The sequence below is a fragment of the Pseudomonas sp. JUb42 genome, assembly GCF_024807945.1.
Lineage (GTDB): Bacteria > Pseudomonadota > Gammaproteobacteria > Pseudomonadales > Pseudomonadaceae > Aquipseudomonas.
The window spans coordinates 454,695-511,364 of sequence record NZ_JANUFD010000003.1; the positions used below are offsets into that span (position 1 = coordinate 454,695).

The window sequence follows — 56,670 nt, forward strand, 5'->3', positions numbered from 1 at the left end:
CACTGCTGGAAACCAGCGCGCCAGGGGCCTTTACAGGGCGGCGTGGCGGTGGTGCTTCGTCATCCGGCGGGCTGTTGTCCCGGTTATTCTTGGCCAGGGCGCGAGCGGCTTCTTCACGCTGGCGCTTCTCTTCGGCTTCTCGCTCGGCGATCAGCGCTTTCTGCCGCGCTTCCTCGGCTTCCCGTGCCTGACGGGCCAGGGTTTCTTCGATTGTCTTGAGTACTTTGCTCAGGTCGGCCTGGTCCTGCTGACGGGCCTGGAGTTTCTGGTCACGAACCTTGTAGTCCTGATTGAGCTTGGCCAGGGCGTCCTGACGGTCCTTGCGGACCTTCGCCAGGTCTTCGCGGCGGCTGTCCAGAGTGCCTTGCTGCACAAGCAGTTGGGCCTGTTGCAGATCGATGTCCTTGCTGACGTTGCTCAGTTGGCGCAGGGTTTCATTGAAATTGTGCAATTGAGTCAGGCGGGCCTGGCTCATGTAATCGTAGTAGGTCAGGGTGCGAGCGAATTTTTCCGGGTGCTGCTGGTTGAGCAACAGCTTGAGGTATTCCTGGCGGCCACTCTGATAGGCGGCACGGGCCTGGATGGCGATCAGGCGTTGTTGTTCAACCCGAGCGCTCTGCAGCTTTTTCTTTTCCTGATCGAGCCGCTGCAGCTCGCTTTCAGTCTTTTTTAGTTCCTTTTGCAGGACCTCGACCTGCTTTTCCAACTTGCCCATTTCGGTTTCGGTGCCTTTGAGGTCTTTCTGCACCCCAGCCTTTTCTTCCTGCAATTTGCCCAGGACTTTCTGCAGGTCAGCGATCTCCTGACGAGCGGTATCCAGCTGTTTTTGGGTCTGCGCACGCTCATCGTCGGCGAAGGCCGGATTGAGCAGGCAAATCAGGGCAAGAGCGATCAAGGCGCGGAGCATTGGGCGGGCGATACCGAGGAGAGAGAGAAGAAAGACGGGGACTAGTATGCCCGCCATGCGTTGCAAAAAAAACGTCCGGCAACCATTGCTTTAGCATCAGTTGTAGGAAAATTCGACGTTTCGACCAACGAAACGCCGAATTGTTACCAATTGTTCAGCTTACTCGGCAACGAGAATGGAATGGCCGGTCATTTCTGCCGGTTTTTCCAGGCCCATCAGTTGCAGCATGGTTGGGGCCACATCGGCCAGTACGCCGCCTTCGCGGACCTTGAGCTTGCGCTTGCCGACGTAGACAAACGGCACCGGCTCAGAGGTGTGGGCGGTGTGGGCCTGGCCGGTGTGGTCGTCGGTCATTTGCTCGACGTTGCCGTGGTCCGCAGTGATCAAAGCTTCGCCGCCGACCTTCTCCAGCGCTTCGGCGATACGGCCGACGCAGACGTCCAGGCATTCCACGGCCTTGATCGCCGCTTCCATGATGCCGCTGTGGCCAACCATGTCGCCGTTGGCGTAGTTGACGATAATCACGTCAAAACGCTGGTTTTCGATGGCGTCGACGATGCGGTCGGTGACTTCTGGCGCGCTCATTTCCGGTTGCAGGTCGTAGGTGGCGACTTTTGGCGACGGGATCAGGATGCGCTCCTCGCCCGGGAACGGTTCTTCACGGCCGCCGGAGAAGAAGAAGGTGACGTGGGCGTATTTCTCGGTTTCGGCGATGCGCAGCTGGGTCTTGCCCTTTTCTGCCAGGTATTCGCCCAGCACATTCTTCAGGCTGCCGGCGGCGAAGGCCGAGGGTGCAGGGATGCTGGCGGCATACTGAGTGAGCATGACGAAACCGGCCAGTTTTGGCTGGCGGGCGCGTTCGAAGTCCTTGAAACCGTCTTCGACAAAGACGCGGGTCAGTTCGCGAGCGCGGTCGGCGCGGAAGTTCATGAACACGACGGCGTCGCCGTCTTCGACCTTGACCGTCTCGCCGATGCTGGTGGCTTTGACGAATTCGTCGTTCTCGCCACGGCCATAAGCGGCTTCAAGGGCGGCGTGGGCGCTGTCGGCCTGGAATTCGGACTGGCCGTCGACGATCAGATTGTAAGCAGAGGCCACGCGATCCCAGCGGTTGTCGCGGTCCATGGCGAAGTAACGGCCGATGATGCTGGCGGTACGGCCCTTGCCCAGACGTTTGTAGGCGTCTTCCATGGTTTGCAGGTATTTCTCGGCGCTGCGTGGCGGCGTGTCGCGGCCATCGAGGAAGGCGTGCAGGTAGATCTTATCGGCACCGCGCTTGGCGGCCAGCTCGACCATGGCTACCAGATGGTCTTCATGACTGTGGACGCCGCCATCGGACAGCAGACCCAGTACGTGCACGGCCTTGCCCGCGCCGACAGCCTTGTCCACTGCGGCGCAGATGGCCGGGTTCTCGAAGAACTCGCCGTCACGAATGGCCTTGGTCACCCGGGTGAAGTCCTGATACACCACGCGCCCGGCGCCCAGGTTCATGTGGCCGACTTCTGAGTTGCCCATCTGCCCGTCCGGCAGGCCGACATCCATCCCGGAGCCGGAAATCAGGCCGTTGGGCATGGTTTTGTAGAGGCGATCCATGACCGGCATCTTGGCTTCGTAAATCGCGTTGCCATGGTGACTGTCGCTGTGGCCGAAGCCGTCGAGGATGATCAGGACCAAAGGTTTAGGCGTGGTAGTCATGGAACCCACTCGTGGCAGAAAAGGGAGGTTGAAAAAAAGATCGCCATATTAGTGACAAGTTCAGAGCGAGTCACTGCCGTACGGGCTTTGGCCGACCTAGGCTGCTGTGTATACTGGCCGACATTTTAACGCCCTGGAACCTTCTGATGGTTGATCATCTGCTTGCCTTCGCCACGAATCACTATCTGATCACTGGCGCTTTCGTCATTCTCGCTGCACTGCTGGCTGCCTATGAAATGAGCAAGGGTGGTCGTAGCCTGACCACGCGCGAGCTGACCGCACTGGTCAACAACGACCAGGCCGTGGTCATCGACATTCGTGCTTCCAAGGATTTTTCCAGCGGCCATATCGTTGGCGCCCTGAATTTCCCGCAGGACAAGGTGCTGTCGCGCACCTCGGAGCTTGAAAAATACAAGGCCAAGACCCTGATCATAGTCGATGCCCAGGGCCAGCAGTCCGGCGGTATCGCCCGTGAGCTGCTCAAGTCCGGTTTCACTGCGGCCAAGCTGGGCGGCGGCGTGTCGTCCTGGCGTGCAGACAACCTGCCACTGGTGAAGTGAAATGGCTGAAGTCATCGTTTATTCCAGTGATTATTGCCCGTACTGCTCGCGTGCCAAGCAGTTGCTCAAGAGCAAAGACATTGAATTCGACGAAATCGTCGTCGATGGCAAGCCGCAATTGCGGGCAGAAATGACCAAGAAAGCCGGGCGCACTTCGGTGCCGCAGATCTGGATTGGTTCGACCCATGTGGGCGGCTGCGATGACCTGTTTGCCCTGGAGCGCGCCGGCAAGCTCGACGCTCTGCTGGAAGCCTGATAACCCGTTCCCCGAAAGACCTTAAGAATAGAAAGGATCTGAGATGACTGATCAACAGACTAACGCGGCAGCAGAAGACGAAGCTCCGCAATTCTCGCTGCAACGCATTTATGTTCGCGACCTGTCGTTCGAAGCGCCGAAAAGCCCGGCGATCTTCCGTCAGGAGTGGACCCCGGCTGTCAGCCTGGACCTGAACACTCGCCAGAAACAACTGGAAAACGATTTCTACGAAGTCGTGCTGACCCTGTCGGTCACCGTCAATACCGGTGACGAAGTCGCCTTCATCGTTGAAGTGCAACAGGCCGGTATCTTCCTGATCAAGGGCCTGGATGCTGCTTCCCTGAGCCACACTCTGGGCGCGTTCTGCCCGAACCTGCTGTTCCCTTACGCGCGTGAAGCCATCGACAACCTGGTGGTTCGTGGTTCGTTCCCGGCCCTGATGCTGGCTCCGGTCAACTTCGACGCCCTGTACGCTCAAGAGCTGCAACGCATGCAGGACGCCGGCGAAACGCCAACCGTTCAGTAAGCCTTTGTTGCTACGAAAAACGCCCCCGGTCGCAAGGCCGGGGGCGTTTTTTTGTGTTTCGGGAGCGGATTCTGTAGGAGCGAATTCAGTGGGAGCGAATTAATTCGCGAATACAGTATTTCAAACGACAAAGAATCGTCGGATGTACCGGCCTCTTCGCGAATGAATTCGCTCCCACATTTTGATGTGTACTCATGGCTATGGTGAGGTGCTCAACCGATTGGCATACATCCGGCACTCCGCCACCAACGCCAGCAGATTGGGATCGCGCTCGCGGCTTTTGAGGAAGACGATGCCGATGTGTTGCTGCATGTGATAGCGCTGCTGCAACGGGATCAGGCGCACGCGGTTCTCATAGACAGCGGCGATGCGCCCCGGCAGCAGGGCGTAGCCGACGCCGGAGCTGACCATGCTCAGCAGGGTGAAGATGTCGTTAACCTGCATGGCCACCTTGGGCTCGAAGCCAGCCTGCTGAAAGACGCGGATGCCGTCACGATGGGTGGCGAAGCCCTGGGTCAGGGTGATGAAAGTGGCTTCGCGCAGGTCGCTGAGGTCGATCTCGCTGCGCTGGGAGAAGGGCGAGTCGGCAGGGACCGCGAGGAAGATATCGTCGCTGAACAGCGGCAGGTGCTCGCAGTCCGGATCGTTGACGCTCTCGTCCAGGGACACCAGGATTGCGTCCGCCTCCATGTTCTTGAGCTTGTAGAACAGGTCGATATTGGAGCCGAGGATCAGGTCGATATTCAGCTCGCTGCGCCTCAGCTTGAGGCCCATGATCAGCTGCGGCACGGTCTTCACAGTCAATGAATACAGGGCGCCGAGGCGAAAACGCGCCGCCGAGAAACCTGCGGCCTGACGGGTCAGTTCGACGGTGGCGAGCACGTCCTGGATCAGCTTCTGCGCACGTTCCTCCAGAACATAGGCGCTTTCCAGTGGCGTCAGGTTGCGGCCTTCGTGCTTGAACAGCGGGCAGCGCAGGGCGCTTTCCAGGGAGTGGATGGCCCGATGCACGCTGACGTGGCTGGTCTGCAATTCCGCCGCCGCCCGAGCCAGATTGCCGGTGCGCATGAAGGCGAGAAAGATCTCCAGTTTCTTCAGGGTCAGTTCGTCGTCGATCTGCATGGGTGGGTCTTCTTGTTTGAATACTGCCGATTGTGCCCAAGTCTCTCAGCGATGGCTGTACTTTTGCGGTCATAACCCGGAGCCTTGAGGCTCGTCGATTGAAATGGAGGTTGTGCGCGGATGTATTACGGCGAGAAGTTCAACGCCTGGACTCACCTGGTAGGCGCGGTACTGGCCACTATCGGGGCGGTCTGGCTGTTGGTGATGGCAAGCCTGCATGGAGATGTCTGGAAGGTCGTCAGCATGGCGATCTATGGCGTGACCCTGGTCACCCTGTATAGCGCGTCCACCGTGTATCACAGCGTACGCGGGCGCGCGAAGGTGATCATGCAGAAGGTTGATCACTTTTCGATCTATCTGCTGATTGCGGGCAGCTACACCCCGTTTTGTCTGGTCACCCTTCGTGGCCCGTGGGGCTGGACGCTGTTCGGCATCGTCTGGGGTTTAGCGCTGATCGGCATCCTGCAGGAGATCAAGCCACGTTCAGAGGCGCGGATCATGTCTCTGGTGATCTACGCGGTGATGGGCTGGATCGTGCTGGTGGCGGTCAAGCCGCTGTTGGCTGCGCTGGGCACGGCAGGCTTTACCTGGCTGGCGGCGGGCGGGGTGCTGTACACCGTGGGGATCATCTTCTTCGCCCGCGACCACATCACTCACTGGCACGGGATCTGGCACCTGTTCGTGGTTGCCGGGAGTTTGCTGCATTTTGTCGCGATTTGTTTTTATGTGTTGTGAATACGCGTTGGGGTGAACTCTGTGGGAGCGAGGCTTGCCCGCGAAGATAGCGGCGCGGTGTACCTGATATTGCGCGTAACATTTGTTCGCGGGCAAGCCTCGCTCCAACGGGAAAAAGCTTAGAAATCCCCCCAAAGCTGCTGCGCCACGCTAAGCGCCACCACCGGCGCGGTTTCCGTGCGCAGCACGCGCGGGCCGAGGCGGGCGGCGTGGAAGCCGGCGTCCTGGGCCTGATCCACTTCTGCGTCGTTGAGGCCGCCTTCGGGGCCAATCAGGAACGCCAGGGTCGCCGGTTTCTCGTGGCTGACCAGTGGCTCGGCAACCGGATGCAGTACCAGCTTCAGATCAGCGCTGGTTTGCTTGAGCCATTCGGCCAATGGCACGGGCGGGTGAATCACCGGCACCACTGAGCGCCCGCACTGCTCGCAGGCACTGATTGCGATCTGCTGCCAGTGAGCCTGGCGCTTTTCTGCGCGTTCATCCTTGAGCCGCACTTCACAGCGCTCGCTGACAATCGGGGTGATTTCGCTGACGCCCAGTTCCGTGGCTTTCTGAATTGCCCAGTCCATGCGCTCGCCACGAGACAGGCCCTGCCCCAGATGAATGCGCAACGGTGACTCGATCTGCCCGGCAAAGCTCTCGTCGAGCTGGACCCGCACGCGCTTTTTGCCCACCTCCAGCAGCTTGCCGCGAAACTCAAAGCCTGAGCCGTCGAACAGTTGCAGGGCATCACCTTCGGCCATGCGCAGCACCCGGCCGATGTAGTGGGCCTGGGCCTCCGGCAGCTCGTGCTCGCCAAGGCTCAGGGGGGCGTCGATAAAGAAGCGGGACAGTCTCATGGTGCGTCTCTGAGGTGTTGGTGGTGCCAACTGAATATATTGGATTATGTGGGAGCCAATTGTGGGAGCGAATTCATTCGCGAAAGGGCCAGTACATCCGACGCATCTGTGTCGTCTGGAATAACGCCTTCGCGGATGATTTGGTTAACCCGGATCCCGGAAATTGGGATGGAAATCCTTGCGCACTGGCACGCTGATGCCGCTGCGGGTGGCAATGTCGATGCCTTCGCTGGCCACTTCGGCGAGGAAGTCGATCTGTTCCGGGGTGATCACGTAAGGCGGCAGGAAGTACACCACGCTGCCCAGCGGGCGCAGCAGGGCGCCGCGTTCCAGGGCGTGCTGGAAGACTTGCAGGCCGCGACGTTCCTGCCATGGGTAGGCGGTCTTGCTGGCCTTGTCCTGGACCATCTCGATGGCCAGGGCCATGCCGGTCTGGCGCACTTCGGCGACATGGGGGTGATCGACCAGGTGCGCCGTAGCCGTAGCCATACGCTGGGCCAGGGCCTTGTTGTTCTCGATGACGTTGTCTTGCTCGAAGATATCCAGGGTCGCCAGAGCCGCCGCGCACGCCAGCGGGTTGCCGGTGTAGCTGTGGGAATGCAGGAAGGCGCGCAGGGTCGGGTAGTCGTCGTAGAAGGCGTCGTAGACCTCGTCGGTGGTCAGGCACGCCGCCAGTGGCAGGTAGCCGCCGGTCAGGGCCTTGGACAGGCAGAGGAAGTCCGGGCGGATACCGGCCTGTTCGCAGGCGAACATGGTGCCGGTGCGGCCGAAGCCCACGGCGATCTCATCGTGAATCAGGTGCACGCCGTAGCGGTCGCAGGCCTCGCGCAGCAGCTTGAGGTAGATCGGGTCATACATGCGCATGCCGCCCGCGCCCTGGATCAGTGGCTCGACGATCACGGCGGCGACGCTAGCGTGATGTTCCGCCAGGGTCTGTTCCATGGCGGCGAACAGGGTGCGCGAGTGTTCTTCCCAGCTCACACCCTCTGGACGGAAGTAGCAGTCCGGGCTCGGCACCTTGATGGTGTCCATCAACAGGGTCTTGTAGGTCTCGGTGAACAGCGGCACATCGCCCACCGACATCGCCGCTATGGTTTCGCCGTGGTAGCTGTTGCTCAGGGTGACGAAGCGTTTCTTCTCGGGCTTGCCGCGATTGAGCCAGTAGTGAAAGCTCATTTTCAACGCGACTTCGATGCAGGACGAGCCATTATCGGCGTAGAAGCAACGTGTCAGGCCTTCCGGCGTAAGTTTGACCAGGCGCTCGGACAACTCGATCACCGGCTGATGGCTGAAGCCGGCGAGGATCACATGCTCCAACTGATCGACCTGATCCTTGATGCGTTGGTTGATGCGCGGGTTGGCGTGGCCGAACACGTTGACCCACCAAGAGCTGACGGCGTCCAGATAACGCTTGCCTTCGAAGTCTTCCAGCCAGACCCCTTCGCCACGCTTGATCGGGATCAGCGGCAGGTTTTCGTGGTCTTTCATCTGGGTGCAGGGGTGCCACAGGACCGCGAGGTCGCGTTGCATCCACTGGTTATTCAGGCCCATCGGTAATCTCCTGGTGGCGACTCGCATGACGCGAGGGCGAACAATCGGGCAAGCCTATGCAATGCCTGCCTGCGGGACAACCTCTTGTACCAATTGAGTGACATTCGTCGCCGGGCGGACATTGCTGGTAGCGCTTGCGGCGCTGACGTATCCTTCGCGCCGATCCTGGACCCTGTCGTCCGAAGTTTCTTACGTTTATCTCGGAGTTTGCCGAATGCTTTCTGGTTGGCTGCGCGCCTGTGCGCTGTTGATGGTAGGGCTGGTCAGTGCGTCTGCACTGGCAGCTGAAAAACAACACACCGCCATAGTGGTAGGCGCCGGCATGGCCGGCCTGACGACGGCATATGAACTTCAGGCCAAAGGCTGGCAGGTCACCCTGCTCGAAGCCCGGCCGACCCTGGGTGGTCGCTCGGCCCTGGCGAGCAGCGAGTGGATCGGCAATGCCAAGGTCCAGCCGGTGCTCAATCAGTACCTGGATCGCTTCAAGGTCCAGAGCGTGCCTGCGCCGGAATTCGTCCGTACCCCCGGCTATCTGATTGATGGCAGCTATTTCACTGCCGCCGATCTCGCGGTCAAACAGCCGGAGACCGCTGCAGCTCTCAAGCGTTACGAAGAAACCCTGGATAACCTGGCACGCTCCATCGATGATCCGCAGAACCCCGCGTCGAACAACACCCTGTTCGCCCTGGATCAGATCAACGTCGCCAACTGGCTGGATCGCCTGACCCTGCCGACCACTGCCCGCCAGTTGATCAATCAGGAAATCCGCAGCCGTTACGACGAGCCTTCGCGCCTGTCGCTGTTGTATTTCGCCCAGCAGTCGAAAGTCTATCGCGGTGTCGATGACCGCGACCTGCGCGCTGCCCGTCTGCCCGGCGGTAGCGGTGTCCTGGCCGAGGCCTTTGCCAAGCAGATCAAGACCATCAAGACCAACTCGCCGGTATCGGCGATTTCCCAGGACAAGGACGGCGTGACGGTCAAGGTCGGCGCGGTCGGTTATCAGGCCGACTACCTGGTGCTGGCGGTGCCGTTGCGTGCCCTGGGCAATATCCAGATGACTCCGGCCCTGGATGCCCAGCATCAGGGCGCTCTGAAGAGCACCAACTACGGTTGGCGCGACCAGATCATGCTCAAGTTCAAGACTCCGGTCTGGGACAGCAAGGCGCGCATGTCCGGTGAAACCTTCAGCAACACCGGTCTGGGCATGTTGTGGATCGAGCCCGCGCTCAAGGGCGGCGCCAACGTCATCATTAACCTGTCCGGCGACAATGCGCGCCTGATGCAGGCCTTTGGCGACAAGCAGTTGGTGGATCAGGTGCTGATTCGCTTCCACAACTTCTTCCCGCAGGCCCGTGGCGCGTTTACCGGTTACGAGATTCGTCGCTACAGCACCGATCCTTCGATCACCGGCTCCTACCTGGCCTTCGGCCCAGGGCAGATCAGCAAATACTGGCGTCTGTGGGAAAAGCCGATCCAGCGCGTAGCCTTTGCCGGTGAGCACACTGATCCTCTGTACCCTGGCACCCTGGAAGGCGCCCTGCGCAGCGGTCAGCGTGCAGCCAATCAGTTGCAGGACCTGGCTGCTGGCAAGACCCTGGACGTGATCAAGGTCGGCCCACAGGCTCCGGCTCCAGCCAAACCTGTGGAAACCAAGAAGGCTGACGACGAGCCGGGCTTCTTCTCCCGTCTGTTCGGTGGCAAGGCCGCCGAGAAGGCACCTGAGCCGATTCCTGCACCAGTGCCTGCCCCCGCTCCGGCTCCGGAACCTGTGCCTGCACCGGTAGCGCCGGTCGTGGCGCCGGTGGTTGCTCCTGCCAAGACGGCGGAGCCTGCCAAGAAAGCGCCTGCGCACAAACCCGCAGTGAAGAAAGAGCCCGTCAAGAAAGAACCGGCGAAAAAAGACGCTGCCAAGAAAGAAGCGGCCCCGGCCCACAAGGCTCCGGCGAAAAAGGCCGAGCCGGCCAAGACGCCAGCGGCAACCGACGTGAAGAACTGATCGGCTGCCATTGAGCTGAAGCACTGAAAAGCGCGACCTCCTACAGGTCGCGCTTTTTTTTGTGCAGGAAAAATCGTCTATATGTGTAGGTCACTTATAGCCGTTCATCCGCATCCTGAAGCCGGTGGTCATGGCGTTGTTTTGTTGGCCCCGGATAATCCGGATGCTCGGCGGGCAAATTCGTTTATGTCCGACCAGGGTGGGGTTACGTGCGTCAGGACGGCGACATCGGAAAGCACGGCGGTTTTGTAACAATCGAAATGTTCGATGGTTCAGAGCAAGAATTTGCGCTTTCATTCGATAGATAAAAAGCTAGTCTGTGACCAACTTATACAAGGTATCGGCGATGCAACTGAAGAACTCCTCCTCTCGATACGGTCTGGTCAGCATGCTGTTGCACTGGGGCGTGGCCATTGCAGTATTTGGTCTGTTTGCGTTGGGTTTGTGGATGGTCGGTCTGGGTTATTACGACACATGGCGCAAGGCCGGCCCTGATCTGCACAAGAGCATCGGCCTGACCCTGTTCGCGGTGATGTTGATCCGCGTGGTCTGGCGCCTGCTTAGCCCGCCGCCACCGCCATTGGCCAGTTATGGCAAGTGGACGCGTATCGGCGCGGCGTTTGGCCATTTGTTTCTGTATGTCGGCTTGTTTGCCGTGATGTTCGCCGGGTATCTCATTTCCACCGCCGACGGTGTGGGGATCTCGGTGTTTGGCCTGTTCGATGTACCCGCGCTGATCAGCGGCCTGCCGGATCAGGCGGACAACGCGGGTGTCGTACACCTTTATCTGGCTTGGGTTCTCGTGATCTTCGCGGGGCTTCATGGTCTTGCAGCACTGAAACACCACTTTATCGATCGTGATGTGACCCTCAAGCGCATGCTGGGTCGCAGCTAGTTGTTCAACCCTAATAGGAAGAAAAGCATGTTGAAGAAGTCTCTCGCCGCTCTGGCACTGGGTACCGCACTGTTCACCGCTGGCCAGGCCATGGCTGCTGACTACACCATCGATAAAGAAGGTCAGCACGCCTTCATCGATTTCACCATCAGCCACCTGGGCTACAGCTTCATCCACGGTACTTTCAAGGACTGGACCGGTACGTTCAGCTTTGATGCTGCCAAGCCTGAAGACAGCAAAATCAGCATCGACGTGAAAACCGCCAGCGTTTTCACCAACCATGCCGAACGTGACAAGCACATCAGCAGCAAGGACTTCCTGGACGTCGCCACTTACCCGGACGCCAAGTTCGTCTCCACCAAAGTCGCGCCTACCGGCAAGAATGCTGACGGCAAAGTCACCGCTGACGTAACCGGTGACCTGACTCTGCACGGTGTGACCAAGCCAGTTGTGGTCAAGGCCACTTTCAACGGCGAAGGCAAGGATCCATGGGGCGGCTATCGTGCCGGCTTCAACGGTACTACTTCGATCAAGCGTTCTGATTTCGGCAAGATGATGGACCTGGGTCCACAGTCCGACACCATGGAACTGAACATCTCGTTCGAAGGCGTCAAGGCTAAGTAATTGCGCTTGGTTTGAGCAAAAAAAAGCCGACCTCAGGTCGGCTGTTTTATTCCCGTAGGAGCGGCTTCAGCCGCGAGAGCATCCTACCGGCTAAAGCAGGTCCTACAGTCTGTGGCAATCAGCTATCGCGATTACGCGTCAGCAGTGCCGGCTTTTCACCGCGCGGGCGGCTTGGCAACTGATCGAGCTGTTCGGGCGACGGGAAGCGATCGCTTTTCGACTCCTTGTGCACGATCTTCGGTTGCGGCTGGCCGTCACGGGCGCCGCGTACCGCAGGCTCCTGACGTGGCTGGTCATCAGTACGGGCCGGGCGACGGTTGCGTGGCTGGTCTTCGCGACGAGCCTGGCCATCACGGCCTGCACCGCCGCCCGAACCATTGCGTGGACCGTTGCGCTTGGCAGCCGGTGCGCCTGCACCCGTGGTGGCACCGCCACCGGTGTTGCTGCGTGGGCCGCGACCTGGGGCCGCGCCACCGCGTGGTGCGCCTGCACCGGCGCCCGGAGCTGCCGGAGCGCCTGGGCGACGACCACGGCTCTGATTCTTGTTCTGGTACGGGCTGACGTAGTCAGCGCGGTTTCCGAAGTTATCCACTTCGTCATCCAGGAACTCGTCGGGAGCACGATCAGCGGTCGGGCGTGGAGCTGCTGCGCGTTGTTCGCCGCGTGGCGTACCTTCGCGTGGCTTCTGCTCACGAGGCTGACGCGCCGGGCGCACGCCTGCTGCCGCGGCTGCCGGCTTTTCCTTGCCTTTATCCTTACCCTTGTCCTTGCGGCCGCCGCTGTTGCTGGCGGCGCCTTCGCCACGTGGCGCACGGGCGGCACGTGGGTTGCGCACATCCGGGCGCTCGCGCACTTCGGGTTTCTCGGCTTCAACGGCCGTGATATCGAAGCCCATCAGATCGCCATCGGCGATTTTCTGCTTGGTCATGCGCTCGATGCTTTTCAACAGCTTTTCTTCGTCCGGCGCGACCAGGGAGATCGCCTCGCCGTTACGACCGGCACGGCCAGTCCGGCCGATGCGGTGCACATAGTCTTCGTCGACGTTAGGCAGCTCGAAGTTGACCACATGCGGCAACTGGTCGATATCCAGGCCGCGGGCGGCGATATCGGTGGCGACCATGATCCGCACTTCACCGGCCTTGAAGTCGGCCAGGGCTTTGGTGCGAGCGTTCTGGCTCTTGTTACCGTGGATCGCCACGGCGCTGAGACCATGCTTGTCCAGGTATTCGGCCAGGCGGTTGGCGCCGTGCTTGGTGCGAGTGAACACCAGCACCTGCTCCCAAGCACCCTTGGTGATCAGGTGGGCCAGCAGCGAACGCTTGTGGTTGGCCGGCAGGCGGAACACCCGTTGCTCGATACGCTCGACCGTGGTGTTCGGCGGCGTGACTTCGATGCGCTCGGGGTTGTGCAGCAGCTTGCCGGCCAGGGCGGTGATGTCGCTGGAGAACGTTGCCGAGAACAGCAGGTTCTGGCGTTTGGCTGGCAGGCGTGCGAGGACTTTCTTCACGTCATGGACAAAGCCCATGTCGAGCATGCGGTCGGCTTCGTCGAGAACAAGAATCTCAACGTGGGACAGATCGACGCTGCCCTGGCCGGCCAGATCGAGCAAGCGACCCGGGCAGGCAACCAGTACGTCGACGCCACGGGCCATGGCCTGGACCTGCGGGTTCATGCCGACACCGCCGAAAATGCAGGCGCTGACGAACTTCAGGTCGCGGGCGTACAGCTTGAAGCTGTCATGCACTTGGGCTGCGAGTTCGCGAGTCGGGGTCAGGACCAGTACGCGCGGTTGGCGCGGGCCGTGACGCTGGGATTTGTCCGGATGACCATTGGGGAACAGCCGCTCCAGGATCGGGAGGGCGAAGCCGCCGGTTTTACCAGTACCTGTCTGAGCCGCAACCATCAGGTCGCGACCTTGCAACACGGCGGGAATTGCCCGCTGTTGCACCGGGGTAGGCTGGGTATAGCCCGCTGCCTCGATGGCGCGGACTAAAGCCTCGGAGAGACCGAGGGAAGCAAAGGACATGAGTAATCCTGTTCTAAGTGAGGGCTTGGCCCAATGGGAGATCTTGCCCGGCGCGAATGGCGACGAAGTCGCGATCCCGTCCGGTCCTGCGGGGCCTCAAGGTCATCTCGGGACATCAGCGCGGAGAAGAAGATGCGCTTTTGGCGTGTCGAGATGCCTGTTGCAAGACCGAGCGTCCGGGCGTGAGCCTGGCGGGAAGGCCGGAGTATAACAGAGCAATCGCTCTGCGCCGCGTTCCTGCTGCTCAACGGTTTTGTGGCGTTATTGCAGCGGCGCTTCAGGCGCCGCTTTTTTGCTGTGAAAGGTGCTGATAAATCGCCTCGCGGCGGCAGCCCAGCAGTTGCTTGACCATCCAGTGGTCCAGCCACGAAGCCAGTTGTTGCTGCTGCAGAGGCTGCTTGAGGCGTTGCTCGGCATTCTCCCGGGCCTTGTCCCACCAGACTTCACAGCAGGCGCGGTCGAACTCGTTGCTGTGCTGGTAGCAGCCATAGAGGATTTCGCGAATGAACTGGCGCTGCTGCAGCGGCACACTCAGGGTCATGCTGCGGTAGAACAGGCGCTGCCAGCGCGGCGGGCGCGGCAGGCGGGTGGTCACACGGCGGGTGTCGTCGAGGGCCTCTGCGGTGAGCGGCGCGTCGCTGTGCTTGCGCAACCAGGCGCGGATCTTGGCGCGGAACAGCTGCTTGCGGCTCCAGTAATGGTGAATCAGGTCGGTGCACTCGGCCACTTCCATCTTCCGGTAAGCCGCCACGCCCAGGCAGAATTCTTCCAGGGTGTAGGCGCCACGGGCCAGGGGATAAAACTCATCCATCAGGGCAATGGAGCGATCCAGCAGTTCGCGGTCTTCGTGCATCAGGCCGATCACGCCTGAGTTGAGCAACGGCATCTCGTCATCGGCCAGGCCGCGTTCGGCGAGGATATGGGCCAGTGACTTATGCAGCTCAGAACCGGCATAGGCGCCATAACGCTGGTTGAATGCATTGCACAACACCGTGCCGGGCTTGACCCGCTCGAACAGCTTGAGCGGCGAGCAATGGAAAAAGGTGTCGGTGTCGATCAGCAGGGCCTGTTGCGACTCTTCAAGAACGGCGCGCAGGGCGACGTGCTTGGTGCGGAAATGATAGCCATGGGGTTGGCTCCAGGCCTTGCGTGTCGCCTCATCCAACGGGCGCACATGTACCGGCAGCAAGCGATAAGGCTCGGGATTGTCGCTGAATACCTGGATATCCAGAGCCTGATCAGGTGTATCGCGCAGGCAGGCCAGAGCACTGGCGATGCTGAACACGGCTTCCTGATGGTATGTCTCGGCACCGAAGACCAGATATATCAGCTGCGGGCGAGGTTGGATCTTATTGGGTGGAGTCAACTGCTTAGTCCGTTATCCAAGGCGTGGCGGCCCTGTACTTGCGCCAGGGCCACCGAATAAACATGACCTGAATGTGCCAGACCTTCTGCAACAAATAAATCAGTGTTTAGCGCGGCAGTTGCAGATTGTTCCAGATCGTCAGGCTAGGTTCAGCCTGATTCAGCGTGTAGAAGTGCAGGCCAGGGGCTCCGCCTTGCAACAGTTGCTCACACATTTGTGTGATCACTTGTTCACCGAAAGCCTGAATGCTCTTCACATCATCACCGTAGGACTCCAGCTGTTTGCGGATCCAGCGAGGGATTTCCGCGCCACAGGCATCGGAGAACCGGGCCAGCTTGCTGTAGTTGGTGATCGGCATGATGCCCGGCACGATCGGCACTTCAACGCCCATTTTCCGCACACGCTCGACGAAGTAGAAGTAGCTGTCGGCGTTGAAGAAGTACTGGGTGATCGCGCTGTCGGCACCGGCCTTGGCCTTGCGCACGAAATTAGCGATATCGTCTTCGAAATTACGAGCCTGTGGGTGCATCTCCGGATAAGCAGCCACTTCGATATGGAAGTGATCGCCGCTTTCTTCGCGGATGAACGACACCAGGTCACTGGCATAGCGCAGTTCGCCACCGCTCATGCCCATGCCCGAAGGCAGGTCACCGCGCAGGGCGACGATGCGTTTGATGCCTGCATCCTTGTATTGCTTGAGCAGGCCACGCAGATCGGCCTTGCTGTCGCCAACGCAGGACAAATGCGGGGCGGAGGGAATGCTGACTTCTTTTTCCAGCTGCAGCACGGTGTTGATCGTGCGATCGCGAGTGGAACCACCGGCGCCATAGGTGCAGGAGAAGAAATCGGGTTTCAGGCTGGCCAGCTGACGAGCGACGGTCAGCAGTTTTTCATGGCCGGCATCGGTCTTCGTCGGGAAGAACTCGAAGCTGTAGCGACGGTCTTGGGACATGATGAAATCCTTGGAAGCGCAAGCGACTGACACCAATTCCTTGTGGGAGCGGATTTATCCGCGAATGCGATATTACATCCGACAGTTTTGTGCCGGTTGTACCAAAGCTTTCGCGAATAAATTCGCTCCCACAGGAGCGGCGTCAAACCATCAGTAGCGGTATGCGTGCGGCTTGAACGGACCTTCGACGGTCACGCCGATGTAGTCGGCCTGGGTCTTGGTCAGTTTGGTCACTACGCCGCCGAAGCCGCGAACCATTTCCAGGGCCACTTCTTCGTCGAGCTTCTTCGGCAGCACTTCAACGGTCAGGCGCTCGGCTTGTTGAGCCGGTGCCAGGTCGGCGTACTTCTGGCCGAACAGGAAGATCTGGGCCAGAACCTGGTTGGCGAACGAGCCGTCCATGATGCGGCTTGGGTGGCCGGTAGCGTTACCCAGGTTCACCAGACGGCCTTCGGCCAGCAGGATGAGGTAGTCATCGTTGTGCGGATCGAAAGTGCCAGCACCGGTACGGTGGATCTTGTGGACCTGTGGCTTCACTTCTTCCCATGCCCAGTTCTTGCGCATGAAAGCTGTGTCGATTTCGTTGTCGAAGTGACCGATGTTGCAGACCACAGCGCGCTTTTTTAGGGCCTTGAGCATGTTCGCGTCGCAGACGTTAACGTTGCCGGTGGTGGTCACGATCAGGTCGATCTTGCCCAGCAGAGCCTTGTCGATGCTGCCTTCGGTGCCGTCGTTTTCACCGTTGATGAACGGCGAAACCAGTTCGAAACCGTCCATGCAGGCTTGCATGGCGCAGATCGGGTCGACTTCGGTGACCTTGACGATCATACCTTCCTGACGCAGGGACTGGGCCGAGCCTTTGCCCACGTCACCGTAGCCGATGACCAGCGCTTGCTTGCCGGACAACAGGTGGTCGGTGCCGCGCTTGATCGCGTCGTTCAGGCTGTGACGGCAGCCGTACTTGTTGTCGTTCTTGCTCTTGGTGACCGAGTCGTTGACGTTGATCGCAGGGATCTTCAGCTCGCCCTTGGCCAGCATGTCCAGCAGGCGGTGTACGCCAGTGGTGGTCTCTTCGGTCACGCCGTGGATCTTGGCCAGCATCTGCGGGTATTTCTTGTGGATGATCTCGGTCAGGTCGCCGCCGTCGTCGAGGATCATGTTGGCGTCCCATGGCTGGCCATCCTTGAGGATGGTCTGCTCGATGCACCACTCGTACTCTTCTTCGGTCTCGCCTTTCCAGGCGAACACGGCGATACCGGCGGCAGCGATAGCGGCAGCGGCCTGGTCCTGAGTGGAGAAGATGTTGCACGACGACCAGCGAACTTCGGCACCCAGAGCAACCAGGGTTTCGATCAGTACGGCAGTCTGGATGGTCATGTGGATGCAGCCGAGGATCTTCGCGCCCTTGAGCGGTTGCTCGCCGGCATATTTACGGCGCAGACCCATCAGGGCAGGCATTTCGGATTCGGCGATGATGGTTTCGCGACGACCCCAGGCAGCCAGGGAGATGTCGGCGACTTTAAAGTCAGTGAAACCGGCGGGCGTGTTTACAGCGCTCATAAAGAGACTCCATTCGTAGTGTGCGAATGGGCGCCGTTGTGCGTTTAAGGCTCGAACAGGCGACCTGGAAGATCGGCTCGAACAACGCCCCATCCGAGCCTGACAGGTGAAAACCTGCTGCAGCGCCCCTCGGACAGGTGGCGGGAAAACGGTATCAAGGAACGATGACCGTTTTTTGAAGCGGTGGCGATTATAGCTTTCTTTGAGCCGCAAGTGGCAAGCTGTAAGCGGCAAGCGGTCTGCTTTTAACTTGCAGCTTGTAGCTTGAGGCTCGAAGCTAAACCCCATTCCAAACGCCTCGGAGGCAACATGAATTTCCATACCCGCAAATGGGTCAAGCCCGAAGACCTCAACCCCAACGGCACCCTGTTCGGGGGCAGTCTGTTGCGCTGGATCGATGAGGAGGCGGCGATCTACGCCATCGTGCAATTGGGCAATCAGCGCGTGGTGACCAAGTACATCTCGGAGATCAACTTTGTCAGCGCCTCGCGCCAGGGCGACATCATTGAGCTGGGCATTACCGCCACCGAGTTCGGCCGCACATCGATCACCCTGAGCTGCCACGTGCGCAACAAGATCACGCGCAAGAGCATCCTTACCATCGACAAGCTGGTGTTCGTCAACCTGGGTGAAGACGGCACGCCTGCACCCCATGGCCGGACCGAGATTCGTTACATCAAGGATCAGTTCGAACCTGGATAATCGACAGTAGCAGCGCGATGCAGCGCCATTGCGTCGCATCGCTGCCAGTTGCCGGGCTCTTTCAGGGTTGAGCGGTGGCTTGCATGAACTCGCCAAGCTCGCGGGCATAGAAACGGGCAAACCCGGTTGTGCTGTGTCCGCGGGTCTCGCTGCTGGCAGGAATCAGCACCAGACGAGCATTTTTCAACTGCGCCAAGGCCGACTGCATTGTCCCGGTTTCGGGCGGATTTCGCTCGTCGTCTGCGCTATTGATCGCCAGTAGCGGTGCCTTGATGGCTGACAGTTGCTGCGACGGGTCGTAGTCTGCCGAAGATTGCCACTGATAGATAAAGTCGTTGGCATCGCCCGGCAGAGGCGCCGCCAGACGCTCATCGACCAGTTTGTCCGCCTGCGCTCGTGTCGGTGCCAATGTCTGATAGGCAAGGGTGCCGCCACTGGTGGCCAGGCCGAACATGACATTGGCTGTGCGCAATGATGGAGGCGGGCTGGTGTAGTTGCCGTCTTTCCACGCTGGGTCCTGCTTGATGGATTCGACCAGCATGCGCCGCATCATCCAGTTTCGCGAGGACATGGGCGTTGGCTGAGAAGCCATCGGCACGAGGCCGTCCATCATATCCGGCCAGCGCTCTCCCCATATCCAGGTCTGCATCCCGCCCATGGAGTTGCCGATAACCAGGCGCAGGTGCTTGATTCTCAGCCCCTCGCTGATCAGGCGATGCTGGGCCTCGACCAGGTCCGTGTAGTTGTATTGCGGAAATTTGCTTCGCAAACCATCAGACGGCTTGCTCGATTTACCGACGCCAATCCCGTCCGGGGCAATGATGTAGTAACGGCTGGCATCCAGTGGTTGTCCGGGGCCAAACAGCTCACCCGCAAAGTCTTTGCCCAGCATGTCACTGGCCGGACGATTGGTGCCGTGCAGATAAAGGATTGCCGGGTTTTTCGGGTCGCCGACGGTGACGTAGCTCAAGCGCAGGTTGTCGAGCTTTTCACCGTTATGGAAGGTAAAGGACGGTGCGGTCCATTCACCCTCCGTTGCGGCCGGCAAACTTGCGGCGCTGACCGGAGCCAGGGCTGCCCCGGCCAGAAGGAGAACGCTGGCACACAAGCCGATTTTCAAATGGTGCATTTCTACTTCCTTTTTTATTGTTGTCAGGAGAAGAAACCGAAGGTCGTGCTTCAGGCTTGGCGCTTGCGCCAATCCCGCAACCACTGCAACCCTTCACTGGTATCGCCTTTAGGGCGGTATTCGCAGCCTATCCAGCCTTCATAACCCAGTTGATCGATCATTTCGAACAGGTATGGGTAATTCAGTTCGCCCAGGCTTGGCTCATGACGATCCGGTACCCCGGCGATCTGGATATGGCCGATCCCGGCGAAGTCCCGGCGCAGCTTCATGGTCACGTCGCCTTCGACGATCTGGCAGTGATAGAGGTCGAACTGCACCTTCAGATTGGCCGCGCCGACTTCCTTGCAGATGGCCTGGGCCTGATCCTGGCGGTTGAGGAAAAAGCCCGGGATATCGCGAGTATTGATCGGCTCGATCAGCACCGTAATGCCAGCTTTGGCTGCCTGTTCGGCGGCGTAGGTGAGGTTTTCCAGGTAGATGGCGTGATGGCGCTCGCGCAGGTCCTCGCTTGGCAGCAGCCCTGCCATGACGTGAATCCGATCGTTGCCCAGCACGGCGGCGTATTCGAGTGCCTGCCCGATACCTTCGCGGAACTCGCTCTCGCGGCCCGGCAGTGATGCTGTGCCGCGTTCACCCGTGGCCCAGGCTCCGGGCGGTGCGTTGAACAGCGCCTGGACCAGACCGTTGTCGTCCAGGCGTTGCTTGAGTTGCGCGATGCTGAAGTCATAGGGGAACAGAAACTCGACCGCCTCGAAACCATCGGCAGCGGCCGCGTCAAAGCGCGCGAGGAAGTCGTGTTGCGGGTAGAGCATGCTCAGGTTGGCAGCGAAGCGAGGCATGTGAACTCCAGTCTTTCAGGTCAGACGAATGGCCAAAGCAGCAGGGTAGTCAAAAAGCCCAGCGTGCCCAATACCGTTACCAGTACGGTCCAGGTGCGCAGGCCATCACCGACGTTGAGGCCAGCCAGCTTGGTGAACATCCAGTAGCCGGCATCGTTGATATGCGACATCGCCAGACCGCCACCGCCCATGGCCAGGCACAGCAGGGCCAGGTGGTTGGCGCTCAGGTTCAGGGTCGCGATCAGCGGGCTGAGGATACCGGCAGTGGTCACCAGGGCCACGGTGGTCGAACCCTGTACTGCGCGCAGCAGCAAGGTCAGCAGGAAACCCAGGGCCAGCACCGGCAGGCCGGTATTGCGCAAGGCTTCGGAGACTACGGCACCGATACCGGTATCGACCAGGACTTTACCGAACACGCCACCGGCACCGGCAATCAGGATCACCATGGCCACGCCCGGCAATGCCGAACCCACCACATCGGACACCTGGCTGCGGCTCCAGCCACGGCGCGAGCCCAGCAGCCAGGCGCACAGCAGGGTGTCGATCAACAGAGCTACCAGCGGTGCGCCGAGTACGGTGAGGATGCTGCGCAGGGTCGAATCGGCCGGCAGCATGGTGGTGGCCAAGGTGCCCAGCAGAATCAGGATGATCGGCAGCAGGATCAGGCCAATGATCATGCCGAAACCGGGCGCCGGAGCGGCTGGCAGGCGGGCAGCGAGGCTGCTGGCGCTCTCTTCCAGGCCCAGGGTCTTGGCGTGGGCGGCTTCGCTGGTCTTGGAGTAGTCGTCGTTGGCCCAGGTCACGAGGTCTTCGTTGGTGATATGCGGGCCATAGACTTCAGCGCGGATATCGTCGGTCATCGGGTAGACCTTGCGGGTCATGCGCCCGGCAATGAAATAGCCGATCAGGCACAGCACGCCGACAATCGGCAGACCGAACATCAGTACGCGGCCCAGGTCCGCACCCAATTGCGCGGCAGCAGCGACGGCACCCGGATGCGGCGGCAGAAAGGCATGCACCGACAGCAGTGCAGCACACATCGGCAGGGCGAATACCAGCAGCGGTTTGCGCGCGGCGCGGGCGACACCATAGGCCAGGGGCATGAGGATAATCACGCCGACTTCGAAGAACACCGGGATGCCGACCATGAAACCGGCCACGGTCAGGGCCAGTGGCGTGCGCTTGTTACCGAAGCGCTTGATCAGGGTCTTGGCCAGCGCCTCGGCGCCGCCGGACAGCTCAATGATGCGGCCGATCATGGCACCCAGGGCGATGATGATCGCGATATGGCCAAGCGTCTTGCCCATGCCGCCTTCGATGGTGGCAACCAGATCGCTGGGCTTAACCCCGGCAACCAGGGCGACGATGATGCTGACCAGCATCAGGGCCACGAACGGCTGGAATTTATACTTGAGGACCAGGAACAGCAGCAGGGCGATACCAGCACCGGCAACGCACATCAGCATTAATGGCGTCATGCCCGGTCACTCCCACGCAGGGTGGATAGGGCGGTGCGCGAATCGAACGTCAGGGTGGCGCGATACGTGTGAGTCATGCTCGAAGTTCCTGTTGTTATTGTTGTCCGGCGTTGCCGGGGTGTTGGCTTTTCTTATGCGAGTTCAGCGGTCGCTGATGGTGGGAGCGAATTCATTCGCGAAGAGGCCGGTACATCCCACGTATGTGTGTTGTCTGAAACACCGCATTCGCGAATGAATTCGCTCCCACAGACCGCATTTGAATTCAGATCTCTTGCTGCCTTTACCAACGCGCCCCAAAAACCCGGCGCAACTCTTCCAATGCCGCTTCTTCCAGCGGTGCAGGGCGCGGTTGGGTCATCAGCCACAGGCGGGCGGTCTCTTCCAGTTCTTCCAGGGCATAGCTGGCCTTGGAAACCGAGCTTTCCCAGATCACCGGGCCGAGGCGCTCAAGCATCACGCCACGCACGCTGTTGGCCAGTTGCGCGACACGTTCTGCGACCTTGTCGGAGCCGGGGCGCTCGTAGTTGATCAAGGGGATCGGACCAACCTTCATCACCTGGTACGGGGTCAGGGGCGGCAGAATGTTGTCCTGCTGCCAGACGCCCGCCAGGGTCAGTGCTACTAGATGCGTGGAGTGGGTATGCACCACGCCGCCGACAGCGGGATTGCGGTCGTAGACCTGGCGGTGCAGGGCCAGGGTCTTGGACGGCTTGTGCCCGGAGACCCATTCCCCGGCCAGATTGACCTTGGCGATGGTGGCCGGATCGAGGCGGCCGAGGCAGGCGTCGGTCGGGGTGATCAGCCAGCCATCGTCGAGGCGTGCGCTGATATTGCCCGCGCTGCCGACGGTGTAGCTGCGCTCATAGAGCTGGCGACCAACGTCACAGATTTCTTCGCGCAGGGCGCTTTCGTTGCTCATTGCACGTCCCCCGCCAGGTGGCGCAGGGCCTTGGCGAAGAAGTCGCGGCCACCGAAGTTGCCGGATTTCAGCGCCAGGGCCAGAGGCTGCTCGCCGCTGCTGAGCGTGGCTGGAACGCCAGGATCGATCTGCCCGCCGATCTGCAGCAACTGCACGCCCAGTGCCTGAACCACAGCGCCAGAGGTTTCCCCACCGGCAACGACAAACCGGCGAACACCGGCGTCGAACAACCCCTTGGCGATTTGCCCCAGCGCCTCTTCGACCATGGCACCGGCGCGCTCGACGCCCAGTTGTGCCTGCACGGCTTTGACTTCATCCGGGCTGCTGGTGGCGTAGATCAGTACGGTTGCTGCGCTGTCACGGGCAAAGGCCAAAGCCTGCTCGACTACCGGCTGACCGGCGGCCAAGGCCAGCGGGTCGATGCGCAGAGCTGGACGCCCGGCTTCCAGCCAGGCCGCGACCTGACCGTTGGTCGCCAACGAGGCGCTACCGGCCAACACCACTTCCTTGCCAGAGATGCTCTGCAGGCTGGCGGCATCTTCGCTATGGCGCAGCTTGCCAGCCTTGCGGAAATTCTCCGGCAGGCCCAGGGCCAGGCCCGAACCGCCGGTCAGCAACGGCAGGTCAGCGCAGGCGGCGCCCAGAACATAGAGGTCGGCATCCGACAGCGCATCGGCCACGGCCATGCCGATTCCGGCTGCGCGCAGTTCGGCGATCTTGTTGCGTACGCTTTCCACGCCCTTGGCCACGCTGTCGTAGCGCAGCAGGCCGACATTGAGGCGGGTCTGGGATTGCAGCACGCGGACCAGATTGGCATCGGTCATGGGTGTGAGCGGGTGATTCTGCATGCCGGATTCGTTGAGCAGTTGGTCCTGCACGAACAGATGGCCGCGGAAAATCGTCCGGCCGTTTTCCGGAAACGCCGGGCAGGCCAGGGTGAAATCACTGCCCAGGCTGGCGAGCAAGGCTTCGCTGACCTGGCCGATATTACCGGCGGCGGTGGAGTCGAAAGTCGAGCAGTACTTGAAGAAGATCTGCTCGCAGCCGCGCTCTCGCAACCACTGCAGAGCCGCCAGAGATTCGACGACAGCGTCTTCTACCGGCGTGGTGCGGGACTTGAGGGCGATGACGATGGCGTCGGCATCCAGGCCTTCAGCCATTCGCGCGCTGGGAATGCCGATGCTCTGAACGGTGCGCATGCCGCCGCGCACCAACATGTTGGCCAGGTCTGTGGCGCCGGTGAAATCATCGGCGATGCAGCCCAACAAGGGGCGTGGGGAGGAAAGACTCATGATGCGTTCCTCAGGCCAGGTCGGGTTTGGCGACTGGCAGCTCGATGCCAGGGAAAACCTTGATCACGGCAGAGTCGTCTTCACGGCCAAAACCGGCACTGGAAGCCTGCATGAACATCTGGTGGGCGGTGGCCGACAGCGGCAGCGGGAATTTGCTGGCGCGGGCCGTATCCAGCACCAGGCCCAGGTCCTTGACGAAAATATCCACAGCCGAAAGCGGTGTGTAGTCCGCTTTGAGGATGTGCGGCACACGGTTTTCGAACATCCATGAGTTACCGGCGCTGTTGGTGATCACTTCGTACAGGGCGTCGGCATCGACACCTTCACGCAGACCCAGGGCCATGGCTTCGGCGCTGGCAGCGATATGCACACCGGCCAGCAGCTGATTGATGATTTTGACTTTCGAGCCCAGACCATGGACGTCGCCCAGGCGATAGACTTTGCCCGCCATGCCGCTCAGCACCGCGTCGGCCTTGGCGTAGGCATCGGCCGGGCCGCTGGTCATCATGGTCATTTGGCCAGCAGCAGCCTTGGCGGCGCCGCCGGAGATCGGCGCGTCGAGGTACAGCAGGTTTTGCTCGGCCAGGCGCTGGCCCAGTTCGATGGCGAAGGTTGGTGCGACGGTGGCGCAACCGATGACCAGGCTGCCGGGACGCAATGCAGCAACGGCCCCGTTCTCACCGAACAACACGGTTTCAGTCTGCTCGGCATTGACCACGACCGTGATGATCACATCGCAGGCTTGGGCCATGGCCGCCGGGGTTGCGCAGGCGACACCGCCTTCGCTGGCGAACTGCTCGGTAACAGCGGCACGCACGTCACAGGCATGCACCTTGAAGCCGCTACGCAGCAACGAACGGGCAATTCCCAAGCCCATGGCGCCCAGGCCGATAACACCAACGTTCTGGTTATTCATGCGTGCAACCCTCGGATGTCTGCCGATGCCCGTTCAGCTGGCATGCGGTCGATATTGTTAGAAACTGTGAAATAGATAGTGAATCAATGAGCAAATAATGTGAAGTATTTTTATCGTTCACATAGATTCACATTGGCGGGCGTCACGATGCGGCCACGCTTGTCGGAGCGGATCGTTTGAGCAGCATGAGGATTCTTGTAGGGGGCCAGCGAGTCGGATCCCGGCAAACAACGCAAAATCCGGTGAAAGACCGAAGTCCTGTGGGAGCGAATTCATTCGCGAAGGCGGCATTCCATGTGCTGAATATCTATCGGATGTGTCGGCCTCTTCGCGAATGAATTCGCTCCCACCAGATTTACTCCCGCCCTCTGCCAAGAGTTTGCTGCGCGATAGTGAGGTGTCAAAGACGGGGTCGGATCTTCCTGCGGGACCAAGCAAGTCTGGAGAACGGATTTTGTCGGCGTCTACGCCAACAACAACTCTACCCGCTGCTTGCGAATCCCGTCCGCCGCCGCCTGGGCCAGGTCGGCGTCGCTGATGATGGTGTCGAACTGTTCCAGCCCGGTGACCTTGTACATGCCGAAGGTGCCGTATTTCGAGCTGGTCGCGACCAGTACGGTCTGCGAGGCGGCCTGCATGGCAGCCTGTTTGACCTCGACCTTGAGGGCCGATGGCGTGGTCGTGCCGCGTTGCAAGTCCCAGGAGCTGGTGGACATGAAAGCAATGTCGGTCGCCAGTTGGCGCAGGGTCGCTGCGGCCAGGCCGCCGACGCAGGACATGTTCGGATGGTCGAGCAGGCCGCCGGTATGGATCACGTCGACATGGCTGGCCTCGGCCAGGGCGTTGACGATGCCGAAGTCGTTGGTAACCACGGTCATGCCCGACAGGGCGACGATGTGCGGGACGATTTCCAGGGTGCTGGTGCCCGCATCCAGGTAGACCGTCATGTCGTTATGCAGCAGACCGGCTGCCAGGCGGGCCATGCGCTGTTTTTGCGGCAGCTCGATGACCGCCTTGGACTGATGGCTCGGTTCGCTGTGGACCTGGCTGGCGATACGCACGCCGCCGGTCACTGAATAGGCGCGGCCTTCCTGTTCCAGCAGAGCGATATCGCGGCGGATGGTCATGTGTGAGCAGTCGAACATCTCCACCAACTGATGCACGCTGAGTACCTGATGCTTGCGTAGCTGGCGCAGCATCAGCTCCCGACGCTGATCGGGGATCATCGGTGCACCGCCAATGACGGCGATCTCCTCTTCGCTGGACATGCTTTCTCCTGTGGCCTGTGGGACCGGCTTGGCGGCCATGTTAGCCAATCACGCCTCAGGCGCCTACGGTCTGCGCATGTCGGCGTTGCAGGTAAATGTAGAACAGTGCTGTCAGCAAGGTCAGCATGGCCAGGGCGGCGCCGGTCCAGGGCAGTTCAGTCAGTTGCACGCCGCTGCCGACCACCAGGCCGCCGATCCAGGCGCCAGTGGCATTACCGAGGTTGAAGGCGCTCTGGTTCAGGGTCGAGCCCATGTTGGGCGCTTCGTGGGCCTGGTCGATGATCATCAGTTGCAGGATCGGGCACAGGGCGAAAGCCGTAACGCCCCAGACGAACAGGGTGATGGCCGCCGGGATCAGCGAACGACTGGTCTGACTGAACGCCGCGACGATCAGCACCGTGGCCAGGGCCATGCCGACCAGTGACGGCAGCAGGCGGCTGTCAGCCAGCTTGCCGCCGAGAATGCTGCCCACGGTCAGGCCGACGCCGAAGATCAGCAGCATGATGGTCACGCCATGGGGGCTGACGCCGGTGATGTCCTGCAGGATCGGCGCGATATAGGTGAACACACTGAACAGGCTGGCCGAGGCCATCACGCTCATGGCCATGGCCAGTAGCACATTGGTTTTGCCCAGCACGCGCAGCTCGGCGGCCAGGTTGGTTCTTTGCAAGGGGATTTCCTTGGGTAGCCAGGCCACCTGTGCGACTACGGCAATCAGGCCGATCACGGTCACCGCCCAGAAAGTCGAGCGCCAACCGGCGAACTGCCCCAATGCCGTGCCCAATGGCACACCGAGGACATTGGCCAGGGTCAGGCCGGTGAACATCAGGGCAATGGCCTGAGCGCGTTTGTTTGGCGCGACCAGCCCGGCGGCGACCACCGAGCCAATGCCGAAGAAGGCGCCATGGCAGAGTGCAGTAATCACCCGCGCGCTCATCAGTGCCGTGTAGTTCGGCGCCAGGGCACACAGCGCGTTACCCAGTACGAAGGTCAGGGTCATGCCCAGCAGCGTTGCCCGACGCGGCATGTTGGCGGTGGCGATGGCGAGGATCGGTGCACCGAACACCACGCCCAGGGCATAGCCAGTGATCAGCAGCCCGGCACTGGGAATGCTGACGTGCAGATCATTGGCGACATCAGGCAGCAGGCCCATGATGACGAATTCAGTGGTACCGATACCGAAAGCGGCAACGGCGAGTGCAAACAAGGCGAGTGGCATGGGTGAATCCCAGTCTTTATGTGAATTGACCGGATAGGGCACGTGCGCCTGTTCGAACGCAGCAGGGCATTCAAGACAGGCGATGGGATTATTGGTATTAGAAGTGCGCAGCCGGGTGCGGCGATAACGTGCTCAAGTATGATGGACGAGTTGAAATATCGCGAATTAAAAAAGCCTCGCAAGCACGGCGGTTCGTCGCAAGAACCTTTTGCCAGCCTGCGGTTCATAGCCTGTGGGCCATGCTTGCGATGACACTCAAACTCCAAGGAATAAACACATGACAGTTGCCTTCTGGTGCGTATTGGTCGCGATCCTTCTGCCTTACGTGTGTACCTCTGTGGCCAAGTACAGCAGCGGCAGGTTCAGCCCGCGACAGAATCACGACCCGCGCGCATTTCTCGAAAAACTCGAAGGCTTGCCCCGCCGCGCTCATGCCGCGCAGTTGAACAGCTTCGAAAGCCTGCCGGGTTTTGCTGCCGCGGTGATCATCGCGGAGATAGCCGGCAACGCCCAGGGCGGCACTATTGATGCGCTGGCGGTGCTCTATATCACCTCTCGCGTGGTGTACATCATTTGCTATCTGGCGGACTGGGCAGCCCTGCGTTCGCTGGTGTGGTTTGTCGGTCTGATATTGATCGTGACGCTGTTCGGCGTTTCTGCATTCCCGGCTAGCTAACCTCTGCGGCAATGCACCGCTTTGGTGTTTGCCGGTCATGCCCGGATACTGCACGCCGTTTTCCCCTGGCCTGGATCGATCATGAACGTGCAAAAGCTGTGTATCGCAATGCTGGCCATACTGGCCTTGAGCGCCTGCGGCGGGGTTGATCCGAACTCGCCTCTGGGCCAGCGCAAGGCGATCTTCAAAGAGATGCTCAAGACCAGCGAGGACATGAACGGCATGCTCAACGGGCGTGTGGCGTTCGATGGCCAGCGTTTCAGCGATGCAGCGGTCAAGCTGGACGCCCTGGCTCAGGAGCCGTGGAAGCATTTTCCTCAGGTCAAGGAAGCCGACCACACCAGCGCCAAGGATGATGTCTGGCAGAAGCAAGAGCGTTTTCAGGTACTGGTCAGCTCACTGGAAGCGGCCACGGGTGAGTTGAAGGGAGTTGCTGCGGCCAAGCCGACGGCTGCTGTCCTGGCTCCCTCATTAAGTAAGGTTCAGGCAGCGTGTGAGGCCTGCCATAAGGAGTTTCGGGTTTACTGACGGAGTGTCGTGCGGCAATCACGGTGTTGTAGGCGCTGCCGAAGGCTGCGAATAGGCCTGTCAGATACACCGCTTTCGCAGCCTTCGTCAGCTCCTGCAGGCAATCCAGTTATGTTGTCAATCCTCCGGCTGAATCTTCTCAAGCTCGGTCTGGGCTTCCTGCAATTCTTTGCGCGAATCAGCCAGCTTCTCTTTGCGCTTGTTGATCTTCTGCGCGTCACCTTTCTCCATGGCCTTGGTAAGATCGTTCTGGCGGCGGGTGACTTCACGTTTGGCGTCCAGCACTTTCTGCTCGCGTTGCTTGAGCAGCGACGTCTCGCTGCAGTTGGCGTTCGCTTCACTCAGGGCCTTCTCCAGTCCTGCTTGCTGATCCTTGTCGCCATCGGTTTTGGCCTGTTGGATTTTGCTGCGGATTTCCTGGCTCTTGGCGGCACAGCCCATCGACGGTGGCGATGCGTCTTCAGCGAATACGGGAACGCTGAACATGGCCAGACTGCTCAACAGAAACAAGGGCGACAACAACTTCATGACAACTCCTGAAACAACAGTGGCGCTCGGCACAGATGAAGAAAAAACCGGGCGCTGAAAAATGACGGACTACTAAAAACCTTGAATGCCCAGGCTTTGCAATTGCTGGCTTAGTGCCTGTATCTGAGGGTCCTGAAAAAAGCCAACCAGTTGCGTCGCCCTGACCGGCCCGATACCCGGCAGTGCCTGCCATTGTTCATGGCTGCGTATCGCCAGGTCTCGCCAGTTATCAGCCAGGTTCGCTTCGGCAACCGCAGGCAGGCCGATGGCTTTGAGCCAGGAAAGGAAGGGGCGTTCACGGGCACTTTGCAGACTTGTGAGCAACTTGGCGCTACGCCGCTCACCAAAGCCGGGCATGGTAGCAAGTCGCGCGCTGTCCATGGACATCCAATCCAGCATGCCTTTGACCATTCCTGCCTCAATCAGGCTGTCCCAGGTGCCCGGCCCGACACCCGTGAGGCCCAAGCCCTTCTTGCCACTGAGCCAGGCCAGGCGGGCACGGAACTGGCCTTCACAGCCCGGGACAATCTGTAGGCAACTCAATGAATGATAGTCCTCAGCCTTGGGAACCTGTAGTTCGACACGCTCGACGCTGCGCGAAATAACCCCATCCAGGCGCGGGATGGTCAGCCCCGCCAGGCTGATTGCGACTTGGTCGCCGGGACGTATATCCAGTTGCTGCCAGCGTTGCAGCGAGCCGACGCTGATGCGGCTGATTTGTCGGTCATCCAGGCGGATCGGCTTGAGCTCCAGCACCGGACTGATCCGCCCGCTACGGCCAATGGCGAACTCGACTTTGCGCACTTCAGCCAGAGCCTGGGCGAATGGATATTTCCATGCGGCGATCCAGTACGGCGCCCTGGGTTGCCAACGCTCTATGGGCGGGCGCAGGCCTTCGCGCAATATCACGCCATCGGTGGCAAAGGGCAGCGGGCTGCGATACCAGTTCTCACGCCATTGCTCGGCCTGGCTAAAGGTATTCAGGGGTTGGCTGTAAAGGGCGCTGTCAGTGAAACCCATGGCGCCCAGTCCGGTCAGCCTCTCGGGCATCTCGGCAGGGCCTGCGGGCCAGTCCCAGACAAACAAGCCGATATTCGCTGCATCTTCAGTGCTCATCTGCTGCCGGGCCATCAGCCCGGCAACCTTGCTGCGGGCGTTGAGGCTGCCTGATTTAGCCTGTACATGCCCGTCGAGGCGCCAGTACAACTCGCCTTGCAGGACCAGGGTTTCCTCCCAGGGCAGGCGGTTGGGGATGGCGTCGATCTGTGCGGCATGGCGAGTCCATGAATGGCCGTGCCTGCCGTCGCCGCGGCTGATCAGGTGGGTGAGTCGGCCTTTCTGATACACCAGCGTCACGGCGACCCCGTCGACTTTGGGTTGAATCCACAGATTTTTACGGTTCTTGATCCAGTCCTGCACGGCGTTGGTGTCGGCCAGTTTTGACACGCCTGTATGAACGATGGGGTGAGCTATCGGGCCTTTCGCCGTGCGTAGCGGGGCTGCGGTTTCGGCCGTCACGCTGGCAAAACACTGGTGTAGCGCGCTCAGGCGCTGGCGGGATTGGTCATACAGTTCGTCAGGGATCAGCGAAATGTTCTGGCGGTGGTAACTGTCGTCCCACAGGTCGATCTGCTGTTGCAGTTGGCGGATTTCGTCACGGGCCTGTGCGGGCTGCCAATCTGGGCAGGATTCGGCGCGGGCGGTGAGCGCGCTGAGGGTCAGGGCGGTGCAGATCAGGAGGCGCAGATTGGTCAGCATCGAAGCGTCCTTGCTTGAGGTCAGAACTGACAGGCTAGTGATATCCCGATGGTTTTGGCGGATGAGGTGGTTACCGGATTTTGCCGGTCGGTACAGATCTCCCTCGTTTGCGCGCATAGCTGTACCTTGAGCCGGGCGCTGGCCCATGCAGAATGAAAGCCCGACTTCACTCACGCCTGGGTGCCTCATGAATCTTGCAACGCTGCTTGTCTTCGTCCCTGCCTGCTTTGCCCTGAACATGGCGCCGGGGCCGAACAATCTGCTGTCCATCAGCAATGCCAGTCGCTATGGCCTGGTCATGGCCTGCCTCGGCGGGCTTGGGCGGTTATTGGCCTTCGCGATCATGATTGCCCTGGCGGCGGTGGGCCTGACCGCTGTTCTGCATACGTCGGAGTGGTTGTTTCACGGGATCAAGATCGTGGGTGCGGCCTATCTGTTCTACATTGCCGTGCAGCTTTGGCGGGCGAAACCGACGATGGAAGACGAGGCGAAGGTCGCCATGATCGGCATGGGCAGCCTGGCCCGGCAGGAGTTTCTGGTAGCGATCGGCAATCCCAAGGCGATCCTGCTGTTCACTGCGTTCCTGCCGCAGTTTGTCGATCAGGGGGGCGATGTGATCAGGCAGTTCGCTGTGTTGGGTGGTCTGTTTCTCGCGCTGGAATGCATCGCGATCGCGCTCTACGGCTGCATGGGTGTGCATGCGCGCAAGCTGTTTGCGCGGCCTAGCGGCAAGCGCCTGTTCAACCGGATTTGCGCGACGTTATTGGCGGGGGCGGCTTCGGTGTTGTTGGTGGCGCGGCGGGCGTGAGGTTTGGTTGTCTGGTTTTCACGAGGGCGGACTGTGGGAGCGAATTCATTCGCGAATAGGTCGGTACATTCGTCGAAAACAGGGAGTCTGTAACACCGCCTTCGCGAATGAATTCGCTCCCACAAACAGCGCCCGCCTCGGGCTTGCCTCGATAGTGTCTGGCTGAATGCAAAAAGCCCCCGCAGACCGGGTCTGCGGGGGCTTTTTCACTGAGCTACAGCCAAGGCTGTATTACAGGCCGGCCGCCTTGCGCAGGGCTTCGGCGCGGTCAGTTTTTTCCCAGGTGAACGTGGTGAAGGTGTCGTCGCCCACGGTCTTGGTTTGCGGCGTACGACCGAAGTGGCCGTAGGCTGCGGTTTCCTGGTACATCGGGTGCAGCAGGTCGAGCATCTTGGTGATCGCGTATGGACGCAGGTCGAAGATGTCGCGAACCAGTTTGATGATCTTGTCATCGCTGATCTTGCCGGTGCCGAAGGTGTTCAGCGAGATCGAAGTCGGTTGAGCGACGCCGATGGCGTAGGACACCTGGATCTCGCAACGCTCGGCCAGGCCAGCGGCAACGATGTTCTTGGCAACATAACGGCCAGCGTAGGCAGCCGAACGGTCAACCTTGGATGGATCCTTGCCGGAGAACGCGCCACCGCCGTGACGGGCCATGCCGCCGTAGCTGTCGACGATGATCTTGCGACCGGTCAGACCGCAGTCGCCAACCGGGCCGCCGATGATGAACTGGCCAGTCGGGTTGATGTGGAACTGGGTGTCCTTGTGCAGCAGTTCGGCAGGCAGTACGTGCTTGACGATCAGTTCCATCACGCCTTCGCGCAGGTCGTTGTACGACACTTCCGGGTTGTGCTGGGTCGACAGAACGACGGCATCGATACCGACAACCTTGCCGTTTTCGTAGCTGCAGGTGACCTGGGATTTTGCATCCGGACGCAGCCAAGGCAGCAGGCCCGACTTGCGTGCTTCAGCCTGGCGCTTGACCAATTGATGCGAGAACGCGATTGGCGCAGGCATCAGTTCTGCGGTTTCGTTGCTGGCGTAGCCGAACATCAGGCCCTGGTCGCCGGCGCCCTGATCTTCAGGCTTGGCACGGTCGACACCCTGGTTGATGTCAGGGGACTGCTTGCCGATGATGTTCATCACGCCGCAGGTGGCGCCGTCGAAGCCGACGTCGGAGCTGGTGTAGCCGATGTCGCTGATCACGTCACGAACGATCTGCTCCAGGTCGACCCAGGCGCTGGTGGTCACTTCGCCGGCAACGATGGCAACACCGGTCTTGACCAGGGTCTCAACGGCTACGCGAGCGTGTTTGTCCTGGGCAATGATGGCATCCAGTACAGCGTCGGAGATCTGGTCAGCGATCTTGTCTGGGTGTCCTTCAGACACGGATTCGGAGGTGAAAAGGGAGTATTCGCTCATCTCTACGGGTTTCCTGAAATGTACCGATGGTGAGTGTTGCCAGCCGGTCGCTGAAAGTGGCGAACCTGGATCTGGAAACCATTACGTAAGCCTATATAAAGACTTTCCCCGGGAACTAGCCCCGCAGCGACGGCCCAACGGGCCAGATCGTCCTGTTCAAAACCCAACCAGAGATCGCCACAGGCCTCCTTGGCCCAGCTCTGGTCGTGGCTACACAACTCTGTCACCAACAGGCTACCGCCTGGTTGCACCAGGTCCGCCAGTTGGCCAAGTGCTTCAGCCGGTGCGGCGAAGTGGTGAAGCACCATATTCAAGACCACGCAGTCGGCACGCAGTTGGGTGTCCCCCAATGCATCGGCAAGACGCAGCTCAACGTTAGCCAATGCCTGACGTGCGCACAGCTGGCGCGCCAGCTCAAGCATAGCCGGGCTGTTGTCCAGCGCCGTGACGTGACGAAAGCGTCGTGCCAGTTCCGGCAGGAAGCCACCGTCGCCGGGGCCCACTTCCAGTGCCGTGGCATCGGCGCCGAAGCTCAGCTTGTCGAGCAGCGACAGCAGGCTTTCGCGGTACTGCGCCAGGCCCGCAATCAGATCCTGCTGGGCGCGAAATTTGTCCGCGACCCGGGCAAAAAAATCCTGACTGGCGGTGGCGCGCTGGCGATGCACTAGGCCGATCCTTGCTTGCACGTCATCCGGCAACTGCAGGGTATCGACTTCATCGAGCAGCGCTGCATGCAGCCTGCCGCCCGGTTGTCCGGTGTGGGGCAGGGCGCGGCGATAGAAAATCGCATTGCCTTCGCGGCGGGTTGCGACCAGATCAGCCTGTGCCAGCACCTTCAAGTGGTGGCTCATGCCCGATTGGCCTATGGCGAAAATCTGCGCCAGCTCCAGCACGCCGAACGAATCGTTGGCCAGGGCGCGCAATACGTTCAGCCGCAACGGATCGCCGCCTGCCTTGCACAAGGCTGACAGGTCGTCGCAGGTGTCATGGCGAATTGCAGGCACGCGAAGGTTCATAGGGCTGGCAGTCTAGAGAGCGACCGGCGCCTGCGCAAGTTCAGTATCAAAAAGTTTTGATATTGGTTGATGAATGGCGTTTATCAGGCGTCGTGATTCCGGCACAGCGTACTGATAACGGGCAAATCGTCGTGCCAAGGCAGGAAAATCACGCCTCGGACGTTATCTGTCATTGCCCCGCAGCAATGCCTGAGGGAAAATGCACCCCTTTTTCCGATCCCATTCTTTACTGCCCCCAGGAGATCAGCGATGCCCAGCCGTCGTGAGCGAGCCAACGCCATTCGTGCCCTCAGCATGGATGCCGTGCAGAAAGCCAACAGCGGCCATCCCGGTGCCCCTATGGGCATGGCGGATATCGCGGAAGTTCTTTGGCGTGACTACCTGAAGCACAACCCGAGCAACCCGTCGTTCGCCGACCGTGACCGCTTCATCATGTCCAACGGCCATGGTTCGATGCTGGTTTACTCGCTGCTGCACCTGACCGGCTACGACCTGTCCATCGACGACCTGAAAAATTTCCGTCAGTTGCACAGCCGCACTCCGGGCCACCCGGAATACGGCTACACGCCTGGCGTCGAGACCACCACCGGCCCGCTGGGCCAGGGTTTCGCCAACTCGGTCGGCTTCGCTGCCGCTGAAAAGATTCTGGCGGCGCAGTTCAACCGTCCTGGCCACAACATCGTCGACCACCACACCTATGTGTTCATGGGTGATGGCTGCATGATGGAAGGCATCTCCCACGAAGCCGCCTCCCTGGCTGGCACCCTGGGCCTGAACAAGCTGATCGCTTTCTACGACGACAACGGCATCTCCATCGACGGCGAAGTCGAAGGCTGGTTCACCGACGACACGCCAAAGCGTTTCGAGTCGTACAACTGGCTGGTCATCCGCAACGTCGACGGTCACGATCCGGAAGAGATCAAGACCGCCATCGACACCGCGCGCAAGAGCGACAAGCCGACCCTGATCTGCTGCAAGACCACCATCGGCTTCGGCTCGCCGAACAAGCAGGGCAAGGAAGAGTGCCACGGCGCTCCACTGGGCGCCGAAGAGATCGCCCTGACCCGTGCGGCCCTGAAATGGACCCACGGTCCTTTCGAAATCCCGGCCAATATCTACTCCGAGTGGAATGCCAAGGAAAAAGGCCTGGCTGTCGAAGCCGAGTGGGACCAGCGTTTCGCTGCCTACTCCGCTGCTTTCCCTGAGCTGGCCAACGAGCTGATCCGTCGCATGAGCGGCGAGCTGCCGGCTGACTTCGCGGAAAAATCCGCTGCCTACGTGGCTGAAGTCAACGCCAAGGGCGAAACCATCGCCAGCCGCAAGGCCAGCCAGAACTCCCTGACGGCCTTCGGTCCGTTGTTGCCTGAACTGCTCGGCGGTTCGGCCGACCTGGCCGGTTCCAACCTGACCATCTGGAAAGGCTGCAAGAGCATCACCGGCGAAGACGCCAACGGTAACTACCTGCACTACGGCGTGCGCGAGTTCGGCATGGGCGCCATGATGAACGGTATCGCCCTGCACGGTGGCTTCGTGCCATACGGCGCAACCTTCCTGATCTTCATGGAATACGCCCGTAACGCAGTGCGCATGTCGTCCCTGATGAAGAAGCGCGTGCTCTATGTGTTCACCCACGACTCCATCGGTCTGGGCGAAGACGGCCCGACGCACCAGCCGATCGAACAGCTGACCAGCCTGCGTACCACGCCTAACCTGGACACCTGGCGTCCGGCGGACGCGGTCGAATCGGCCGTGGCCTGGAAATATGCCCTGGAGCGCAACGACGGCCCGTCGGCGTTGATCTTCTCCCGTCAGAACCTGCCACACCAAAGCCGCGATGCCGAGCAACTGGCGAACATCGCCCGTGGCGGCTATGTGCTGCGTGACTGCGCTGGTGAGCCGGAGCTGATCCTGATCTCCACTGGTTCTGAAATTGGCCTGGCCGTTCAGGCCTACGACAAGCTGACTGCTGCCGGCCGTAAGGTTCGCGTGGTGTCGATGCCTTGCACCAGCGTCTTCGAAGCCCAGGACGCCGGCTACAAGCAAGCGGTCCTACCGTTGCAGGTCAGCGCCCGTATCGCCATCGAAGCGGCCCACGCCGACTACTGGTACAAGTACGTCGGTCTGGAAGGTCGTGTCATCGGCATGACCACCTTCGGCGAGTCGGCGCCTGCGCCTGCGCTGTTCGAAGAGTTCGGCTTCACCCTGGAGAATGTGATCAGCACAGCGGAAGAATTGCTGGAAGACTGATTGGCTCAGCCCTGTGGGAGCGGATTCATCCGCGAAGGCGCCAGTTGAGGCGCCAGAGGTCTCTAGGTGATCAACGCCGTAGTGGCCCATTCGCGGATGAATCCGCTCCCACAGGTTTTTCGCAATCCGCTTGTGCTGCGAGAACCCCATGCCCCAACCCCGCATGTATAAAGTTGCTCTGAACGGCTACGGCCGGATCGGTCGTTGCGTCCTGCGTGCGCTCTGTGAGCGAGGGGCGAAGGCCGGGTTTGAAGTGGTTGCGATCAACGACCTGGCTGACATGGCCAGTCTCGAATACCTCACGCGCTTTGACTCCACCCATGGCCGGTTTCCCGGCGAAGTGCGGGTCGAAGGCGATTTTCTGCATATCAACGATCACGTCATCAAAGTGTTCCGCAGCGCGACGCCCGAAGGCATCGACTGGAACGCGCTGGACGTCGATCTGGTGCTGGAATGCTCCGGTGTCTACAACACCCGGGCCGATGGCGAGCGCTTTCTGGCCGCCCGAGCACCCCGCGTGCTGTTCTCCCAGCCCATGGCCAGCGAAGCTGATGTCGACGCCACCATCGTCTACGGCATCAACCAGCACACCCTGACCGGCGCCGAGCGTCTGGTTTCCGCCGCATCCTGCACCACCAACTGCAGCGTGCCGTTGCTGGACCTGCTCAACCGCGAGCTGGGCCTGGAATACATCACCATCACCACGATTCACTCGGCAATGAACGACCAGCCGGTAATCGACGCCTATCATCATGAAGATCTGCGCCGTACGCGCTCGGCCTTCCAGTCGATCATTCCGGTGTCCACTGGTCTGGCGCGCGGTATTGAGCGCCTGCTTCCGGAACTTGCCGGGCGAATTCAGGCCAAAGCAGTTCGTGTGCCGACGGTGAACGTGTCGTGCCTCGATATCACCATGCAAGTCAAACGTGATACCGATGCCGTGGAGATCAACCGGATTTTGCGCGAGGCTGCCACCAGCGGCCCGCTCAAAGGCCTGCTGGCGTATACCGAACTGCCCCACGCCAGCTGTGACTTCAATCATGACCCTCATTCGGCGATCGTCGATGCGAGTCAGACCCGCGTTTCCGGCCCACGGCTGGTCAACGTGCTGGCCTGGTTCGACAACGAATGGGGCTTTGCCAATCGAATGCTGGACACCGCGAATCACTATTTGCGTGCCGCCAACTCACAACAGTAAAAACAGGGACCGCCTCACATGACCGTGTTGAAGATGACCGACCTTGATCTGCAAGGTAAGCGTGTACTGATCCGCGAAGACCTCAATGTCCCGGTCAAGGACGGAGCTGTCACCAGCGACGCACGCATTCTTGCCGCGCTGCCGACCATCAAGCTGGCGCTGGAAAAGGGCGCGGCCGTGATGGTCTGCTCGCATCTGGGTCGCCCGACCGAAGGTGAATTCTCCGCCGAAAACAGCCTCAAGCCGGTTGCCGACTACCTGAGCAAGGCTCTGGGTCGCGAAGTGCCGCTGGTGGCCGACTACCTGGGCGGTGTTGACGTCAAGGCCGGCGACATCGTGCTGTTCGAGAACGTGCGCTTCAACAAGGGCGAGAAAAAGAACGCCGACGAGCTGGCGCAGCAATACGCTGCCCTGTGCGACATCTTCGTGATGGACGCCTTTGGCACCGCTCACCGTGCCGAGGGTTCGACCCATGGCGTGGCCAAGTTCGCCAAGGTCGCCGCGGCGGGTCCCCTGCTGGCTGCTGAACTGGACGCACTGGGCAAGGCTCTGGGTGCGCCGGCCAAGCCAATGGCCGCCATCGTTGCCGGCTCCAAGGTCTCGACCAAACTCGACGTCCTCAACAGCCTGAGCGCGATCTGCGATCAGCTGATCGTCGGCGGCGGCATTGCCAACACCTTCCTGGCTGCAGCCGGGCACAAGGTCGGCAAGTCCCTGTACGAGCCGGACCTGCTGGACACCGCCCGCGCCATCGCCGCCAAGGTCAGCGTGCCATTGCCGACCGACGTGGTTGTCGCCAAGCAATTCGCTGAAACCGCCGAAGCCACGGTCAAACTCATCAAAGACGTGGCTGATGACGACATGATCCTCGACATCGGGCCGCAAACCGCTGCGCACTTCGCCGAACTGCTGAAATCTTCCAAGACTATCCTGTGGAACGGTCCGGTCGGCGTATTCGAGTTCGATCAGTTCGGTAACGGCACCAAGGTTCTGGCCCAGGCCATCGCGCAAAGCCCGGCGTTTTCCATTGCTGGTGGTGGTGACACTCTGGCAGCCATCGATAAATATGGCGTTGCCGAGCAAATCTCCTACATTTCCACCGGTGGCGGCGCATTCCTGGAATTCGTCGAAGGCAAGGTCCTGCCTGCGGTCGAAATGCTGGAACAACGTGCCAAGGCCTGATCAACGGGCTTTGGGAAAGGGGATTCACATGGTCAAGCCGTTACCGCTGCTCATATTCGCTGGTCTGTTGACCGGCTGTGCCAGCGCACCTGAGGCGGATGAAGTTGACCGCAGCGCAGCACCCCAGGTGCTCGCCGTGGGCTGCTATCAATCTGCCTGGCAGGCTGAAACCGTACCGGTCCTCTACAAGCGCGGCGGGCCGCAAGCGTGGGATCGTTACGATTTCATGCCGGCGGTCGGCCCGGTGGCCTGCCGTTGAGTCGGCCTGGCTGAGTAGCGGAGCAACATCTGCGGGGCGCAGTGGTCACTACTGGGTAAGTATCTTTTTCGCAAGGAAGGAGCTTCACCATGAAAGTAGCTGCCCTGGCCCTGTTCAGTTGTCTGGTGTTGGCGGGTTGTACCGGTTCCGGTGCCCACACCAAAGCGTGTGAAGTGTTGAGTCCGGCGTCCGTGGATGTGCCGACGACCCAGAACGATCAACGGGTCGAAGCGCATGTCACGGGTGAGCCGTCCGGTAAGCCAAACGAACAGAATTGCCCCTGAAGTATCGAGGCAACCGGCACGGGCCGGGCATCGCGGGGCAAGCCAGGAGATTCAATGAAAGGCTTGATTGCCCTCGTGGTATTTGCGGTGCTCGGCGGTTGCGCCAACCTGCAAGGGACACAACCAGCCACTACGGCCTGGACCCATTGGGTCTGTGACAGCAAGGCCGAAGTCTACTGGCGCTACACTAATCCGGGTAAAACCGGAGTTGAAGCGCGTTTGAACCAGAGCGAGCAGGTTTTCCCGCTCAAGGTTGTGCCCGGTTCTTCCGGTTCGCTGTTCAGTAACGGCGTGCTGGCGTTTCACGTAAATGGTGATGAAGGCCTGGTTTACTGGGAAGCCACCAATGATTTGATCGGTCGCGGTTGCAAGGCAGCCGGCTGATCGACCTGCCCGACCACGGTCGATGCAGATAACTTGAATAGCAGCCGCCGCTCCGGCAGGCTTGCACGATTAACGACCCTACCGGGAGAGATACAGACAATGGCACTTATCAGCATGCGCCAGATGTTGGACCACGCAGCCGAGTTCGGTTACGGCGTCCCAGCTTTCAACGTGAACAACCTGGAACAGATGCGCGCCATTATGGAAGCGGCTGACAAGACCGATTCCCCGGTGATCGTCCAGGCTTCGGCCGGTGCGCGCAAATACGCTGGCGCCCCGTTCCTGCGTCACCTGATCCTGGCCGCCATTGAAGAATTCCCGCACATCCCGGTGGTCATGCACCAGGACCACGGCACCAGCCCTGACATCTGCCAGCGTTCGATCCAGTTGGGCTTCAGCTCGGTGATGATGGACGGTTCCCTGGGTGTCGACGGCAAGACGCCGACCACCTACGAATACAACATCGACGTCACCAGCCGCGTAGTGGCTTTCGCCCACGCCTGTGGCGTTTCGGTTGAAGGCGAACTAGGTGTTCTGGGTTCGCTGGAAACCGGTATGGCCGGTGAAGAAGACGGCGTTGGCGCCGAAGGCATTCTGGACCACAGCCAGATGCTGACCGATCCGGAAGAAGCCGCTGACTTCGTTAAGCGCACCCAGGTCGATGCCCTGGCCATCGCCATTGGCACCAGCCACGGCGCTTACAAGTTCACCAAGCCGCCTACCGGCGACATCCTGGCGATCGAGCGCATCAAAGAGATCCACAAACGCATCCCTAACACCCACCTGGTGATGCACGGCTCGTCTTCGGTCCCGCAAGAGTGGCTGAAAATCATCAACGAGTACGGCGGCGACATCAAGGAAACCTACGGCGTACCGGTCGAGGAAATCGTTGAAGGCATCAAGCACGGCGTGCGCAAGGTCAACATCGACACCGACCTGCGCCTGGCGTCTACCGGTGCCATCCGCGAATTCATGGCCAAGAACCCGAGCGAGTTCGACCCGCGCAAATACCTGGCCAAGACCGTCTCGGCCATGCGCGACGTTTGCATCGCCCGCTACGAAGCTTTCGGCACCGCTGGCAATGCCTCGAAGATCAAGCCGATCTCCCTGGATCACATGTTCGAGCGTTACGCCAAAGGCGAGCTGGATGCCAAGATCAACTGAGTGATGGTTGATTGGATTGTATGAGCTGAAGTCGGGCTCTTTGAAAGGCCGATGTCGGGTACCGACATCGGCTTTTTTATGCGGGATGACTCATCAGAAGAGTTTCAAGCTTCGCCTGATGTGCTTCACTAGCCCCCAGCTAGTGCCGCTGATTGTTCCTCGGCAGTAATTATTTACTATTCGATCATAGTGAAATCCCTCTTTCTCAAGGGTATTCAACAGGTCGCTGAGGCGCATATCGCCCAGGGGACGCAATATATCTGCACCGGTTCCTTGAGCAATATCTGCCAACTCGAATCGAAAGTTTGCACTCAGGCTCCCCGATCTAATATGTTCTGCAATTGAAAACTCTTCGAGAACGTAATCAGGAATTGCGGTATCTCCTGCTTTGTATCTGTAAGGGGTGCGGGCCTGGATACGTTGCGACCAAGTGGTCTTGAAATCAGTCGCCGTTGTACCCAATCCTGAGCGGAACTGCATTTCGGTGTTGGGTAGAGGATTCAAATAGTGTCCTTTCCGGGCTATAGCATGGGCGTCAATAAACAAAACACGGCTATCTAGACCCCCGCTGTAGATTTCAGCGGCTGCTTGCATTCGCTGATTGCCTGCCACCATATGCACGTCAAAAGAACCCAGGTTTCTCGCCGGTATGGTGCCTCTTCTCTGGACCATCCGCGTAGCAACCGCGTTTTCTGCGCGCCATCCCGAACTGCCGAATTGGCGACCTGCACTAACGGCACCCAGTCCAGCGAGTTTTGCCCCAAACATACCAACACCTGCGCTGGCAAGGCCAGTGCCCAGGGAGGCCCATCCAAGCCCGGTCGACAATTGCGGATTATTTTGCGCCGTGGCAGCGGCCGCAATACCAAATCCTGCCGATACTATGGCAATACCCGTTGCCGCTACTGCCCACCCAACTGATGCGCCTCCTGTTAGAGGAGCGAGTGCAATGCCGATGGCGCCCTCAAAGACGGCGCGTACAACCGGGCTATTTAATGCAGGTTCGTTCACGCGACTGTACCTGTTTCCGATCTCGACATGCCCGTCAGGATCATGGAAATTGATAGGGTCGGCACAATAGCTATAACCGTTGGCGCCGCCTTCGCCGAATGGGCTCAAGCTGTCCGGTATGTGGAATCGCTGAATGGTCGTGTCATAAGCTCGGTAACCGTTACCAAGATGATAGAGGCCTGTTACCCGATCAATGGGTTCACCGTTGTAACCCAACCAGTTTTTTGTTTCCCAGTTATCTGGGCGATAGCCGAAGGGGGTGTAGGAAAAGAACGTAGTTGATTTATTTGCAGGATCATAGCTGGCTATCAAAGAGCCGTGCATGTCCTGAAGTTCAAAGCTATAGCTGGTTGTTTTGGCCAAAATTTGCTGTTGAACTTTGCAGCTACGATTATTATTCAAGAGGACCAGCGTGCGGAATTCGCTAGCGTCGCCGAATTCTATCAGCCCATCTCGCGCATACTGCTTATCATCTCGATAATAAAACATCTCATAGTACTCGAAGCCATAGCATTCTGCTTGTTGTCCATAGGAGTTGTAGAGATATTCGTATGTGTTTTTGGTTGTATTATAAATAATTTGGCTCAGCCTGCCAGTGCTATTGTAGGATAAGGTATAGTTTTGAGCGCTTTCGCTCATGCGGCCTTGATCATCGTAGGTGTAGCTCATGGGGGCATAGGCTTTATCTGTATGAGTAATTGACTGGAGTTGCGTTTTGTCTGTTGCAGAATAGTTGTACGTCGCCGTGTCGCTGTTGGATCCTGAAACGCTGACACAGGTAGTAATGTTGCCTAACATGTCGTAGGTAAATGACTGTTTTTCCAGCGCCTTGTTCGCATGGTCAACCGGTTTCTGCTCGCCAGTGCATTCGTAGGTCTTCAACTGCCCTAATGGCGTATAGGAGAATTTCTCCTGACGCAGTTCTTTTGTGCCCTGCAGGAGCTGACTGCTCACCAGGCGGTCTTGCTCATAGGTATTTTTGAGTGTCAGTTTTGCAAAGTCTTTACTTTCAAAGCGGCGTTCAGTTTCTCGGCTCTGGCTGTCATAGCTGTAATTGGTTGTCACGCATTGCCCGCTCGAAATCGCGGTAACCGCTTCGCTACCCAATCGCCCCCAGCCATCATAAGTCAGGGTGGTTGTAACTTTGTTGCTGGTGGTGCTTTTCAATCGGCCCAGCTCGTCATAACTGAAAGAGGTCTTGTTGCCGAAATCATCAATCCATTCCAACTGCAGGCCGCGCACGGAATAGGACGTACTTGTCGATGTAGTTTTCTGCATATAGCTTACGTTGGATTGTGTTGCTGCTCCTGTAAATTGATTGTAAGTTGTGCTGGTAGTAGTTACCACTGAAGGATCTACAATTTTTATGGGGGCGATCTGACTCTTGCCCCAACTACTGCTACCTGTGTAGACATATTTTTGAGTGCGTCCTCCAATATTAGTTTCAGTAATCCGTCCCAATCCATCCACTTTACGCTTTCCAACTTCATAAGCGGCCGAGTCCCTTTCACTTTTCACCGTCGCTCTGTTAGCGACGGGTAGTCGCGTGTGAGATGGATATTCATTTGTAGTCGTCAGGTCACCTTGCTGAATACTAGCAGTACGGTCAAAAGCGTCATAGCTGTACTGTATCGAAGAACCATTGGCCGGGGTCACTTTACTTAGCCGGCCGGTTGCGTCATAGGTATAGTTTTCTATTTCATTGTCCAGCCCGTTGGCATTGACATAAGCCCGCGATTCTATTTTTCCTTGCGCGTCATAGTGGATTTTTATTTTTTCACTGACGTTTTTCCCGTACTCACTCCACTGATAAATATTTCTATTGAGTGCGTCATATTGGAAGCACCGGGCCTCGCCATTAACAATCTGCTGTTTTGATATGTTGCCCCAATTGTCATATGTCGTAACCCGTTCGATGGCGAAAAGCTGAGTTTCATCGTATTTGTAATCGTATTCAATCGTTTTGACTTCCCTGTCCAAGGTGTCGTAGATGGTTTCAGAGAGTGTCAGCCATGTTTTTTACCGGGGAGCTGGATATCGCTTGCGACTTGCCTGCCGAAGTAATCAAAGCGACTCCGTGATATTTCACCACTGGGCAAACGCTGAATTACGCAGGGTTGAGCACTTTCTTGGGTGTACTCAAATTGGATTTCTTCAGTAGTTGCCTCTCCTACTTGAGTTCGCGCCTGTTTCAGGAGTCGACCGGAATTATCGTAAGTATATTGGGTGCGAAGACCGCTAATATCAGTTGTTTCAATCAGCGTGCCGGAACGGAATTCAAGAATACTTACGCTGGTATCGGTAGTTTTTTCCGGAGAGATCGTGGTGGTCTCTGTGGTCAGTAAGCCGTCTGCCAGTGTGTATTTAAACTCTGTGGTTTGCTTGGATAACTCAATGTCTGTTCCTGCGCTATTGATAAATTTCTGGCTTAGGGATTTTACCCGGCCGTGTGCGCTATCTTTGGTATCCAGGTAGTACTCCGTTGTTTCAACGGCAATAGCACCGGAGCCGGGTTTCAGCTTGATAAGGTCATCACTAACCGGGTCGATGAGTGTTAATTTTACCGAAGGTTTGACTGCAGGGCCTGCAATATCAGCGTTGCTTGCGGGGACGCTTGAGTAGCCGAAAAGGTCCATTGAAGGTCGATGCGTTTACTGTCCTTCAATGTGTATATTTTCTCGGATTCTACGTACACTTTGAAAAAATTTGAGTCCCCCGGACAAGTAATATCGATGGGCAGATTATATTTTTTCTTGCCGTCGGACGTCGGGAACGGTTTAAGCTGGGTGGCAATGTCTTGTACGGTGCCCCACGTTAAACCCTTACTATTGAAAGCATTATTGAGCCAGCCGATAGGATTCATGTAGTCACCTATCCAACCGAGTACTCCGATTGGCCCCTGCACGCTGTTCTTTCTATAGCTGCGCTCGACAATATCTTCTTCCTTAGGGGCTCCTCGATAATAAGTCCACTCGGTAGTGACGCCATTCTCGGTTTTGCTGATCAAATTGCCTGCAGTGTCGAAGGCAGCGACAGTGATGTCTTGTATGTCCTTGTCTTGACCCTTTATCTTACAAGTCTTGGTCGTCTTTTTGTTCAGGGTTTTTGATGGGCTGTCATATGTGTAGGTGGTACGATATTCCTCGCTATAATCACCTTGGAATTTCTCGGTAATGAGCAAATTTCCGCTATTGTCGAACGTATACTCGTTTTTCAGACTGGTGGTGCCAGATATATTTTGGATCTGGATGGTTTTCTTGCCATCTTTTAACTTCTCATACGTATAAAGTTCGGTATATTTTTCGCAGTTTGGGGCGGTAAGGCTATACTCCAGTACTTGTTTTTTGGTGTTGTATTTTATAGTTTTTATAATATTTGTTGAGGTTTTTATTTCGATTGGATTACAGTCTTTATCGTAGGTGTAGCTTGTGGAGCACCCGTCCGCTGATGTAGTGGATTTTGCGATTTTTTTGTTTGAGAATTCAAGTGTGGTTGTTTGTTTGTACGTGGTTGCAGGGTGAAGTGTCAGAGTGATTGTTTTGGGAAAGATAGATGTTTCGGTTTCGCCATCTATGGGCCATGACGAGCTGAATAACTCACCGCTGCTGTCCCAAACCGAAGTGATAAAGGGAGACCGTTCTACTCCCGGTAATAATGCCCATTTAATATTGAGGGTGTGCCCGAACTCGTTCAGTATTTTGGTGGGTAGAAAATAATCAAATCTTAGTGCTCCTGATATGCCCGCGACGAACTCAAGGTCGAAGTAGTCAATCGGTTCCAGTATTTCAGTTGTGCCGTTGTTTTTTACTATTTTTATCGCTTTAAGGAGGTTTTTTTCATGGATGGTAATTACTTTGACGGTTGGGTTAATAAAAAATGTACCTGGTCTTGTATCTGTGTAGATAACTTCGCCGGTTGACAAGTGCAGCGTTAAAGGAGCGGGTTCGCCAGCACGCAATGTTCGGGCTGTTATCATCTCGCCGTTAAATGATTCTGTGTATGATACCTGCTCTATTTTTTCGCAGTAGGTGATGTTTGCAGTGCAGAGCGGGGCTTTGGAGTCTGTCGGAAAAAATACTTCCAGGTCTAACGTAGGGCCGCTGCCTATGTTGCCCGTTAGTGTTGTGGTTGGCAGGGTTGGGGTAAAAAATCCAGAATCCAAGGCGATCGAATTAGTATGTGTAGATATGGTAGGGAGGGGCTTGTCAGCGATGAGTGGATAGTCAGTGTTTCCGAGTAGAAACTTTATCGTTTCGGCCGCTGAAAGATCAATTACCATATTTTTTCATAGACAGTATTGTAGAGGGTTGCCTTTTTGGCATCCACATCGACGCTTTGTAGGTCTCCTTGGTCCAGGATGTGGTTTTTGCTGTTAATCCTAAGGGGCAACCCCTTGGGCATTAAACTCAATTTTTGAATCAGTGAGCTGTCCATTCTCATTTCTCCTGGTATCTGGAGACTGAAAAGTGAGTTCTATGTGTCAGTTTCCAGGTACTAATGATGGTTGTCGGGCGGTACGTCATTCCATGAAGTTAAGCGTAGCGCTTTTGTATGGGCTGTCTACTGTCTGTTTTTCTTACAGCGAGAACATTCAAAATATAGGCGCTTTATGGGGCTCCTATATTTATCTTCGCGATATATTAACCGTCTTTTATTTACTTTGGCTTTTAGGCAAACCAATTACCCGCCCGACATACTGCGGCACGGGCAAATCCTTCTGGCTCTCGACAATCCCTTCCAGCGCGCTCCATGAAGCATCACTGAACGGCGCCGAACGCGGCCCGGTCGCCAGGTCGACGTGCAGCAACATTTGTTCGCTGGCCGACAGCGGATCATCGACGCCGACTTTGTGCAGGCTGTGATAGAGATGTACACGCTTGCGGTCCAGAGCGACGATCTGGGTGCGCACTTCTACCTGTTCGCCCAGCTTCACCTCATCCAGAAAGTTGATGTGCGCCTCCAGGGTGAACAGAGAATGGCCGCTGGCGTCACGGTTGTTGCTGTCCAGGCCGATACGATCCATGAAGGCGTCGGTGGCGTAGCTGAAGATCAGCATGTAGTAGGCATCGCGCAGATGGCCGTTGTAATCGACCCAATCGGCGAGGACCGGGGTGGTGTAGGTGGTCAGGGTGGGCATGCTCATACTCCAGGTGGGAGCGAACTCGGTGAAAGCTAATTCTGTGGTGGAGACTTCTGTGGGAGCGAATTCATTCGCGAAAGCGGTGTTGAAGACGATAAAAGCACGTCGAATGTACCGGCCTCTTCGCGAATGAATTCGCTCCCACAATTCGTTGCCGCACAGCTCGCTTTTAAAAAATCGCCCCTGAATCAGCGGTTAACCAGGGCGTTTAGTCGCTGAAGGCCATGCCGTGCTTGGCCTTGGTGGTCTTGACCGCTTCCAGCACGGCCAGCAGGCAGTCGTCGCGATAACGCTCAAGAGCCGCGATGCTGTGGCTGCCGAGCTGGTCGCTGGTGCCGTCGACCACGTCGTCGATCAGCTTGTCGGTCAGCTCCGGCGCGGGCAGGTAGGTCCACGGCAACTGCAGGGCCGGGCCGAACTGGGCCATGAAGTGACGCATACCTGCATCGCCACCGGCGAGGGTGTAGGTCAGGAAGGTGCCCATGAACGACCAGCGCAGACCAGCGCCGAAGCGAATCGCGTCGTCGATCTCGCCAGTGGTAGCGACGCCGTCGTTGACCAGGTGCAGCGCTTCACGCCACAGCGCTTCTAGCAGACGGTCGGCAATAAAGCCGGGTACTTCCTTGCGTACGTGCAGCGGGCGCATGCCCAGGGATTCATAAACCTTGATTGCCGCCTGTACCGCTTCCGGCGCGGTTTTTACGCCGCCGACCACTTCCACCAACGGCAACAGATACACCGGGTTGAAGGGGTGGCCGACTACGCAACGCTCCGGATGGGTTGCGTCTTCGTAGAATTCGCTGGGCAGCAGGCCCGAGGTGCTGGAGCCGATCAAAGCGTTGGGCTTGGCGGCGGCGCTGATCTTGCTGTGCAGGTCAAGTTTCAGGTCCAGGCGCTCGGGGGCGCTTTCCTGAATGAAGTCGGCATCACGCACGCATTCTTCGATGGTCGCGACAAAACGCAGGCGCTCCTGCGAGGCGCCTGCGGCCAGGCCTTTTTGCTCAAGGGCCGGCCAGGCATTGGCAACGCGTTTGCGCAGTGCGGCTTCGGCGCCGGGAGCCGGATCCCAGGCCACTACGTCAAGGCCGTGAGCCAGGGCGCGGGCAACCCAGCCGCTGCCGATCACGCCGCTACCCAGAGCGGCGAAGGTTTTGATGTCGGTGATGAAAGTCATGATTGGTTTCCTGAATTGAATTCCACAAGGCTGCTTGTGGGAGCGAATTCATTCGCGAAAGCAGGCACTGCATGTGTATTGGATGTACCGGCCTCTTCGCGGATGAATCCGCTCCCACAGAAAAGCTGTGCGCGTTAATGTGGCGAATCACCCGCGCTTGGTCAGGCCCATCTTCACGCGGCCTTCGGCCGGGGTCATGACGCGGGCGCCCATGCGGCTGAGGATTTCGCTGGCGCGCTCGACCAGGGCACCGTTGCTGGCCAGTACACCTTTATCCAGCCAGATGTTGTCTTCCAGGCCGACCCGCACGTTGCCGCCCAGCAGCACCGCTTGCGCCGCCATCGGCATCTGCATGCGGCCGATACCGAAACCGGCCCAGACCACGTCGGCCGGCAGGTTGTCGACCATGGCCTTCATGGTGGTGGTGTCCGCCGGCGCACCCCAAGGGATACCCAGGCACAGCTGGAACAGCGGGTTATCGAGCAGGCCCTCTTTCATCATTTGCTTGGCGAACCACAGGTGGCCGGTATCGAAGATCTCAAGCTCCGCTTTCACGCCCAGTTCCTGGATGCGCTTGGCGCCCGCCCTCAGCTGGGCCGGGGTCGATACATAAATGGTGTCGCCGTCACCGAAGTTCAGGGTGCCGCAGTCCAGAGTGCAGATTTCCGGGAGCAGGGCTTCAACGTGTGCCAGGCGGGCCAGTGGGCCGACCAGGTCGGTGTTGGGGCCGAAGTCGGTAGGGCGCTCGCCCGGGCCGATCTCCAGGTCGCCGCCCATGCCGGCGGTCAGGTTGACGATCATGTCTACGCCCGAGTCGCGGATACGGTCCATGACTTCGCGGTACAGCTCGACGTCGCGGCTGAACTTGCCGGTTTCAGGGTCACGTACGTGACAATGCACCACAGTGGCACCGGCGTTGGCGGCTTCCACGGCAGCTGCAGCGATTTGTTTGGGAGTGATCGGGACCAGATGGCTCTTTCCGGTCGTGTCGCCAGCACCGGTCAGTGCGCAGGTGATGATGACGTCATGGTTCATGGGTTCGGTTCCTTGCAGGCTTGGCATGTTGTTATGGCGGAAGTTGATGGTGCAAAACTACGCAGCCGCAAGCCTCGGAAAACGCACAGCGGCGACCAGCTCTTGCACAGCAGCGACCTGCTCTCTTGCCGGGATCGAGGAAGCAGCGTATCTGTCTGTTTACGCTGACCCTGCGCTCACCCACAACCCAGCCGAGAACGCCCATGTCCCAGGATTTCTACTTTCTGCTCATGCCCGGTTTTTCGGTGATGGGCTTCGTTTCGGCGGTCGAGCCGCTGCGGGTCGCCAATCGTTTTGGTGGGGAGCTGTATCGCTGGCATGTGCTCAGCGCCGATGGTGGCGCGGTGATCGCCAGTAACGGCATGTCGGTCAACGCCGATGCGGCGCTGGAACCGCTGAAAAAGGGTGCAACCCTGTGGGTGGTCGCCGGTTTCGAGCCGCTGAAGTTCTACACGCCAGCCCTCGAACACTGGCTGCGTCGCCTCGACAACGAAGGCGTGACGCTCGGTGCCATCGACTCCGGCAGCTTCGTCCTGGCTCAGGCGGGCTTGCTGGATAACTACCGGCTGACCATGCATTGGGAGGCCATCGACGCCTTCAAGGAAACCTGGCCACGCCTGCAAGTGACCCAAGAACTATTCGAAATCGACCGTCGCCGTATCACCTCGGCGGGCGGCACGGCGTCCATCGACATGATGCTCGACCTCATCGGTCAGACCCACGGGCCGGAACTGGCGATCAAGGTCTCCGAACAATTCGTATTGGGCCGCATCCGCCCGCGCAAGGACCACCAGCGCATGCAGGTCGCCACACGCTATGGCATCAGCAACAAGAAACTGGTGCAGGTGATCGGCGAAATGGAACAACACACCGAGCCACCTCTGAGCACCCTTGAGCTGGCCGAGGGCATCCAGGTAACCCGCCGCCAATTGGAGCGCCTGTTTCGTCTGCACTTGAACGACACGCCGAGCAACTTCTACCTCGGCCTGCGCCTGGAAAAGGCCCGCCAGTTGCTACGCCAAAGCGATATGAGTGTGTTGGAAGTGAGTATTGCCTGCGGGTTTGAATCGCCGTCTTACTTCACGCGTAGTTATCGGGCGCGGTTTACCCAGTGTCCGCGCGAGGATCGGCGCAGTACCGCGCTGACTCGCTGACCCGGGCCGGGAGCAAATCTTGTGGGAGCGAATTCATTCGCGAAGAGGCCGGTACATTCGACGTATCTTCTTCACCTGGACCACAGCATTCGCGAATGAATTCGCTCCCACAACTCTCTCCCGAGCACCGCTCCAGCAAATCAGCCTATCGCTACTTCTTCATCAACCCCGCACACGCCGCCTTGAACGCCTCGTGCTGATATTTATTCAGCGAGTCGGGCAGGGCGAAGTCGTGTTTCTTGTTCTGCGCATTGATGGTCTGGGGCGACAGCAGGGTGACGGTGCAGTCCGGCAGCAGCTGGAAGATCGTCTCGATCTTGAACGTGGTCGGGCCGCCCGCGAACTCGCCTTTCTTGCTGCGTTTCTTGATGGCGATATGGCTGATGCCGTTTTCTCGCACGAAACCGGCGATCTGCTGGGCGAAGGCCTTGACGTTGGCGGACTCGTCATCGTCCTCCAGGCCGATTTTCTTGATCGCCAGGGGCAGGTGGCCGACGCCGTCCTGCTGGCGCGTGGCCAGGGCGAAGATGGCTTCACTGCCTTTGATTTCTATACCGCAAATGATCATGGGAGAGCCTTGGACGCTAACGGAATGCATAAGCGTCTCAGGGTAGCTCATTGTGCGGTCATTCCTGTAACACCGACTCCAGATACTCCGAGCGCTCATCGCTGGTGTGGGCGATGCAGTCGTTCATGGAGATGTTGTAGGCCGGGCTGCCTGCCGCGGAAGGGAACACCTCGACCGCGCAATCGGCATCACGCAGCTTTTCCCAGGCCTGCTGGCCGGTCTTGAGCTTGCTGATCAGATCGTTAGCCTGGCTTTTGTTGGCGCCGAACTGGGTGTTCACGCGTTCCTGCAGGTTCTTGAAGTTTTCCTTGAGCAGTTCCTCGGCGGTGTCGCGGCTGTATTTCGAGCACTCCAGGGTTTGCTTGTCCTCGTCGACGCCATCGCACGGGTTGCGATCCGGGTCCTGCGCTGCGTGGGCAGCGGTGGTGAAAAGAGCCAAGGCCAGGAAAATCGTCTTCATTAGGTCGCTCCGATCCATTAGATGCGTCGAATTCTGGCCCAAGCGCGGGCCAAAGAACAGTTTTGCAAGATGTAACGTAACCGCGTCCTGTCGCCCATTGTCGTTTCTTGACGCTTTCGGCAAACCCCCTGTCGTTTTTGCACCCGGCTCGCCTGACCCTCGGGCTTATGCTGGCCCCAATAGCGCCGACAGCCGATTCGGCGCACAGCACCTATAAGGGGACAGCCTGATGAGCCCAGCCGAATTGCACGCCGACAGCATCGTTATTGACGGTCTGATCATTGCCAAGTGGAACCGTGAGCTGTTCGAGGACATGCGCAAGGGCGGCTTGACCATGGCCAACTGCACCGTCTCCGTCTGGGAGGGTTTCCAGGCCACGGTCAACAGTATTGCCTCCAGCCAGAAGCTGATTCGCGAGAACAGCGACCTGGTCATGCAGGTGCGCACCACCGCTGACATCCGCAAGGCCAAGGAGCTGGGCAAGACCGGCATCCTGTTCGGCTTCCAGAATGCTCATGCTTACGAAGACCAGATTGGCTACGTCGAAGTCTTCAAGCAGCTGGGCGTGGGCATCGTGCAGATGTGCTACAACACCCAGAATCTGGTCGGCACCGGCTGCTACGAGCGTGACGGCGGCCTGTCGGGCTTCGGTCGCGAAATCGTCGCCGAAATGAATCGTGTCGGCGTGATGTGCGACCTGTCCCACGTCGGCTCCAAGACCTCCGAGGAAGTCATCCTCGAATCGAAGAAGCCAGTGACCTACTCCCACTGCCTGCCTTCGGGTCTGAAAGAACATCCACGCAACAAATCCGATGCCGAGCTCAAGTTCATCGCTGACCACGGCGGCTTCGTCGGCGTGACCATGTTTGCGCCGTTCCTGGCCAAGGGCATCGACTCCACCATCGACGACTACGCAGAAGCCATTGAGTACGTCATGAACATCGTTGGCGAAGACGCCATCGGTATCGGTACCGACTTCACCCAGGGCCATGGCCAGGACTTCTTCGAGTACCTGACCCACGACAAGGGCTACGCCCGTCGCCTGACCAGTTTCGGCAAGATCATCAACCCGCTGGGCATCCGTACCGTCGGCGAGTTCCCGAATCTGACCGAAACCCTGCTCAAGCGCGGCCACCCGGAACGTGTGGTGCGCAAGATCATGGGCGAAAACTGGGTACGCATCCTGGCCGACGTCTGGGGCGAATAAGCCTCGTCGATTATTGAATTTCTCTCTCTCCCGTTTGTGGAGAGAGCATCAAACCGAATTTTCTGGAGTTAAGTTTCCATGGCCAAGATCGCCCCGCAATTGCCAATCGAAGTCGACAGCGAAACCGGTGTCTGGACGTCCGACGCCCTGCCGATGCTGTATGTGCCACGCCATTTCTTCGTCAACAACCACATGGGTATCGAAGAAGTCCTGGGCGCTGACGCCTACGCCGAGATCCTCTACAAGGCAGGTTACAAGTCCGCCTGGCACTGGTGTGAGAAAGAAGCTGAATGCCACGGCCTGGAAGGCGTCGCGGTGTTCGAACACTACATGAAGCGCCTGTCGCAGCGCGGCTGGGGCCTGTTCAAGATCCAGGACATCGACCTGGACAAGGGCACTTGCAGCGTCAAGCTGGAACACTCGGCGTTCGTCTACGTGTACGGCAAGGTTGGTCGCAAGGTCGATTACATGTTCACCGGCTGGTTCGCTGGCGCGATGGACCAGATCCTGCAAGCCCGTGGCAGCTCGATCCGCACCGTTGCCGAGCAAGTCTATGGCGGCTCTGAAGAAGGCCACGACGACGGCCTGTTCACCGTCAAGCCGTTGTAAGTCGAGGTTTCCGTCATGGCTTTCGAAGCAATGTTCCAGCCGATTCAAATCGGTAAGTTGACGATCCGCAACCGCGTCCTTAGTACTGCGCACGCCGAGGTCTACGCCACTGATGGCGGCATGACCACCGACCGTTATGTGAAGTACTACGAGGAGAAAGCCAAGGGCGGCATCGGTCTGGCCATTTGTGGCGGCTCTTCCAGCGTGGCTATCGATAGCCCGCAAGGCTGGTGGAAGTCCGTCAACCTGGCGACCGATAAAATCATTCCACACTTCCAGAATCTGGCCGACGCCATGCACAAGCATGGCGCCAAGATCATGATTCAGATTACCCACATGGGCCGTCGCTCGCGTTGGGACGGCGATCACTGGCCGACCCTGATGTCGCCGTCGGGCATCCGTGAGCCGGTACACCGCGCGACGTGCAAGACCATCGAGCCGGAAGAGATCTGGCGCGTGATCGGCAACTACGCCAGTGCTGCGGCACGGGCCAAGGCCGGTGGCCTGGACGGCGTCGAGCTGTCGGCGGTGCACCAGCACATGATCGACCAGTTCTGGAGCCCGCGAGTCAACAAGCGCACCGACGAATGGGGCGGCAGCTTCGAGAACCGCATGCGTTTCGGTCTGGAAGTGATCAAGGCTGTGCGCAAGGAAGTCGGTCCTGACTTCTGCGTGGGCCTGCGTATCTGTGGTGACGAATTCCACCCGGATGGTCTCAGCCATGACGATATGAAAGAGATCGCCAAGTATTACGACCAGACCGGCATGATCGACTTCATCGGTGTGGTGGGTTCGGGTTGTGATACCCACAACACCCTGGCCAACGTTATCCCCAACATGAGCTACCCGCCGGAGCCGTTCCTGCACCTGGCGGCCGGTATCAAGGAAGTGGTCAAGGCTCCGGTCCTGCACGCGCAGAACATCAAGGACCCGAACCAGGCCACCCGTATTCTGGAAGGCGGCTATGTGGACATGGTCGGCATGACCCGCGCCCACATCGCCGACCCGCACCTGATCGCCAAGATCAAAATGGGTCAGGTAGACCAGATCAAGCAGTGCGTCGGCGCCAACTATTGCATCGACCGCCAGTACCAGGGGCTGGATGTACTGTGCATCCAGAACGCCGCGACCTCCCGTGAATACATGGGCGTGCCGCACATCATCGAGAAATCCACCGGGCCCAAACGCAAGGTCGTGGTAGTCGGTGCCGGCCCTGCCGGGATGGAAGCTGCACGGGTATCCGCCGAGCGTGGTCACGACGTGACCCTGTTCGAGAAGAAAGAATTCATCGGTGGCCAGATCACCACGGCGTCGAAAGCGCCGCAACGTGACCAGATCGCCGGTATTACCCGCTGGTTCCAGCTGGAGCTGGCACGGCTGAAAGTCGACCTGCGCCTGGGCGTGGCTGCCGATGCGGCAACCATTCTCGACCTGCGTCCGGATATCGTCGTACTGGCGGTGGGCGGTCATCCGTTCATCGAGCAGAACGAGCACTGGGGCGCGGCTGAAGGTTTGGTTGTCAGCAGTTGGGACATCCTCGACGGCAAGGTCGCACCGGGCAAAAACGTGCTGGTCTACGACACCATCTGTGAGTTCACAGGTATGTCTGCCGCCGACTTCATCGCCGACAAGGGCAGCCAGGTCGAGATCGTCACTGACGACATCAAGCCGGGCGTGGCCATGGGTGGTACCTCGTTCCCGACGTACTACCGCAGCATGTACCCGAAAGAAATCATCATGACCGGCGACATGATGCTGGAGAAGGTCTACCGCGAAGGCGAGAAGCTGGTGGCGGTGCTGGAGAACGAATACACCGGCGCCAAGGAAGAGCGTGTAGTCGATCAGATCGTCATCGAAAACGGTGTGCGTCCTGATGAGGAAATCTACTACGCCCTGAAGGAAGGCTCGCGCAACAAAGGCCAGATCGATATCGATGCCCTGTTCGCCATCCAGCCGCAACCTTCGCTGAGCCAACCGGGTGACGGCTACCTGCTGTTCCGTATCGGTGACTGCGTGGCACAGCGTAATACCCATGCGGCGATCTATGACGGCCTTCGTCTCTGCAAGGATTTCTAAGCCCGAACCTTGTGGGAGCGAGGCTTGCCCGCGATGGGCGATAACGCGGTACATCTGAATTATCGCGCCGACTTCATCGCGGGCAAGCCACGCTCCCACAGGCAGACCGAGTGCGCTGTAGGAGCTCCACATGCTAAACACCCTTCTTCCCATCCTGTTGTTCGCTGCCTTGGGCCTGGGTGTCCTCGGCGCGCTGCGACGGGCCGCCATGTGGCGCCGGGGTCGTGCCTCCAAGGTCGATCTGCTCGGTGGCCTGCTGGCCATGCCCAAGCGCTACATGGTCGATCTGCACCATGTGGTCGCGCGGGACAAATACATCGCCAATACCCACGTCGCGACAGCGGGCGGGGCCGTGGCGTCGATCATTCTGGCGCTGCTGGTCCATGGTTTCGGCCTGCATAACCGCATCCTCGGTTACGCCCTGCTGTTGATGACGGCAGTGATGTTCGTCGGCGCGATCTTTGTTTATCGCCGTCGCCTGAACCCGCCAAGCCGCCTGTCCAAGGGGCCGTGGATGCGCCTGCCGAAGAGCCTGATGGCGTTTTCGGTGAGCTTCTTTCTGATCACCCTGCCGGTCGCGGGCATCCTGCCCGAAGACTTCGGTGGCTGGGTGCTGGCGGCGATTCTGGCGGTCGGTGTGCTGTGGGGCGTGTCCGAGCTGTTCTTCGGCATGACCTGGGGCGGGCCGATGAAGCACGCCTTCGCCGGTGCTCTGCACCTGGCCTGGCACCGTCGCGCCGAGCGCTTTGGCGGCGGTCGTTCCACTGGCCTCAAGCCTTTGGACCTGACTGACCCGCAAGCGCCTCTGGGCGTGGAGAAACCCAAAGACTTCACCTGGAACCAACTGCTGGGCTTCGACGCCTGCGTGCAGTGCGGTAAATGTGAAGCGGCTTGCCCGGCATTTGCGGCCGGCCAGCCGTTGAACCCGAAAAAGCTGATTCAGGATATGGTCGTCGGCCTGGCGGGTGGCACTGATGCCAAGTTCGCCGGCAGCCCTTACCCCGGCAAGGCGATTGGCGAGCATGGCGGCAACCCTCATCAACCGATCGTCAATGGTCTGGTCGATGCCGAGACCCTGTGGTCCTGCACCACCTGCCGTGCCTGCGTGGAAGAGTGCCCGATGATGATCGAGCACGTTGACGCCATCGTCGACATGCGCCGCCACCTGACCCTGGAAAAGGGCGCGACGCCGAACAAGGGCGCCGAAGTCCTCGACAACCTGATCGCTACCGACAACCCCGGCGGCTTCGCACCGGGCGGGCGGATGAACTGGGCGGCGGACCTCAACCTGAGCCTGCTCAGCGAGAAAAATACCGTTGACGTGCTGTTCTGGGTCGGTGATGGCGCCTTCGACATGCGCAACCAGCGCACCCTGCGCGCCTTCGTTAAAGTGCTGAAAGCAGCCAATGT

The 56,670-nt window shown here is 59.1% G+C and carries 53 protein-coding genes and 1 riboswitch (2 of these 54 running past the window's edge); of the genes, 23 read left to right on the plus strand and 30 right to left on the minus strand.

Translation table 11 applies throughout. The features are described 5' to 3' along the window. A protein-coding gene (locus M2401_RS08670) for a murein hydrolase activator EnvC (protein WP_259101554.1) crosses the window boundary here: on the minus strand, positions 1–907 show its 5' portion. It extends 422 nt beyond the left edge of the window; the window shows 907 of its 1,329 coding nt (coding positions 1–907); its start codon is at positions 905–907; its stop codon lies beyond the left edge, outside the window. Positions 908–1,066: 159 nt separating this feature from the next. Next, positions 1,067–2,602: a 2,3-bisphosphoglycerate-independent phosphoglycerate mutase gene (gene gpmI, locus M2401_RS08675; protein WP_259101555.1), complete on the minus strand. Its 1,536-nt coding sequence runs from the start codon at positions 2,600–2,602 to the stop codon at positions 1,067–1,069. Positions 2,603–2,748: 146 nt separating this feature from the next. Between gpmI and M2401_RS08680 the strand changes: the two genes are divergently transcribed. From M2401_RS08680 to secB, 3 genes are read left to right on the plus strand one after another with little or no spacing between them, the layout of a single operon-like run. Then, positions 2,749–3,162, plus strand: coding sequence for a rhodanese-like domain-containing protein (locus M2401_RS08680; RefSeq protein WP_259101557.1), 414 nt, complete (start codon positions 2,749–2,751; stop codon positions 3,160–3,162). Position 3,163: 1 nt separating this feature from the next. After that, positions 3,164–3,418, plus strand: a complete 255-nt coding sequence (grxC, locus tag M2401_RS08685; protein ID WP_259101558.1) for a glutaredoxin 3 — start codon at positions 3,164–3,166, stop codon at positions 3,416–3,418. Between the two features lie 43 nt (positions 3,419–3,461). Next, positions 3,462–3,944, plus strand: a complete 483-nt coding sequence (secB, locus tag M2401_RS08690) for a protein-export chaperone SecB (RefSeq protein ID WP_259101560.1) — start codon at positions 3,462–3,464, stop codon at positions 3,942–3,944. Between the two features lie 198 nt (positions 3,945–4,142). On the opposite strand, the gene M2401_RS08695 is transcribed toward secB, so the two are convergent. After that, a complete protein-coding gene (locus M2401_RS08695) occupies positions 4,143–5,066 on the minus strand; it encodes a LysR substrate-binding domain-containing protein (protein ID WP_259101562.1) in 924 nt (307 codons plus the stop codon). 120 nt (positions 5,067–5,186) lie between these two features. On the opposite strand from M2401_RS08695, the gene trhA reads away from it, so the two are divergent. Then, positions 5,187–5,801: a PAQR family membrane homeostasis protein TrhA gene (gene trhA / locus M2401_RS08700; protein ID WP_259101563.1), complete on the plus strand. Its 615-nt coding sequence runs from the start codon at positions 5,187–5,189 to the stop codon at positions 5,799–5,801. Positions 5,802–5,920: 119 nt separating this feature from the next. Here trhA and M2401_RS08705 read toward each other — a convergent pair whose 3' ends face one another. Both M2401_RS08705 and M2401_RS08710 read right to left on the minus strand, forming a co-directional pair. After that, complete coding sequence (locus tag M2401_RS08705; protein ID WP_259101565.1) at positions 5,921–6,640, minus strand: 16S rRNA (uracil(1498)-N(3))-methyltransferase; 720 nt, start codon at positions 6,638–6,640, stop codon at positions 5,921–5,923. 144 nt (positions 6,641–6,784) lie between these two features. Next, positions 6,785–8,191 carry an adenosylmethionine--8-amino-7-oxononanoate transaminase gene (locus M2401_RS08710; RefSeq protein ID WP_259101567.1) on the minus strand — a complete coding sequence of 469 codons (1,407 nt, stop codon included), beginning with the start codon at positions 8,189–8,191 and terminating at the stop codon, positions 6,785–6,787. 214 nt (positions 8,192–8,405) lie between these two features. Here M2401_RS08710 and M2401_RS08715 point away from each other — a divergent pair, with 214 nt between their 5' ends. From M2401_RS08715 to M2401_RS08725, 3 genes are all read left to right on the plus strand, one after another. After that, positions 8,406–10,187: a flavin monoamine oxidase family protein gene (locus tag M2401_RS08715; protein WP_259101568.1), complete on the plus strand. Its 1,782-nt coding sequence runs from the start codon at positions 8,406–8,408 to the stop codon at positions 10,185–10,187. 346 nt (positions 10,188–10,533) lie between these two features. Continuing rightward, positions 10,534–11,082 (plus strand): cytochrome b, encoded by a 549-nt coding sequence (locus M2401_RS08720; RefSeq protein WP_259101569.1) that lies wholly within the window; start codon positions 10,534–10,536, stop codon positions 11,080–11,082. Positions 11,083–11,109: 27 nt separating this feature from the next. Beyond that, on the plus strand, positions 11,110–11,706 hold the full coding sequence (locus M2401_RS08725; RefSeq protein ID WP_259101571.1) for a YceI family protein: 597 nt from the start codon (positions 11,110–11,112) through the stop codon (positions 11,704–11,706). 118 nt (positions 11,707–11,824) lie between these two features. Here M2401_RS08725 and M2401_RS08730 read toward each other — a convergent pair whose 3' ends face one another. The 4 genes from M2401_RS08730 to ahcY all read right to left on the minus strand — a co-directional run bounded on the left by M2401_RS08730 (position 11,825) and on the right by ahcY (position 17,610). After that, on the minus strand, positions 11,825–13,732 hold the full coding sequence (locus M2401_RS08730) for a DEAD/DEAH box helicase (protein ID WP_259101574.1): 1,908 nt from the start codon (positions 13,730–13,732) through the stop codon (positions 11,825–11,827). Between the two features lie 277 nt (positions 13,733–14,009). Next, positions 14,010–15,098: a hypothetical protein gene (locus tag M2401_RS08735; RefSeq protein ID WP_259101576.1), complete on the minus strand. Its 1,089-nt coding sequence runs from the start codon at positions 15,096–15,098 to the stop codon at positions 14,010–14,012. 106 nt (positions 15,099–15,204) lie between these two features. Further along, positions 15,205–16,050: a methylenetetrahydrofolate reductase [NAD(P)H] gene (gene metF / locus M2401_RS08740; RefSeq protein WP_259101579.1), complete on the minus strand. Its 846-nt coding sequence runs from the start codon at positions 16,048–16,050 to the stop codon at positions 15,205–15,207. A 150-nt stretch (positions 16,051–16,200) separates the two neighbouring features. Further along, positions 16,201–17,610: an adenosylhomocysteinase gene (ahcY, locus tag M2401_RS08745; RefSeq protein WP_259101580.1), complete on the minus strand. Its 1,410-nt coding sequence runs from the start codon at positions 17,608–17,610 to the stop codon at positions 16,201–16,203. Positions 17,611–17,631: 21 nt separating this feature from the next. After that, positions 17,632–17,747: riboswitch (S-adenosyl-L-homocysteine riboswitch) on the minus strand. 172 nt (positions 17,748–17,919) lie between these two features. On the opposite strand from ahcY, the gene M2401_RS08750 reads away from it, so the two are divergent. Continuing rightward, positions 17,920–18,312 carry a hotdog domain-containing protein gene (locus tag M2401_RS08750; RefSeq protein WP_310504114.1) on the plus strand — a complete coding sequence of 131 codons (393 nt, stop codon included), beginning with the start codon at positions 17,920–17,922 and terminating at the stop codon, positions 18,310–18,312. A 61-nt stretch (positions 18,313–18,373) separates the two neighbouring features. Here M2401_RS08750 and M2401_RS08755 read toward each other — a convergent pair whose 3' ends face one another. The 8 genes from M2401_RS08755 to M2401_RS08790 all read right to left on the minus strand — a co-directional run bounded on the left by M2401_RS08755 (position 18,374) and on the right by M2401_RS08790 (position 27,372). After that, positions 18,374–19,441 carry an alpha/beta fold hydrolase gene (locus tag M2401_RS08755; protein ID WP_259101582.1) on the minus strand — a complete coding sequence of 356 codons (1,068 nt, stop codon included), beginning with the start codon at positions 19,439–19,441 and terminating at the stop codon, positions 18,374–18,376. A 50-nt stretch (positions 19,442–19,491) separates the two neighbouring features. Then, positions 19,492–20,280: a 2-oxo-tetronate isomerase gene (gene otnI, locus M2401_RS08760; RefSeq protein WP_259101585.1), complete on the minus strand. Its 789-nt coding sequence runs from the start codon at positions 20,278–20,280 to the stop codon at positions 19,492–19,494. A 20-nt stretch (positions 20,281–20,300) separates the two neighbouring features. After that, on the minus strand, positions 20,301–21,758 hold the full coding sequence (locus tag M2401_RS08765) for an SLC13 family permease (RefSeq protein WP_259101587.1): 1,458 nt from the start codon (positions 21,756–21,758) through the stop codon (positions 20,301–20,303). 280 nt (positions 21,759–22,038) lie between these two features. Next, positions 22,039–22,677: an aldolase gene (locus tag M2401_RS08770; protein WP_259101590.1), complete on the minus strand. Its 639-nt coding sequence runs from the start codon at positions 22,675–22,677 to the stop codon at positions 22,039–22,041. Beyond that, positions 22,674–23,969: a 3-oxo-tetronate kinase gene (otnK, locus tag M2401_RS08775; protein ID WP_259101592.1), complete on the minus strand. Its 1,296-nt coding sequence runs from the start codon at positions 23,967–23,969 to the stop codon at positions 22,674–22,676. Before otnK ends, M2401_RS08770 begins: the two co-directional genes overlap by 4 nt. Positions 23,970–23,979: 10 nt before the next feature. Continuing rightward, on the minus strand, positions 23,980–24,885 hold the full coding sequence (gene ltnD / locus M2401_RS08780; protein ID WP_259101595.1) for an L-threonate dehydrogenase: 906 nt from the start codon (positions 24,883–24,885) through the stop codon (positions 23,980–23,982). Between the two features lie 464 nt (positions 24,886–25,349). Beyond that, the gene (locus tag M2401_RS08785) at positions 25,350–26,153 is read right to left on the minus strand and encodes a DeoR/GlpR family DNA-binding transcription regulator (protein WP_259101597.1); all 804 of its coding nucleotides are present in this window, start codon (positions 26,151–26,153) and stop codon (positions 25,350–25,352) included. A gap of 55 nt (positions 26,154–26,208) precedes the next feature. After that, positions 26,209–27,372, minus strand: coding sequence for an MFS transporter (locus tag M2401_RS08790; protein ID WP_259101600.1), 1,164 nt, complete (start codon positions 27,370–27,372; stop codon positions 26,209–26,211). Positions 27,373–27,649: 277 nt separating this feature from the next. Here M2401_RS08790 and M2401_RS08795 point away from each other — a divergent pair, with 277 nt between their 5' ends. After that, entirely contained in the window at positions 27,650–28,048 is a 399-nt protein-coding gene (locus M2401_RS08795; protein ID WP_259101602.1) for an MAPEG family protein, read from the plus strand. A gap of 81 nt (positions 28,049–28,129) precedes the next feature. Next, positions 28,130–28,576: a cytochrome c gene (locus M2401_RS08800; protein WP_259101605.1), complete on the plus strand. Its 447-nt coding sequence runs from the start codon at positions 28,130–28,132 to the stop codon at positions 28,574–28,576. Between the two features lie 117 nt (positions 28,577–28,693). Here M2401_RS08800 and M2401_RS08805 read toward each other — a convergent pair whose 3' ends face one another. Continuing rightward, the gene (locus M2401_RS08805; protein WP_409033897.1) at positions 28,694–29,062 is read right to left on the minus strand and encodes a DUF1090 domain-containing protein; all 369 of its coding nucleotides are present in this window, start codon (positions 29,060–29,062) and stop codon (positions 28,694–28,696) included. Between the two features lie 114 nt (positions 29,063–29,176). Then, a complete protein-coding gene (ligB, locus tag M2401_RS08810) occupies positions 29,177–30,862 on the minus strand; it encodes an NAD-dependent DNA ligase LigB (protein WP_259101611.1) in 1,686 nt (561 codons plus the stop codon). 187 nt (positions 30,863–31,049) lie between these two features. Between ligB and M2401_RS08815 the strand changes: the two genes are divergently transcribed. After that, on the plus strand, positions 31,050–31,670 hold the full coding sequence (locus M2401_RS08815; protein WP_259101613.1) for a LysE family translocator: 621 nt from the start codon (positions 31,050–31,052) through the stop codon (positions 31,668–31,670). Positions 31,671–31,901: 231 nt separating this feature from the next. On the opposite strand, the gene metK is transcribed toward M2401_RS08815, so the two are convergent. Together metK and M2401_RS08825 are read right to left on the minus strand one after the other, a co-directional pair. After that, positions 31,902–33,092, minus strand: coding sequence for a methionine adenosyltransferase (metK, locus tag M2401_RS08820; RefSeq protein ID WP_259101616.1), 1,191 nt, complete (start codon positions 33,090–33,092; stop codon positions 31,902–31,904). A gap of 2 nt (positions 33,093–33,094) precedes the next feature. After that, on the minus strand, positions 33,095–34,108 hold the full coding sequence (locus M2401_RS08825) for a metalloregulator ArsR/SmtB family transcription factor (RefSeq protein ID WP_259101619.1): 1,014 nt from the start codon (positions 34,106–34,108) through the stop codon (positions 33,095–33,097). A 249-nt stretch (positions 34,109–34,357) separates the two neighbouring features. Between M2401_RS08825 and tkt the strand changes: the two genes are divergently transcribed. From tkt to fba, 7 genes are all read left to right on the plus strand, one after another. Then, positions 34,358–36,355 (plus strand): transketolase, encoded by a 1,998-nt coding sequence (gene tkt, locus M2401_RS08830; protein ID WP_259101622.1) that lies wholly within the window; start codon positions 34,358–34,360, stop codon positions 36,353–36,355. Between the two features lie 148 nt (positions 36,356–36,503). Beyond that, the gene (gene epd, locus M2401_RS08835) at positions 36,504–37,553 is read left to right on the plus strand and encodes an erythrose-4-phosphate dehydrogenase (protein WP_259101623.1); all 1,050 of its coding nucleotides are present in this window, start codon (positions 36,504–36,506) and stop codon (positions 37,551–37,553) included. A gap of 18 nt (positions 37,554–37,571) precedes the next feature. Then, positions 37,572–38,735 carry a phosphoglycerate kinase gene (locus M2401_RS08840; RefSeq protein ID WP_259101626.1) on the plus strand — a complete coding sequence of 388 codons (1,164 nt, stop codon included), beginning with the start codon at positions 37,572–37,574 and terminating at the stop codon, positions 38,733–38,735. 28 nt (positions 38,736–38,763) lie between these two features. Then, a complete protein-coding gene (locus M2401_RS08845; RefSeq protein ID WP_259101627.1) occupies positions 38,764–38,994 on the plus strand; it encodes a hypothetical protein in 231 nt (76 codons plus the stop codon). Between the two features lie 89 nt (positions 38,995–39,083). Beyond that, entirely contained in the window at positions 39,084–39,278 is a 195-nt protein-coding gene (locus M2401_RS08850; RefSeq protein ID WP_259101629.1) for a hypothetical protein, read from the plus strand. Positions 39,279–39,332: 54 nt separating this feature from the next. Beyond that, positions 39,333–39,662: an MliC family protein gene (locus M2401_RS08855; protein ID WP_259101630.1), complete on the plus strand. Its 330-nt coding sequence runs from the start codon at positions 39,333–39,335 to the stop codon at positions 39,660–39,662. A 99-nt stretch (positions 39,663–39,761) separates the two neighbouring features. Next, positions 39,762–40,826, plus strand: coding sequence for a class II fructose-bisphosphate aldolase (fba, locus tag M2401_RS08860; RefSeq protein ID WP_259101632.1), 1,065 nt, complete (start codon positions 39,762–39,764; stop codon positions 40,824–40,826). Positions 40,827–40,919: 93 nt separating this feature from the next. Here fba and M2401_RS08865 read toward each other — a convergent pair whose 3' ends face one another. The 7 genes from M2401_RS08865 to M2401_RS08895 all read right to left on the minus strand — a co-directional run bounded on the left by M2401_RS08865 (position 40,920) and on the right by M2401_RS08895 (position 49,186). Then, positions 40,920–43,817, minus strand: coding sequence for an RHS repeat-associated core domain-containing protein (locus M2401_RS08865; protein ID WP_259101634.1), 2,898 nt, complete (start codon positions 43,815–43,817; stop codon positions 40,920–40,922). 26 nt (positions 43,818–43,843) lie between these two features. Further along, positions 43,844–44,473, minus strand: coding sequence for a hypothetical protein (locus M2401_RS08870; protein WP_259101635.1), 630 nt, complete (start codon positions 44,471–44,473; stop codon positions 43,844–43,846). Then, entirely contained in the window at positions 44,398–46,116 is a 1,719-nt protein-coding gene (locus M2401_RS08875; RefSeq protein WP_259101637.1) for a hypothetical protein, read from the minus strand. Before M2401_RS08875 ends, M2401_RS08870 begins: the two co-directional genes overlap by 76 nt. Beyond that, positions 46,110–46,271 carry a hypothetical protein gene (locus tag M2401_RS08880; protein ID WP_259101639.1) on the minus strand — a complete coding sequence of 54 codons (162 nt, stop codon included), beginning with the start codon at positions 46,269–46,271 and terminating at the stop codon, positions 46,110–46,112. The genes M2401_RS08875 and M2401_RS08880 overlap by 7 nt, the downstream gene beginning before the upstream one ends. Before the next feature lie 217 nt (positions 46,272–46,488). Next, complete coding sequence (locus M2401_RS08885) at positions 46,489–46,974, minus strand: thioesterase family protein (protein ID WP_259101640.1); 486 nt, start codon at positions 46,972–46,974, stop codon at positions 46,489–46,491. A gap of 211 nt (positions 46,975–47,185) precedes the next feature. Continuing rightward, a complete protein-coding gene (locus M2401_RS08890; protein WP_259101641.1) occupies positions 47,186–48,151 on the minus strand; it encodes an L-carnitine dehydrogenase in 966 nt (321 codons plus the stop codon). Positions 48,152–48,298: 147 nt separating this feature from the next. After that, positions 48,299–49,186 (minus strand): 3-keto-5-aminohexanoate cleavage protein, encoded by an 888-nt coding sequence (locus M2401_RS08895; RefSeq protein WP_259101643.1) that lies wholly within the window; start codon positions 49,184–49,186, stop codon positions 48,299–48,301. Between the two features lie 203 nt (positions 49,187–49,389). Here M2401_RS08895 and M2401_RS08900 point away from each other — a divergent pair, with 203 nt between their 5' ends. Beyond that, positions 49,390–50,340 (plus strand): GlxA family transcriptional regulator, encoded by a 951-nt coding sequence (locus M2401_RS08900; RefSeq protein ID WP_259101644.1) that lies wholly within the window; start codon positions 49,390–49,392, stop codon positions 50,338–50,340. 151 nt (positions 50,341–50,491) lie between these two features. On the opposite strand, the gene M2401_RS08905 is transcribed toward M2401_RS08900, so the two are convergent. Beyond that, positions 50,492–50,908: a DUF3010 family protein gene (locus M2401_RS08905; RefSeq protein ID WP_259101646.1), complete on the minus strand. Its 417-nt coding sequence runs from the start codon at positions 50,906–50,908 to the stop codon at positions 50,492–50,494. 58 nt (positions 50,909–50,966) lie between these two features. Next, positions 50,967–51,368, minus strand: a complete 402-nt coding sequence (locus tag M2401_RS08910; protein ID WP_259101648.1) for a lysozyme inhibitor LprI family protein — start codon at positions 51,366–51,368, stop codon at positions 50,967–50,969. A gap of 229 nt (positions 51,369–51,597) precedes the next feature. Between M2401_RS08910 and M2401_RS08915 the strand changes: the two genes are divergently transcribed. The 4 genes from M2401_RS08915 to dgcB all read left to right on the plus strand — a co-directional run. Then, entirely contained in the window at positions 51,598–52,575 is a 978-nt protein-coding gene (locus tag M2401_RS08915) for a dipeptidase (RefSeq protein WP_259101650.1), read from the plus strand. 78 nt (positions 52,576–52,653) lie between these two features. Beyond that, positions 52,654–53,184 carry a DUF5943 domain-containing protein gene (locus tag M2401_RS08920; protein ID WP_259101652.1) on the plus strand — a complete coding sequence of 177 codons (531 nt, stop codon included), beginning with the start codon at positions 52,654–52,656 and terminating at the stop codon, positions 53,182–53,184. Positions 53,185–53,199: 15 nt separating this feature from the next. Further along, positions 53,200–55,260 carry a dimethylglycine demethylation protein DgcA gene (dgcA, locus tag M2401_RS08925; protein ID WP_259101655.1) on the plus strand — a complete coding sequence of 687 codons (2,061 nt, stop codon included), beginning with the start codon at positions 53,200–53,202 and terminating at the stop codon, positions 55,258–55,260. Between the two features lie 130 nt (positions 55,261–55,390). Beyond that, on the plus strand, positions 55,391–56,670 hold the 5' portion of the coding sequence (gene dgcB, locus M2401_RS08930; RefSeq protein ID WP_259101657.1) for a dimethylglycine demethylation protein DgcB. 667 nt of this gene lie beyond the right edge of the window; the window shows 1,280 of its 1,947 coding nt (coding positions 1–1,280); the start codon lies at positions 55,391–55,393; its stop codon lies off the right edge, out of view.

Coding starts and splice junctions, on each gene's coding strand:
- gpmI (WP_259101555.1), bottom strand. CDS start 2,602: ATGACTACCACGCCTAAACCTTTGGTCCTGATCATCCTCGACGGCTTC.
- M2401_RS08680 (WP_259101557.1), top strand. CDS start 2,749: ATGGTTGATCATCTGCTTGCCTTCGCCACGAATCACTATCTGATCACT.
- grxC (WP_259101558.1), top strand. CDS start 3,164: ATGGCTGAAGTCATCGTTTATTCCAGTGATTATTGCCCGTACTGCTCG.
- secB (WP_259101560.1), top strand. CDS start 3,462: ATGACTGATCAACAGACTAACGCGGCAGCAGAAGACGAAGCTCCGCAA.
- M2401_RS08695 (WP_259101562.1), bottom strand. CDS start 5,066: ATGCAGATCGACGACGAACTGACCCTGAAGAAACTGGAGATCTTTCTC.
- trhA (WP_259101563.1), top strand. CDS start 5,187: ATGTATTACGGCGAGAAGTTCAACGCCTGGACTCACCTGGTAGGCGCG.
- M2401_RS08705 (WP_259101565.1), bottom strand. CDS start 6,640: ATGAGACTGTCCCGCTTCTTTATCGACGCCCCCCTGAGCCTTGGCGAG.
- M2401_RS08710 (WP_259101567.1), bottom strand. CDS start 8,191: ATGGGCCTGAATAACCAGTGGATGCAACGCGACCTCGCGGTCCTGTGG.
- M2401_RS08715 (WP_259101568.1), top strand. CDS start 8,406: ATGCTTTCTGGTTGGCTGCGCGCCTGTGCGCTGTTGATGGTAGGGCTG.
- M2401_RS08720 (WP_259101569.1), top strand. CDS start 10,534: ATGCAACTGAAGAACTCCTCCTCTCGATACGGTCTGGTCAGCATGCTG.
- M2401_RS08725 (WP_259101571.1), top strand. CDS start 11,110: ATGTTGAAGAAGTCTCTCGCCGCTCTGGCACTGGGTACCGCACTGTTC.
- M2401_RS08730 (WP_259101574.1), bottom strand. CDS start 13,732: ATGTCCTTTGCTTCCCTCGGTCTCTCCGAGGCTTTAGTCCGCGCCATC.
- metF (WP_259101579.1), bottom strand. CDS start 16,050: ATGTCCCAAGACCGTCGCTACAGCTTCGAGTTCTTCCCGACGAAGACC.
- ahcY (WP_259101580.1), bottom strand. CDS start 17,610: ATGAGCGCTGTAAACACGCCCGCCGGTTTCACTGACTTTAAAGTCGCC.
- M2401_RS08750 (WP_310504114.1), top strand. CDS start 17,920: ATGAATTTCCATACCCGCAAATGGGTCAAGCCCGAAGACCTCAACCCC.
- M2401_RS08755 (WP_259101582.1), bottom strand. CDS start 19,441: ATGCACCATTTGAAAATCGGCTTGTGTGCCAGCGTTCTCCTTCTGGCC.
- otnI (WP_259101585.1), bottom strand. CDS start 20,280: ATGCCTCGCTTCGCTGCCAACCTGAGCATGCTCTACCCGCAACACGAC.
- M2401_RS08765 (WP_259101587.1), bottom strand. CDS start 21,758: ATGACGCCATTAATGCTGATGTGCGTTGCCGGTGCTGGTATCGCCCTG.
- M2401_RS08770 (WP_259101590.1), bottom strand. CDS start 22,677: ATGAGCAACGAAAGCGCCCTGCGCGAAGAAATCTGTGACGTTGGTCGC.
- otnK (WP_259101592.1), bottom strand. CDS start 23,969: ATGAGTCTTTCCTCCCCACGCCCCTTGTTGGGCTGCATCGCCGATGAT.
- ltnD (WP_259101595.1), bottom strand. CDS start 24,885: ATGAATAACCAGAACGTTGGTGTTATCGGCCTGGGCGCCATGGGCTTG.
- M2401_RS08785 (WP_259101597.1), bottom strand. CDS start 26,153: ATGTCCAGCGAAGAGGAGATCGCCGTCATTGGCGGTGCACCGATGATC.
- M2401_RS08790 (WP_259101600.1), bottom strand. CDS start 27,372: ATGCCACTCGCCTTGTTTGCACTCGCCGTTGCCGCTTTCGGTATCGGT.
- M2401_RS08795 (WP_259101602.1), top strand. CDS start 27,650: ATGACAGTTGCCTTCTGGTGCGTATTGGTCGCGATCCTTCTGCCTTAC.
- M2401_RS08800 (WP_259101605.1), top strand. CDS start 28,130: ATGAACGTGCAAAAGCTGTGTATCGCAATGCTGGCCATACTGGCCTTG.
- M2401_RS08805 (WP_409033897.1), bottom strand. CDS start 29,062: ATGTTCAGCGTTCCCGTATTCGCTGAAGACGCATCGCCACCGTCGATG.
- ligB (WP_259101611.1), bottom strand. CDS start 30,862: ATGCTGACCAATCTGCGCCTCCTGATCTGCACCGCCCTGACCCTCAGC.
- M2401_RS08815 (WP_259101613.1), top strand. CDS start 31,050: ATGAATCTTGCAACGCTGCTTGTCTTCGTCCCTGCCTGCTTTGCCCTG.
- metK (WP_259101616.1), bottom strand. CDS start 33,092: ATGAGCGAATACTCCCTTTTCACCTCCGAATCCGTGTCTGAAGGACAC.
- M2401_RS08825 (WP_259101619.1), bottom strand. CDS start 34,108: ATGAACCTTCGCGTGCCTGCAATTCGCCATGACACCTGCGACGACCTG.
- tkt (WP_259101622.1), top strand. CDS start 34,358: ATGCCCAGCCGTCGTGAGCGAGCCAACGCCATTCGTGCCCTCAGCATG.
- epd (WP_259101623.1), top strand. CDS start 36,504: ATGCCCCAACCCCGCATGTATAAAGTTGCTCTGAACGGCTACGGCCGG.
- M2401_RS08840 (WP_259101626.1), top strand. CDS start 37,572: ATGACCGTGTTGAAGATGACCGACCTTGATCTGCAAGGTAAGCGTGTA.
- M2401_RS08845 (WP_259101627.1), top strand. CDS start 38,764: ATGGTCAAGCCGTTACCGCTGCTCATATTCGCTGGTCTGTTGACCGGC.
- M2401_RS08850 (WP_259101629.1), top strand. CDS start 39,084: ATGAAAGTAGCTGCCCTGGCCCTGTTCAGTTGTCTGGTGTTGGCGGGT.
- M2401_RS08855 (WP_259101630.1), top strand. CDS start 39,333: ATGAAAGGCTTGATTGCCCTCGTGGTATTTGCGGTGCTCGGCGGTTGC.
- fba (WP_259101632.1), top strand. CDS start 39,762: ATGGCACTTATCAGCATGCGCCAGATGTTGGACCACGCAGCCGAGTTC.
- M2401_RS08870 (WP_259101635.1), bottom strand. CDS start 44,473: ATGGACCTTTTCGGCTACTCAAGCGTCCCCGCAAGCAACGCTGATATT.
- M2401_RS08875 (WP_259101637.1), bottom strand. CDS start 46,116: ATGGTAATTGATCTTTCAGCGGCCGAAACGATAAAGTTTCTACTCGGA.
- M2401_RS08880 (WP_259101639.1), bottom strand. CDS start 46,271: ATGGACAGCTCACTGATTCAAAAATTGAGTTTAATGCCCAAGGGGTTG.
- M2401_RS08885 (WP_259101640.1), bottom strand. CDS start 46,974: ATGCCCACCCTGACCACCTACACCACCCCGGTCCTCGCCGATTGGGTC.
- M2401_RS08890 (WP_259101641.1), bottom strand. CDS start 48,151: ATGACTTTCATCACCGACATCAAAACCTTCGCCGCTCTGGGTAGCGGC.
- M2401_RS08895 (WP_259101643.1), bottom strand. CDS start 49,186: ATGAACCATGACGTCATCATCACCTGCGCACTGACCGGTGCTGGCGAC.
- M2401_RS08900 (WP_259101644.1), top strand. CDS start 49,390: ATGTCCCAGGATTTCTACTTTCTGCTCATGCCCGGTTTTTCGGTGATG.
- M2401_RS08905 (WP_259101646.1), bottom strand. CDS start 50,908: ATGATCATTTGCGGTATAGAAATCAAAGGCAGTGAAGCCATCTTCGCC.
- M2401_RS08910 (WP_259101648.1), bottom strand. CDS start 51,368: ATGAAGACGATTTTCCTGGCCTTGGCTCTTTTCACCACCGCTGCCCAC.
- M2401_RS08915 (WP_259101650.1), top strand. CDS start 51,598: ATGAGCCCAGCCGAATTGCACGCCGACAGCATCGTTATTGACGGTCTG.
- M2401_RS08920 (WP_259101652.1), top strand. CDS start 52,654: ATGGCCAAGATCGCCCCGCAATTGCCAATCGAAGTCGACAGCGAAACC.
- dgcA (WP_259101655.1), top strand. CDS start 53,200: ATGGCTTTCGAAGCAATGTTCCAGCCGATTCAAATCGGTAAGTTGACG.